At 50.9% G+C, this 57,671-nt stretch carries 47 protein-coding genes (1 of these 47 running past the window's edge); 14 read left to right on the forward strand and 33 right to left on the reverse strand.

The genetic code is table 11. The features are described from left to right. Window positions 1–177: 177 nt before the first annotated feature. Genes B0I18_RS13835 through B0I18_RS13865 form a run of 7 tightly spaced genes read right to left on the reverse strand, consistent with a single transcriptional unit; the run spans window position 178 to window position 7,237 of the window. On the reverse strand, window positions 178–2,808 hold the full coding sequence (locus B0I18_RS13835; RefSeq protein ID WP_106523322.1) for a T9SS type A sorting domain-containing protein: 2,631 nt from the start codon (window positions 2,806–2,808) through the stop codon (window positions 178–180). Window positions 2,809–2,846: 38 nt separating this feature from the next. Then, window positions 2,847–3,776, reverse strand: a complete 930-nt coding sequence (locus B0I18_RS13840) for a methionyl-tRNA formyltransferase (RefSeq protein ID WP_106523323.1) — start codon at window positions 3,774–3,776, stop codon at window positions 2,847–2,849. A 15-nt stretch (window positions 3,777–3,791) separates the two neighbouring features. Beyond that, on the reverse strand, window positions 3,792–4,946 hold the full coding sequence (locus B0I18_RS13845) for an ABC transporter substrate-binding protein (protein WP_106523324.1): 1,155 nt from the start codon (window positions 4,944–4,946) through the stop codon (window positions 3,792–3,794). A gap of 39 nt (window positions 4,947–4,985) precedes the next feature. Then, entirely contained in the window at window positions 4,986–5,534 is a 549-nt protein-coding gene (locus B0I18_RS13850) for a phage tail protein (protein ID WP_106523325.1), read from the reverse strand. 30 nt (window positions 5,535–5,564) lie between these two features. Then, window positions 5,565–6,110, reverse strand: coding sequence for a phage tail protein (locus B0I18_RS13855; RefSeq protein ID WP_106523326.1), 546 nt, complete (start codon window positions 6,108–6,110; stop codon window positions 5,565–5,567). A gap of 31 nt (window positions 6,111–6,141) precedes the next feature. Next, on the reverse strand, window positions 6,142–6,684 hold the full coding sequence (locus B0I18_RS13860) for a phage tail protein (protein ID WP_106523327.1): 543 nt from the start codon (window positions 6,682–6,684) through the stop codon (window positions 6,142–6,144). 49 nt (window positions 6,685–6,733) lie between these two features. Beyond that, complete coding sequence (locus B0I18_RS13865; RefSeq protein WP_106523328.1) at window positions 6,734–7,237, reverse strand: hypothetical protein; 504 nt, start codon at window positions 7,235–7,237, stop codon at window positions 6,734–6,736. 296 nt (window positions 7,238–7,533) lie between these two features. Between B0I18_RS13865 and B0I18_RS13870 the strand changes: the two genes are divergently transcribed. Genes B0I18_RS13870 through B0I18_RS13885 form a run of 4 tightly spaced genes read left to right on the forward strand, consistent with a single transcriptional unit; the run spans window position 7,534 to window position 10,099 of the window. Then, complete coding sequence (locus B0I18_RS13870) at window positions 7,534–7,968, forward strand: hypothetical protein (protein ID WP_106523329.1); 435 nt, start codon at window positions 7,534–7,536, stop codon at window positions 7,966–7,968. Between the two features lie 5 nt (window positions 7,969–7,973). Beyond that, complete coding sequence (locus B0I18_RS13875; RefSeq protein ID WP_146146746.1) at window positions 7,974–8,606, forward strand: hypothetical protein; 633 nt, start codon at window positions 7,974–7,976, stop codon at window positions 8,604–8,606. Further along, window positions 8,603–9,415 (forward strand): sensor histidine kinase, encoded by an 813-nt coding sequence (locus tag B0I18_RS13880; RefSeq protein WP_106523331.1) that lies wholly within the window; start codon window positions 8,603–8,605, stop codon window positions 9,413–9,415. Before B0I18_RS13875 ends, B0I18_RS13880 begins: the two co-directional genes overlap by 4 nt. A 12-nt stretch (window positions 9,416–9,427) precedes the next feature. Beyond that, window positions 9,428–10,099 carry a response regulator transcription factor gene (locus B0I18_RS13885; protein WP_106523332.1) on the forward strand — a complete coding sequence of 224 codons (672 nt, stop codon included), beginning with the start codon at window positions 9,428–9,430 and terminating at the stop codon, window positions 10,097–10,099. 131 nt (window positions 10,100–10,230) lie between these two features. Here the strand turns inward: B0I18_RS13885 and B0I18_RS13890 are convergent, their stop codons facing one another. The 3 genes from B0I18_RS13890 to B0I18_RS13900 are packed head-to-tail and all read right to left on the reverse strand — an operon-like array spanning window position 10,231 to window position 12,866. Next, a complete protein-coding gene (locus tag B0I18_RS13890; protein WP_106523333.1) occupies window positions 10,231–11,883 on the reverse strand; it encodes an FAD-binding dehydrogenase in 1,653 nt (550 codons plus the stop codon). Window positions 11,884–11,940: 57 nt separating this feature from the next. Continuing rightward, on the reverse strand, window positions 11,941–12,189 hold the full coding sequence (locus B0I18_RS13895; protein ID WP_181358471.1) for a hypothetical protein: 249 nt from the start codon (window positions 12,187–12,189) through the stop codon (window positions 11,941–11,943). Between the two features lie 38 nt (window positions 12,190–12,227). Further along, window positions 12,228–12,866: a DUF2306 domain-containing protein gene (locus tag B0I18_RS13900; RefSeq protein ID WP_106523590.1), complete on the reverse strand. Its 639-nt coding sequence runs from the start codon at window positions 12,864–12,866 to the stop codon at window positions 12,228–12,230. Window positions 12,867–13,014: 148 nt separating this feature from the next. On the opposite strand from B0I18_RS13900, the gene B0I18_RS13905 reads away from it, so the two are divergent. The 6 genes from B0I18_RS13905 (at window position 13,015) to B0I18_RS13930 (ending at window position 21,503) form a co-directional block, all read left to right on the forward strand. Continuing rightward, window positions 13,015–13,398, forward strand: a complete 384-nt coding sequence (locus B0I18_RS13905; protein WP_106523335.1) for a winged helix-turn-helix transcriptional regulator — start codon at window positions 13,015–13,017, stop codon at window positions 13,396–13,398. A gap of 85 nt (window positions 13,399–13,483) precedes the next feature. Further along, complete coding sequence (locus tag B0I18_RS13910; protein WP_106523336.1) at window positions 13,484–14,167, forward strand: response regulator transcription factor; 684 nt, start codon at window positions 13,484–13,486, stop codon at window positions 14,165–14,167. Beyond that, on the forward strand, window positions 14,164–15,474 hold the full coding sequence (locus B0I18_RS13915; RefSeq protein ID WP_106523337.1) for a sensor histidine kinase: 1,311 nt from the start codon (window positions 14,164–14,166) through the stop codon (window positions 15,472–15,474). The genes B0I18_RS13910 and B0I18_RS13915 overlap by 4 nt, the downstream gene beginning before the upstream one ends. 132 nt (window positions 15,475–15,606) lie before the next feature. Further along, window positions 15,607–16,998 (forward strand): TolC family protein, encoded by a 1,392-nt coding sequence (locus tag B0I18_RS13920; protein ID WP_106523338.1) that lies wholly within the window; start codon window positions 15,607–15,609, stop codon window positions 16,996–16,998. A 42-nt stretch (window positions 16,999–17,040) separates the two neighbouring features. Continuing rightward, complete coding sequence (locus B0I18_RS13925; protein ID WP_106523339.1) at window positions 17,041–20,319, forward strand: efflux RND transporter permease subunit; 3,279 nt, start codon at window positions 17,041–17,043, stop codon at window positions 20,317–20,319. Window positions 20,320–20,369: 50 nt separating this feature from the next. Then, window positions 20,370–21,503, forward strand: coding sequence for an efflux RND transporter periplasmic adaptor subunit (locus B0I18_RS13930; protein ID WP_106523340.1), 1,134 nt, complete (start codon window positions 20,370–20,372; stop codon window positions 21,501–21,503). Window positions 21,504–23,724: 2,221 nt separating this feature from the next. Here the strand turns inward: B0I18_RS13930 and B0I18_RS13935 are convergent. The 4 genes from B0I18_RS13935 to B0I18_RS13950 form a co-directional block, all read right to left on the reverse strand. Further along, window positions 23,725–24,168, reverse strand: a complete 444-nt coding sequence (locus B0I18_RS13935) for a hypothetical protein (RefSeq protein WP_106523341.1) — start codon at window positions 24,166–24,168, stop codon at window positions 23,725–23,727. A 144-nt stretch (window positions 24,169–24,312) separates the two neighbouring features. Then, entirely contained in the window at window positions 24,313–24,750 is a 438-nt protein-coding gene (locus B0I18_RS13940; RefSeq protein WP_106523342.1) for an SRPBCC family protein, read from the reverse strand. Window positions 24,751–24,831: 81 nt separating this feature from the next. Then, on the reverse strand, window positions 24,832–26,040 hold the full coding sequence (locus B0I18_RS13945; protein WP_106523591.1) for a DUF763 domain-containing protein: 1,209 nt from the start codon (window positions 26,038–26,040) through the stop codon (window positions 24,832–24,834). 43 nt (window positions 26,041–26,083) lie between these two features. Continuing rightward, window positions 26,084–28,339 (reverse strand): cation:proton antiporter, encoded by a 2,256-nt coding sequence (locus B0I18_RS13950; protein ID WP_106523343.1) that lies wholly within the window; start codon window positions 28,337–28,339, stop codon window positions 26,084–26,086. A 180-nt stretch (window positions 28,340–28,519) separates the two neighbouring features. Here B0I18_RS13950 and B0I18_RS13955 point away from each other — a divergent pair, with 180 nt between their 5' ends. After that, window positions 28,520–28,735, forward strand: a complete 216-nt coding sequence (locus B0I18_RS13955; RefSeq protein WP_106523344.1) for a hypothetical protein — start codon at window positions 28,520–28,522, stop codon at window positions 28,733–28,735. Window positions 28,736–28,741: 6 nt separating this feature from the next. Here the strand turns inward: B0I18_RS13955 and B0I18_RS13960 are convergent, their stop codons facing one another. Next, window positions 28,742–30,613 (reverse strand): Nramp family divalent metal transporter, encoded by a 1,872-nt coding sequence (locus B0I18_RS13960; RefSeq protein ID WP_245882099.1) that lies wholly within the window; start codon window positions 30,611–30,613, stop codon window positions 28,742–28,744. A 235-nt stretch (window positions 30,614–30,848) separates the two neighbouring features. On the opposite strand from B0I18_RS13960, the gene B0I18_RS13965 reads away from it, so the two are divergent. The 3 genes from B0I18_RS13965 to pgi all read left to right on the forward strand — a co-directional run bounded on the left by B0I18_RS13965 (window position 30,849) and on the right by pgi (window position 36,072). Continuing rightward, window positions 30,849–32,486, forward strand: a complete 1,638-nt coding sequence (locus B0I18_RS13965; protein ID WP_106523345.1) for a T9SS type A sorting domain-containing protein — start codon at window positions 30,849–30,851, stop codon at window positions 32,484–32,486. Between the two features lie 110 nt (window positions 32,487–32,596). Then, window positions 32,597–34,243, forward strand: a complete 1,647-nt coding sequence (locus B0I18_RS13970) for a T9SS type A sorting domain-containing protein (protein ID WP_181358472.1) — start codon at window positions 32,597–32,599, stop codon at window positions 34,241–34,243. Window positions 34,244–34,425: 182 nt separating this feature from the next. Further along, a complete protein-coding gene (gene pgi, locus B0I18_RS13975) occupies window positions 34,426–36,072 on the forward strand; it encodes a glucose-6-phosphate isomerase (protein ID WP_106523347.1) in 1,647 nt (548 codons plus the stop codon). Window positions 36,073–36,583: 511 nt separating this feature from the next. On the opposite strand, the gene B0I18_RS13980 is transcribed toward pgi, so the two are convergent. The 18 genes from B0I18_RS13980 to B0I18_RS14065 all read right to left on the reverse strand — a co-directional run. Next, window positions 36,584–38,098, reverse strand: coding sequence for a capsule assembly Wzi family protein (locus B0I18_RS13980; RefSeq protein WP_181358473.1), 1,515 nt, complete (start codon window positions 38,096–38,098; stop codon window positions 36,584–36,586). Window positions 38,099–38,130: 32 nt separating this feature from the next. After that, window positions 38,131–38,835, reverse strand: coding sequence for a WecB/TagA/CpsF family glycosyltransferase (locus tag B0I18_RS13985; protein WP_106523349.1), 705 nt, complete (start codon window positions 38,833–38,835; stop codon window positions 38,131–38,133). A gap of 22 nt (window positions 38,836–38,857) precedes the next feature. Continuing rightward, window positions 38,858–39,745 (reverse strand): glycoside hydrolase family 16 protein, encoded by an 888-nt coding sequence (locus B0I18_RS13990; protein ID WP_106523350.1) that lies wholly within the window; start codon window positions 39,743–39,745, stop codon window positions 38,858–38,860. Window positions 39,746–39,749: 4 nt separating this feature from the next. Next, window positions 39,750–40,829, reverse strand: coding sequence for a glycosyltransferase (locus tag B0I18_RS13995; protein WP_106523351.1), 1,080 nt, complete (start codon window positions 40,827–40,829; stop codon window positions 39,750–39,752). Window positions 40,830–40,832: 3 nt separating this feature from the next. Further along, the gene (locus B0I18_RS14000) at window positions 40,833–41,840 is read right to left on the reverse strand and encodes a polysaccharide pyruvyl transferase family protein (RefSeq protein ID WP_106523352.1); all 1,008 of its coding nucleotides are present in this window, start codon (window positions 41,838–41,840) and stop codon (window positions 40,833–40,835) included. 18 nt (window positions 41,841–41,858) lie between these two features. After that, window positions 41,859–42,974: a glycosyltransferase family 4 protein gene (locus B0I18_RS14005; RefSeq protein ID WP_106523353.1), complete on the reverse strand. Its 1,116-nt coding sequence runs from the start codon at window positions 42,972–42,974 to the stop codon at window positions 41,859–41,861. A gap of 5 nt (window positions 42,975–42,979) precedes the next feature. Further along, window positions 42,980–44,137 carry a glycosyltransferase family 4 protein gene (locus tag B0I18_RS14010; protein ID WP_106523354.1) on the reverse strand — a complete coding sequence of 386 codons (1,158 nt, stop codon included), beginning with the start codon at window positions 44,135–44,137 and terminating at the stop codon, window positions 42,980–42,982. Beyond that, a complete protein-coding gene (locus B0I18_RS14015) occupies window positions 44,134–45,495 on the reverse strand; it encodes an O-antigen ligase family protein (RefSeq protein WP_106523355.1) in 1,362 nt (453 codons plus the stop codon). Before B0I18_RS14015 ends, B0I18_RS14010 begins: the two co-directional genes overlap by 4 nt. Before the next feature lie 102 nt (window positions 45,496–45,597). Beyond that, the gene (locus tag B0I18_RS14020; RefSeq protein ID WP_106523356.1) at window positions 45,598–46,725 is read right to left on the reverse strand and encodes a polysaccharide pyruvyl transferase family protein; all 1,128 of its coding nucleotides are present in this window, start codon (window positions 46,723–46,725) and stop codon (window positions 45,598–45,600) included. 10 nt (window positions 46,726–46,735) lie between these two features. Continuing rightward, complete coding sequence (locus tag B0I18_RS14025) at window positions 46,736–47,746, reverse strand: nitroreductase family protein (RefSeq protein ID WP_106523357.1); 1,011 nt, start codon at window positions 47,744–47,746, stop codon at window positions 46,736–46,738. Beyond that, window positions 47,743–49,254: an MATE family efflux transporter gene (locus B0I18_RS14030; protein ID WP_219905978.1), complete on the reverse strand. Its 1,512-nt coding sequence runs from the start codon at window positions 49,252–49,254 to the stop codon at window positions 47,743–47,745. The genes B0I18_RS14025 and B0I18_RS14030 overlap by 4 nt, the downstream gene beginning before the upstream one ends. Before the next feature lie 90 nt (window positions 49,255–49,344). Next, window positions 49,345–49,707 carry a phosphomannose isomerase type II C-terminal cupin domain gene (locus B0I18_RS25505; protein ID WP_106523359.1) on the reverse strand — a complete coding sequence of 121 codons (363 nt, stop codon included), beginning with the start codon at window positions 49,705–49,707 and terminating at the stop codon, window positions 49,345–49,347. Window positions 49,708–49,713: 6 nt separating this feature from the next. After that, the gene (locus B0I18_RS14040; protein WP_106523360.1) at window positions 49,714–50,721 is read right to left on the reverse strand and encodes a mannose-1-phosphate guanylyltransferase; all 1,008 of its coding nucleotides are present in this window, start codon (window positions 50,719–50,721) and stop codon (window positions 49,714–49,716) included. 34 nt (window positions 50,722–50,755) lie between these two features. Then, window positions 50,756–53,137, reverse strand: a complete 2,382-nt coding sequence (locus tag B0I18_RS14045; protein ID WP_106523361.1) for a GumC family protein — start codon at window positions 53,135–53,137, stop codon at window positions 50,756–50,758. A 57-nt stretch (window positions 53,138–53,194) separates the two neighbouring features. Beyond that, on the reverse strand, window positions 53,195–54,022 hold the full coding sequence (locus B0I18_RS14050) for a polysaccharide biosynthesis/export family protein (RefSeq protein ID WP_106523362.1): 828 nt from the start codon (window positions 54,020–54,022) through the stop codon (window positions 53,195–53,197). An 82-nt stretch (window positions 54,023–54,104) separates the two neighbouring features. Then, window positions 54,105–55,697, reverse strand: a complete 1,593-nt coding sequence (locus B0I18_RS14055; RefSeq protein WP_106523363.1) for a hypothetical protein — start codon at window positions 55,695–55,697, stop codon at window positions 54,105–54,107. A 58-nt stretch (window positions 55,698–55,755) separates the two neighbouring features. Next, the gene (locus tag B0I18_RS14060; RefSeq protein ID WP_106523364.1) at window positions 55,756–56,457 is read right to left on the reverse strand and encodes a hypothetical protein; all 702 of its coding nucleotides are present in this window, start codon (window positions 56,455–56,457) and stop codon (window positions 55,756–55,758) included. Window positions 56,458–56,459: 2 nt separating this feature from the next. After that, window positions 56,460–57,671, reverse strand: partial view of an undecaprenyl-phosphate glucose phosphotransferase gene (locus tag B0I18_RS14065; protein WP_106523365.1) — the 3' portion only. It continues 207 nt past the right edge of the window; 1,212 of the gene's 1,419 nt are visible here — the last part of the coding sequence; its start codon lies off the right edge, out of view; it ends in the stop codon at window positions 56,460–56,462.

A 57,671-nucleotide genomic window follows, 5' to 3' on the forward strand; every position in this document is an offset into this window, starting at 1 on the left:
CTACAGTCTTGATTTTTGCTTCTTTGTATTAAGACAAAGAAGAATAAAAAATCTGGGTAAGTATACCGGAGTCCCCCAACTTTTTCGCTTGATCCGATTTACCTTGCTGATCAGATAAAAATAAAAAAGCCCCTGTAGAAACAGGGGCCGTTCCAGTTTGAAAATGGAAGTGTGTGTCTATCGTTTGGTAAATCTTAAAGTCGAAGTCTGACCGGATACCGCGCTGCTGATACGCAGCAGGTAAGTGCCCGGGGCCAGTGTGGCTGTGTTGAGCTGTACCGGCATATTATAACCTGTTGTTTGCACGGTTTGTTTCAACTGTACCCTGCCCATCAGGTCGGATACGGTAAGGGCTGCCGTTTCATCGGTTGCGTTATTCCAGCGGATGTTCAGCACCGAACCGTGTACCGGGTTAGGATATACGACCAGGTCCTGGGCGCCGGCATTGCCGTTGAGCTGCAGGGTGCGGGAGTACAGTGCGCTGCCGTCTTCGTGCACAATGCGTAAGCGGTAGTACCAGGTATCGCCCTGTTTAAAGGCGCCGGCATCGGTATAGTTGTAGGTATGCACCTCGCTGGTGCCCTGCCTTTGTGCGGCTACAGAGCCTACGGGTGTAAATACGCGGCTATCTGCCGAGCGTTCCAGTTCATAGGTGCTGATGCTTTTTTCTGCTGTTGCCTTCCACTGCAGTAATACATCGCTGTTGTTACGTTTGCCCGTAAACGATAACAGTTGCAGGGGCAAAGGTGCACTGCTGGTTACACTGAAGGGAGAGAACTGGGTAAGACCGGAGCGGGAAATGGTATAAGGGTCGAGGCCGGAAGCAAAACCCGGAGTGCCGGTAGATACCCAGGTGGTGCCGTTAAAGTGGGCGATCTGGCAGTTATTGCCATTAAAGCCACTCAGCTGGTCCAGACCGTTCCATTCCAGGGTAAGGTTTACATTCGACCCGCCTGCGGTACCCTCGTTGATAAACCATGTTTTATTGACATAGTCCTGGGTAATAGCGCCCGAACCGGTAGTACCGGTATACGAGTTAAAAACACCCTGGCTTACTTTGATGGTAAAGTTATCGGCCGTGCCACTGTTGCTCAGTGCTGCGCGGGTAAAGGAGCTGACATCGCTGCCCACCGGGAAGATAACCGTGCCGGCCCTGCCGCCTGTACCGATATTGTTTTGGGTAAGGCTGCCGGTGCCATTGGTAACGATAAAGGCAGCCGAAGTACCGCCCGCAATAGAGCCGGTAGCGTTAACGGTAAGGTTATTGCTGCCCAGAACCAGTAAACCATTGGTAAGGGTAAGCACACCGTTAATGGCAGTAGCCCCGCTTAAGGTCTTGCTGTTACCACCGGTAATCTGCAGGTCTTTATAGTTTACGGCAGGCACGCTTTGTGCTGCGCCGGAGAGGATCAGTTTACCCAGACTAGGATCAAAAGTACCGCTATTGGTAAAGTTGCCTTTTACTTCGAGTGCATTGGCCGAACCGCTGAAGGCAAGCGTTGCACCCGCGCCCAGCGTAAGGTTGTTACAGATAGCGCCTGCGATATCGACAAGCGGCATGCGTACTGCAGTGCTGCTGATCGTAATATCGATGGTAGCAGTAGGCAATACACCACAGCTCCAGTTAGCCGTATTGGACCAGGCTGTACTTACAGCACCCAGCCAGGTACCCGGCGCGGTTACGGTAAGTGTTGCGGCATTGGAAGTAGCATTGGGCGTTACGTTGCCGCTTACTACGCAGCGGTAGCTGTAGCCATTCATACCCGCTGTAATATTGCTGAGCGTAAGTGTAGCGGTAGTAGCACCGGCATAGGTTGTGCTGTTGATAATATCGCTGTAGCTGCCGCCACCAGGAATAAGCACCTGCCATTGGTAACCTGTTGCATTGCTGGCAACTACCTGGAACGTAGCGCCGGAGCCGGCACAGGTTGTTGCATTGGACGGGTGACCGGTAACTGAAGGCGGTGCACTTACGATATAAGTACAGTTGGTCGGTACGGTATAAGGTAGTACATCCTGGCTGGTCCAGTTGGTAACATTATTCAGTTTAGAACGCAGGTCGGCTGCTGAACTGCCTACTGCTGCGCTACAATTAAAAGTAGCATTGTCTTTTTCCGCATTGGCGGTACCCGGTGCGGTTACGACCATGATGGCGGTGGTACCATTAACAAGCGCGTTAGGTATGGCCGAGCGGCTTTGAGAGGTGCTCCAGCCTGTGGCGCCGTTGGCATTGGCGGTTACGTCCCAGCCGGCGGCTGTAGACGCAGGCTGACTGAGGGCGCCTACAACTTCGCTGTTCATATGGATACCGCTGATAAAGGTTGGCGTGGCCAATGAGCCCTGGAAAGCAAAGACCTGGTCGCCGGCCTGGCTCAGGATAAATTCGCCGCTCTGCACAGAAGCCGTAATATTGGTCGACACGAATACACCGGAACTGTTCTTATAGGTACAGGCATCGATGGCCAGACCGTTTGCAGAAGCCTTAACGTATACTTCGGTAAACTGGGGCAGCGCCGTATTGAAGGTTATAAGGATATCGCCTTCTCCGTTTGCTACCTGGAGTGCCTGGCTTTCTTTATTGAAACCGTTATCGGTGAGGTGCAGTTGTGTACCGGAAGAGATGCCGCCCGTTCTGAGGATCACAAAGGACACCTGGTTGGGTAACGCCCCGCTGTTGTTACAGTTGTAACCGGTAAAGGCTATATCACCGGCCTGCATGGTGGTTTGCGCATCGGCATTGCCGAAGGCTGTGCAAAAAATGCCCAGCAGCAGTAAGGCCCGGAACAATGTAAATTTTCTCTTTTTCATGGTCTTATTTGTTTGATGTTTGGTATTGGTATTGCGTATTAATTGAAAAACATTCCGGGTACGACGCCATATGATGCCAGCTGGTAACCAGGTATAAAATTGCCCGCAACAAAAACCGTATCCAGGCGTATGACCAGCCTGTCGGCCGAGAGTACCGTTAACCGGCTTTGCGGATCTATTGTGAGTATGGTGCCGGGGTATTGCAGTTTCGCCACAGGCTCCTTATACAGTATCGTCACTTTGCTGATCCCGATGGTGCCGCCGTTAAGGGCCGTAGCGGCGCCGTAGTTCCAGGGCACACAGGCGTTTACCAACGCTTCTATCGCCTCTGCAGGCATGCTGCCCCACTGTACCTTTACATCGCTTATACCCGGCCCGGGATAATAAGCGGCTTCCGCCTTGTTCTGCGGGGTGGTTTGCAGGGGATCACCCTGGAGTAACAGCTGCAGCAGCTCTTCTGTCATACCTGCGCCCAGCAGGGCCAGCTTATCCATATGGATACCAAAGGTTTCCTGTGCTGCAATCGGTAGTGTTCGCTTCATAACAATCGCACCGGTATCTATGCCTTTATCGACCACATGTACCGTAATCCCGCCTGCCTGCTCTCTTCTTTTTATCTGTTCAAAAACAGGATTAGGCCCGCGGTAGGCAGGCAGTAATCCATAATGGAAATTAATAAAGCCCAAACGGGGTATCGCCAATGCGGCCTCGGGAATCCGGAAGGGACAGGTCATCATCAATACCGCATCCGGTTTTTCCATATCCAGCCAGGCATACAACTGTGTTTCAAACAAAACCGGTTCAAAGCTCGTAATGCTTGTACCGTATTTAAGACCATAAGGTTGCAACGCATGATAGAGTTCTGTATTAACCGCACTCGTAGCCACACACAGGTTGGCGCCTTTGCTTACCAGCATATCCAGCGCAGGCAGCGCCACTTTATTATTACAGATTAATGCGAGTTTCATTACCCGGTATGCTTTTTACTGAGTACACAGATATGTATTGGTCCACCTGGAAAAGACGCCGGTTACGGGTTCGCTGGTAAAGGTCTTCCAGGCGGCTTCACGGCCGGCGATTTCGGCGCCGGTACGTAATGCGGCATTCCCGTTTTCACCGCTTACTACTTCGGCGGCATAGAGGGGAGCCGTAAAATAATTCGTTTCATCGTCGAGCACCATGGTGCCGCGGGTACTGGTCAGGGCGATGCCTTTGAGTGCTTCCAGCACCTGGGCACGTTTGCCGGGATAAGTCCTGATAGCGGCAGCTACCTGCAGCGCAAAATTACAGGTATCCCAGGCCAGGGCGGCAAAACAGGTCGGGGTTCTGCCCGACAGGGCTGTATAGGCCTCCGTAAATTCTTTATTGCCGGGTGTATCCAGGTTGATCGACCAGGGTACACAACCGGTGATGCCTTCAAAGGGGAAGGCCAGGGATTCGAGGAACTGTTCTTCCAGCAGGAAGGGCGATGCGAGAAATTTTGTTTTCCCGGCAAGCCCGGCCGCTTTATAGGTTTCGAGGAACAAGGCGCCCATATCGATACTCATCTGGGCCAGCAGCACACCCGGCTCCAGGGTTTCTATTGCCTGTTGCAGGGGTTTTATATCGAATTCTTCGAAACGGAAGGGGGCCACGTAGTTGTAGCAGACATTGCCGCCCTGGTCGGCCAGCCCGGCTGTAAATGCATTACAGCAGAGGTAACCGCCGTCATAAAAACTCGTAGCGAACGCAGCAGAAGCGTCGCCGGCCATATGGCCGGTAAGACGGCTTCCGAATGCTGCATCGAGTGTAATATGGTATTTACCGGGCACTGCTTTCCAGCTTACGGGTATCGTGCCACCGGTTTCCATTACGATAAGAATACAATTGGCCGCCTTACATACCGGTTCTATTTTTTCGGCGGCAAAATGGTCCACGAAGGCCACCAGGATATCCGGGCGTTGTTCGATCAGCATTTTTTCCACCTTCGCCAGTACCTCGCTGCCCACACCGCCGATACCCACATTCTCGGTTACGAGATGAATATCCTGCGCGTCATAATGTTGCAGGGCGCTGCGGAAAGCTTCAGTTACATCAAACCCGATACCTGGATACAGGGCAGAACGGGGATACAGGAGACCAACAGTTATCTTTTTCATAATCGGGTACTTAGTTTTCAGAAAGGGGTTAACGGGGCTTTAGTCTCGGGTCGGATAGATGCCCGCAATACAGATAATATGGGTAAGCGCCAGCCCGGGCATCATATTGTTGATGGGTTGGTTGCTACCATTAACACCAATTACCCCCGAAGCGTTCATTGCGCCCATAAAAGCATTGGTACTTGTAGCGGCGTTATAGATATTCTCGGGTGCTTTACCATATACCGAATCCTCAGGGGAATCAGAATCCGGGTCGGCCGTATTGTTAACCGGCAATTTCGCTGTAACAGCAACCGTATGGGTATGGTTAGGCATCTGGGTAATGATCATGGTATTATTTTCCGTGCCTGTAACCTGGCCCAGTATTACCGGTGTAAGCCCGGGACCGTTACCGGTGCCCAATGCGGCACGACCGCGCAGGTCGGGAAGTGCAAAGGTTTGAATACCATTACCGCCGTAGGTTGTTCCCAGCAGGGAAAACAGGGCCTGGTTGGTACTGATCGCCAGGAGTGCTCCGTTGCACATTGCCCAGTTACGGGGAGCAAAGTCGCCGGCGAATATTGTTATGTTTGCCATGGTACCGTCCATGATATAAAAGTTTTAGAGGTGAGTAAAAAATTAGCCGCGGGCCGGGAATACGCCGTACATACAAATGATGTAGCCAAGACCGAGCGTAGGCTGCATATTATTCATGGGGCTGTTGCCGCCTGCAGGCATAAGGGTAGCCGTTACCGAGGCTGCGCCTGAGAACTGGCCGGCAACGGGTCCGGAAGTATAGACCGTAACCGAAGCAGCTGCCGGGAAACTATCCTGCGGGGTTTGCGAATCGTTACCATTAAGGCTGATGGGTTGCGTTATAGTGGCTGTTCCGGCATGGTTATGCGCCGGCAAATTGCCTACGTTCAGGGTATTGGTCTCCGTACCGGTGGCTTCGCCCAGGGTATAATCGCTAAGACCGGGGCCTTGTCCCTGGCCGATTACAGCGCGTCCGCGCAGATCGGGTAAACCAAAGGTGGTTTTACCATCGCCACCATAAGTGGTGCCTAATAATGAAAATAAAGCAGTGTTCTGCCTGATGGCAATTAATTGTCCGCTGCAGGAGGCCCAGTTACGCGGCACAAAGTTGCCTGCAAATAACGTAACGGTAGCAAGTGTTCCGTCCATGGTATTGCGATTAAAAAGATGAAATAATAGTTTAAGGGCGAGAAGGCCATATTCCTTCCACACAAATAATGTAGTTCAGGCAAAGTACCGGCTGCAGGTTGTTTACCGGCAGGCTGCTTCCCGTTACGCCTACGGTTACGGTAGTCGAAAGCGGCATATTTTTATTTGCCGAAGCTGCACTGTTGTAAATCGATGATGCGCTTGCTGCGGGGAAGTTGTTCAGTGGGGTAGCAGCCGAGGCACTGTTGGCATTTACCGGCATTGAAGCGCGCACCTGCATAATGTGGTTGTGCCCGGCCATCTGCGCGGTGGTAAGCGTGTTGGTTTCCGTACCTACCGGCTGTCCTAAGACGCGGTTGGTGAGGCCTGGTCCCTGGCCGGTACCGATCGCTACCCGGCTGCAGAGGTTAGGCAGGGCAAAAGTAGTCGTACCGTTACCGCCATAGGTAGTACCGATAAGACTATAAAGGGCTGAGTATTCGGCAATAGCCAGCACCTGTCCTGCACAGAACATCCAGCTCAGCGGAGCAAAGTTGGCTGCCCAGGGCGTAATAACTCCCATTGTTCCTTCCATAGTGTTTGTTTTTAAATTGAAATAATAATAAGTACGATACCGGGCAACCTTATGCAAGTTTCCATATGACAAGACAATAGCAATGCAGCTTAAAGTCTCTTGATATATTCCAGGCCGAAGCCATACACAGTCGTTCGGCAATATAATAGGCGGCCATATACGTATTGCCGTCCTGCAGCACCACCGATGTTGCGGCTCCGTATACCGCAGGCTGATCGCTGCTGTTTGTTAAAGATCTTACGGCTATTTTTTTGGTCAGGCCCAGGATCGTATTCAGGTTCTGTTCGCTCGCAGCATCGGTACCCGCCTCTAACATGGCCCTTATATAATCCTGCATATCCCTCAGCGTCACTTCGTCGGGCAGGAAGGAGATACATTCCATTTCCCTCAATTCTGCCTGGGTAAGCGAGGGCACCGCCACCCCGATATCCTGTCTGAATTTATCTTTCAGTAAATGTTCCAGTTCCCGGGTGTACTGATCCAGCATCTTTTTTCCCTCTTCCGTCTGTACCGCTTCATAATAAAGAATATCACCGGGTTGATTCTCCGCCATGCACTTCCAGGTTTATTGGTGATTATTGGTTTTAGGGAGCCAGTATTTCATCAATAATTCATTCTTACTGTTCCGGATACAAAAGTGGAACTCTACCCGCATTACTGCTAACGTTGAATTACGTGTTTGGAAAAACAGGTGTTTTTACGGGTATGCTCCTAAGCCGATTGCCGTAATGTTGCAAATGAAGGCGTGGTACGGGCTTTCCCGATAATTTAATCATCCAAAATCATGGTTTACATTGAGATAGTGCGTATCTTCCCTCTTTTTTAAAAACCAAAAAAACATCCTCAAAAATGAATTTACCATCTTACCCCCCAGTGGAACCCGGTGTAGCAGAACAATTAACCCTAAACTGGAGAGAGTTTTATGCCGATGCAACAGAAACAGCGCCAGACGACGCTTTCCGTGGCTTTAAAATTCCCCTCGAAGACCTGTTGAAAATTGTAGAGATCGCGCAAAAAGACAGCAAGATCAATGCAGTAAGGGCTTACCTTGCATTGGGCCGCCAACTGGAAAACGGTCAGGTACCCGGTTCCCAGGACATTCACATCCTGCTGGTGCCTGTAGCCGACAACGGTGGTACCGGTAAAGATATCCTGCAGGTTCCAGAAAAGATCGACGAAAAAACGGTAATGGTATCTACAATTTACGATTTTACTACGCCCTGCCCTGCGCAATGCGACTTTACCAGCCCTCTTTACGCCATTAAGTTACCAAGCGAGGTTTAAGCACTATGCCTTCACTTTATATGGGTATCATCGTTCCGGCGGCGATACTATTGCCGGTGACTGCTGCCGTTATCCGAAAAAAATATTGGCAGCCTCCCGAAAGACTGATATTCGTATACCTGATGCTCTCCGGAGTATTTAATATCCTGGCGGCTGCATTGGCCGCCAGGAGTATTAATAACCTACCCCTGCTCCATTTATATACGGTTATCGAATTTACCGTTATCGCTGCCTTCTTCCGCTCTATCGTAGAGCCGGGTCGCGCCCGTATGCTGATCACCTGGCTGATGGGATTGTTCCCGCTGATGGCGCTTATTAATATCTACCTGCTCGATTCGATCTTCCTGTATAACCTTATCCCCCGGTCGGTAGAAGCCATTATCGTAGTCAGCTTTTGCATCTATTACCTGATGAAAAGCCTTAGTTTTTCGGCGGGTAAGTCGCCTTTCTTTAACTTTGCCGTAGTCGTTTCTTTCCTGTTGTATTTTTCCGGCTCCCTGGCGCTTTTTGCCTTGTCCGATTTTATTATCGCCAACAAAAAGATCAATGCGCTGATCTGGAATACACATGCCACTTTTGTACTGATCATGTATCTCATTATTGCTGTAGCTTATTATAAAACCAAGCACGAAAAATGAACATTTACCTGTATGTTATCGTGGCTATGTGCGGCTCCTTTCTCTTATCCGTCGCCCTGCTGCTGTTTTACCTGCGGTACAAAAAGAACCTGCTGCACCAGCAATTCAGGATACAGAATGCCGAGCTCGAGCACCAGAAGCAACTGACACAGGTTATCATCCACTCCCAGGAACAGGAACGCAAACGCATCGGTAAGGAATTGCATGACGATGTCGGTAACTCGCTGGCCTCGCTGCGCCTCTACCTCGATAAGTATATGTATATCGCGGCCCAGGAGAACAGGGAAGTACGGGAAGAATATAAAAAGAGGATCTCCGCCATTTTCCAGAAGCTCCGTATGATCAGCCACCAGTTATCGGTCGTGGAAATCGAATTGTTCGGCCTCCGGGAGGCCATGTTCATCCTTAGCGAACACATTGAACAATCGGGCGGTTTTACCATTACCATAGACGAGTCGGCCATGAAGATACCCGAAGACCTGAGTTATGATACGTCGGTTATCATTTACCGGGTATTCCAGGAGCTGTTGACCAATACCATAAAACATGCCCAGGCCACGAGCGTCGATATTTCGTTCGAATACCTGGAAGATGCAGCGGAACTGCTGATCCATTATGCGGATAATGGTGTCGGTATCAGTTCCAAAAAGAAACTGCATGGCCTGGGCTTTAAAAATATCGAGAGCCGGTTACAGGTGGTCAACGGGCGTTTTGACATGGACAGCAAAAAGGCGGGCTTCTCCATTAAGCTGTTCATTCCCCATAAAATGACCGTAACCGAACACACAAACCAAGCCGTTAGCGCCTAAAAAACACAAACGATGACACCAATCAGACTAGCAATTGTAGATGATCAGGCATTGTTCCGGCAGGGAATTATTGCATTAATGAACAAGATACCGGAAGTAAACCTGGTGGTAGATGCCTCCAACGGCCCCGAGCTGCTGGAGCGCCTTTCCGTACTACCGGAGTTGCCCGAGATCTTGCTTATGGATATGGAAATGCCGGGCATGAACGGCATCGACCTGAACCGCATCATGCACGAAACCTATCCCGAAGTAAAAGTGATTATGCTGACCCTGTACGACCAGGGCCGTTATGTATTTAAAATGGTGGAAGAAGGGGTATGCGGTTATCTTTCTAAAAGCTGTAGTATGGAAGAGCTGAAAGAAGCCATTTTGAAGGTGCATACCTCGGGCTTTTTCTTTACCGACCTGATCAAAAATGCCCTGCAGCAATCTTCCGACTTCAGAAAAAAGCAGATGCACAACTTCAATCATATCCCGGTAGACCTTACCGTAAGGGAGAAAGAAGTGATGAACCTGATCTGCCGCGAATATACTAATGGCGAGATAGCCGACAAATTATGTATCAGCCCACGCACGGTAGAAGGGCACCGCAATAACCTGCTGCTGAAAACAGGCAGTAAGAATACGGCCGGCCTCGTGGTATTCGCTATTAAAAACGGGATCTATGATGTGCTGATGCGCTGAAATGAGATGTTAGATATGAGATATTAGGTGTGAGATGTTAGATATTAGATGTGAGATGTGAGATATTAGATGTGGGGTGTTAGGTGTGAGGTGTTGGATATTAGATATCAGATGTTATTAGATGTGAGCGATCAGATGATGGCGGCTGCGGCGGCTCTGCCGGCTATGCGTCCCGAAAACAGGCAGCCGCCCAGGAAGGTGCCTTCGAGCGCACGATAACCATGCATACCACCACCGCCAAAGCCGCTTACTTCGCCGGCCGCATATAGCCCCGGCACCGGGTTTCCGCTGGCATCCAGTACCTGTCCCGACAGGTTGGTTTCCAGTCCGCCCAGGGTCTTCCGGGTCAATATATGCAATTGTACCGCGATCAGCGGACCGGCAGCCGGGTCCAGCAAACGATGCAACGGGGCAGTACGGATTAGCTTGTCGCCAATATAATTCCTGGCGCCCCGTATGGCCGTTATCTGCATGTCTTTCGTAAACTTATGGCTTACCTCCCGGTCCCGCGCTGTTACGGCTGCTGCAATGGTTTCATAGTCCAGCAGGTTATTACCCGCCAGGGCATTCATAGCCGGCACAAGATCTTCCAGCCTATCTTTTACGATAAAATCGGCGCCCTTTTCTTTAAAGGCTTCTACCGGCCCGGTCGCTTTTTTGCCCGAAGCCCGCTGCAATACCTGCCGCCAGCTCTTGCCGGTCAGATCGGGGTTCTGCTCCGAACCCGATAAGGCAAATTCTTTACGGATAATTTTTTGATTCAGGATAAACCAGGTATAATCATAACCGGTCTTGCCGATATGGGCTAGCGTACCCATGGTATCGAAACCCGGGAACAGCGGTACCGGCAATAATTGCCCCGTAGCGTCGAACCAGAGCGACGATGGTCCGGGCAGGATACGGATACCATGATTGGTCCATACGGGGTCCCAGTTGCGGATGCCCTCGGTATAGTGCCACATACGGTCGGGGTTGATAATGCGTCCACCGGCCATGGCGCTGATCTCCAGCATACGGCCATCCACATAATCGGGTACACCGGTTATCATATGCCGGGGTGGTAAGCCCAGCCTCGCCGGCCAGTTGCGTCGTACAAGGTCATGATTGCCGCCTATGCCACCCGAAGTTACGATTACGGCCTGTGCCTTCAGGTTAAAGGATGAGATCGCATGCCGGGAGCTTTTCTGCCCGCGGGCCTCCCGGCTCACTTCCAAAACGGTGCCCGTTACTCCGGTAATAACACCGGCTTCCTGTACCAGGTGGTCTACCCGGTGGCGGAACAGCAGGCGGATTGTGCCCTGTTTCACGGCTTCTTCCACCCGGGCTATAAAAGGTTCCAGTAATCCAGGGCCGGTGCCCCAGGTAATATGAAACCGCGGTACAGAATTGCCCGGTCCGGCAGCGCCATAACCGCCACGCTCGGCCCAGCCTACCACCGGGAAAAACTTGACGCCCAGACTGCGCATCCAGTCCCGCTTTTCAGAAGCTGCAAAGGCAAGATAGGCCTCTGCCCATTTGCGGGGCCAGTAATCCTCTTCACGGTCGAAGCCTGCGGTACCCATCCAGTCCTGTAAGGCGAGCTCGTACGAATCGCGGATACCGAGCCGGCGCTGTTCGGGCGAGTTAACGAAAAACAGGCCGCCGAAGGACCAGAACGCCTGTCCGCCCAGGTTCTGCGGCCCTTCCTGGTCCAGGATGATAACGCGCCGCCCCTTTGCAGCAAGTTCGCAGGCGGCAACGAGGCCCGCCAGTCCGGCGCCGATAACAATTACATCCGCATCCATCCTTCGTGGGTTTAACGATGATCAAAAGTGGTGAGGAACGCCCTCCAGGGGCTGCATTCAGGCCAGGTCGTCGGGGTTGCCGCTTTGCTGGGCAGCCTGGTACTGCGACCGGAAGGCTTCCTGGGCATGGTACAGGGTTTCGTGAAACTCGTCGCAACAGGAAGCTACGGTTATAAAGCCTTCGTCGTTGATAAAAACATTGGCATTGAGCCTGTGTGTGATACAGTACAAACCGGATAATTTTTCTATAAGATACGCATTCATAGCAATCATAAACTCCAGCTTTTGGTGCTCAAATATACGCAAAAGCCGCCGATTAAAATACGCCAGGGACGAGCTCCTGCTCAGTTTTTGCGCCTTAAGGACAACAATACTTCATAACCGAAAAGCGGTACCGACCAGCCCATCCAGAAAAACGAAGGCGAGATCTCGTCGAAGGTACCCAACTGTTGTACATAATCCGTTTTAAGCAACAGGCCCGACACGATAAACGCAAAGGTTACCAGGTAACTTCTTACCATCCACTCCTTGTGCGATACAAAACGTTTTTTCAGCGCACTGCGATAAGCGATAATCGTGGTCGTAAACCATACGGCCACCCATACCTGCAGCGAAAAGGCATAAGCCCAGTTGATCTTATAGGCTGTAGTAAAAGCCAGGATAAGCGCACAGGCGCCGCTGGCCAGGATCGCCAGCAGGTAAAGCAGGCCCAGCACCCGGTGCAGCCGCCAATTGCCCCCCTGCAGGCGTTTCCAGAACTGGAGCGGCCCGAGTACCAATGCCCCGCCACCTGCCGTAATATGCAGGATAAGCACCCAGCGCAGCGCGAAATACTTGCCCAGCGCTTCGGGACTGAGCTCGAGAAAATGGTCTGCAGCGTGCATAAAGGTCCGGGTAAGGGCCAGGATAACGAGCCATAAAAAGACTTGTGCTATTTCGGTGCGGGAAAATTTGCGGGCGGTACGTTCTTTTTGTTGGAGCATCTTCATTTTTTAGAGACAAAATTGCCGGTCTGCACCCGTAGAAAAAATAACCGAAAAATTATTCAGATACCGAATAATTTTTCGGTATAGCCCCATTCGGCCTGCCCCGCAGAAAATACTAACTTCGATCCTAAAACCAGATAAGACCATGTACGAAAGAAAGATCAAAGAAGACCTGGATTGCGGGATCGTAGCGGCCATGCGGGTATTCGGGGCCAAATGGAAGCCCTGCATTATCGATGCAATAGGCAGGGGCATAAAACGCCCGAGCGAACTGCACCGCTACCTCGATACCACCAGTCCCCGCGTTATCGATATGCAACTGAGCGAACTGGTAGATTTCGGCGTGGTGGTTAAAGAAGTATCTCCCGGTTTCCCGCTTAACGTAGCCTATTCGCTTACCCCGCTCGGGGAGAGTATCCTGCCTGTTATCAGTGCTTTAGACCATTGGGGCAGCCGGCACAAGGACCAGGTAAAAGTGCTGCACGAACGGCAGCTTTCGCGCAACCGCGCTAAACTTGTAGCAGGCTAAGCGCCTATAAACATTTGTTATTGCCGTCCGGCCGGGCCGCTTACTTCAAAATTCCCTCAGGATTCTGGCTTAATTTTGCATCACTATGAAAGTACTGGTGATTGAAGACAACAAGGAACTGGCCGGCAGTATCTATAATTTTCTGGCAGCAGAAGGTTATATCTGCGAGCTGGCTTATCATTTTGAAGAGGCAAGAGAAAAGCTGTTACTTTTTCCCTACGATTGCATCCTGCTCGATATTATGCTACCCGATGGCAACGGGCTGGATCTGCTCCGGTTTATTAAACAGGAGCATATACAAAGCGGTATCCTGATCATCTCGGCCAAAGACTCGCTCGACGATAAGGTAAACGGGCTCGAAGGCGGCGCCGACGACTATATTACCAAACCCTTTCATTTACCGGAACTGCATGCCCGCCTGCGCGCCATCTACAGGCGCCAGAAGCTGGAGGGTAACAACCTGGTCTCCTTTAACGAAATAGGCCTCAATACCGATACCCTCGAAGCCACCATCAACGATACCCTGCTCGATATTACCAAAAAAGAATTCGACCTGCTGCTGTACTTTGTCGTCAATAAAAACAGGGTATTGTCGCGGCAGGCCATTGCCGCGCATCTGTGGGGCGACTATACCGACAACCTGGCTAATTTTGACTTCGTATACCAGCATGTCAAAAACCTGCGTAAAAAGATCAATACCGCCCGGGGCGCGGATTATATAGAAACGGTATACGGCCTGGGCTACCGTTTTAATGCATCCAGAACATGAAACTGATCAATAAAATTACCTACTGGTTTATCGGCATCGTCTTTTTGATCACGCCCTTTACCATGTATATCTCCTATACCAATATCAAGAAGAAGATCGATGAGGCGGAGGTAGAACGGATGAAGGATGTGAACGAACGGGTAGCCGAACAATTGAAGAGCGGCGAAAAGCCCGACCGTTATGCCCTGGGCCGGCCCATCTCCATCACCCCGGTACAAGGCCCCTTGCCGGTCAAACAAACGGAGGTCACTGAGGCCAACTTCTACAACGAAGACATTAAACGCCGCGAATGCCGGCTTACCGTGTCTTCCTTTTATATGGTCAACGAAACACCCTACCGGATCTCGTCCTATAATTATGTAACCAAGTCGGACCAGATCCTGAGTGGCATGATCAATGCCCTCGTGATAAAATTACTGCTCATTATCCTTTCGGTGGGCATAACCGCCCGCCTGTTGTCGCGGTATGTGCTGTACCCTTTCCGGCAAACGATGAAGATCATCAACAATTTTGATATCAAGAAAAAAGATAAGATCGAACTGCCGGCGACCACCACCAGGGAATTTAAAGAGCTCAACACCTTCCTGGAAAAAATGACCGAGAAGGCCATGGAAGACTATGCCTCGGTAAAGGAGTTTAGTGAAAATGCCTCGCATGAACTGCAAACCCCGCTGGCCGTTATCCGTAGTAAACTGGAACTGCTGGCCGAAACCGATATTGACGCCTGCCAGGCTTCGCTGATTGCCGATACCCAGAATGCGATCGATAAACTCTCCAAGATTAACCGCTCGCTTACCTTACTTACCCGGCTCGACAACCATGAATTTGCCACCAGCGACGATATCAAGATCTGCAGGATCACGAAAGATGTACTGGCCGTATACGAAGACTGGATCGCGCACAGGGGGCTGCAGGTCAGGACCGACCTTTGCGCCAATGTACCGGTACGCATCCACCCTACGCTCGCCGAGATGTTGTTGAACAACCTGCTGAGCAATGCCATCCGGCATAATATAGAGCAGGGTATGATCGAGATCCGGTTAACGCCTTCCCGGCTGACGGTTATCAATACCGGTCTGCCACCTGAAATCCCGACCGAAGAATTGTTTCTCCGGTTTAAAAAGAGCAACCAGAGTGCCGACAGTATAGGGCTGGGACTGGCCATCGTTAAACAGATTTGCGAGGTCAATCAATTCGATATTTCTTATGCCTATCAACAGGGGCAGCACATCATTAACATCCACTTTAACGTAGCCGAAAACACAGCGCCACAGCGTGTTACAGGCGGCAGGGCCGCGGTTACCTAGGCTATAGGTATCGATTTATGCAATCGGGCGATCGACCGGCTAACTGACTTCAAATTTGCTTCAAAATCATAAGGTCACTTTGCATCCGGAAAGGGGTTTGTACCCCGCCATTGAATGCAAAACCACTACCTGATGCTGCAAAGAAAGATACCCCTGCTGGCGCTACTCCTGTTACTGACGGCTTCGCTGCCGGCAACCGCCCAGCAAAAACTCAGCCTGAAAGAGGCTATCCAATCCGCCGTCGAAAACTACGGAACCATAAAAGCCAAGGCCAGTTATGCCGAGGCCTCCGAAAACCTGGCAGGACAGGCAAGACGCGACTATTTGCCCAACCTCAACCTTTCGGTACAACAGGCCTATGGTACCGCCAACGGCCAGCTGGGCCCGCAGTATGGCTTTGGCGGCCTGGGTGTATCCTCATCGGGCTTACCCCTGCCCCAGCAAAACTGGAATGCAGCTTTCGGCGCTTTATACCTGGCTAATGTCAACTGGGACGTATTCGCCTTTGGCCGTGCCCGCGAAAAAATAAAAACTGCCGAGCAGGCCGCCTTCCGCGATAAGAAAGACTGGGAACAGGAGCTTTTCCGGCACGAGGTGAAAGTGGCCGGCACTTATCTCAACCTGATCGCAGCCCAGCAACTTACCGCGTCTTATCGAAAAAACCTGGCCCGCGCCGATACGTTTCGCCTGATCGTGGTAACGCGCGCCCTGAACGGGCTGATCGCCGGCGTAGACTCCTCGCAGGCCAATGCCGAGGTATCCGGTGCCCGTATCGCCCTGACCAAGGCCATTGACTTTGAACAGGAACAGGCCAACCAACTGGCGCAACTGACGGGGCTCCCGGCCGGAACGTTCCAGCTGGACACCTTTTTCATATCCCGCATCCCTGCGGTATTACAGGATAGCCTCAGCACCGACAACCATCCCTTACTGCAATGGTATAAAAGCCGGGTGGGCTTTAGCGAAGAGCAATCCAAATACCTCAAAACCTTTTATTATCCCACCTTATCATTGGTCGGTGTGATCCAGAGCCGTGCTTCAGGCTTTGGCAGCACGTATGCACAGAACCAGGCCGACTTTTCGCACGACTACTGGGACGGTATTAATCCCAACCGCAGCAACTACCTGCTGGGACTGGGGCTGACCTGGAACATTACCCAGCCCTTAAGAATATCGAAGCAGGTAAAGGCCCAACACCTGATCAGCAAAGGCCTGCAGGCAGAATACGAACTGGCCGGTCAGCAGGTAAGGGCACAGCTGCAGCTTTCCGATTCCAAGATCAAGAACGCACTCGATAACTATAACGAAGTGCCGGTACAGGTAAGAGCCGCGTCCAATGCGTATCTGCAGAAATCAGTTTTGTATAAGAACGGGCTGACCAACCTCGTAGAAGTCACCCAGTCCCTGTATGCGCTGATCCGGGCAGAGACCGACCGCGACATCGCTTATAATAATGTATGGCAGGCCCTGCTGCTGCGTTCCGCTGCTGCAGGCGATTTCAACCTGTTCCTCAACCAGCTTTGATCTTCAACCCCTTTATTGCACAGTCCTTTTATACGATAAATTATGAACCTTATCCGTTTCGCATTACGCAAACCGATTACCATCCTGGTACTGGTTGCCGGATTGTTCTTCTTCGGCATCAAAGCCGTAAGCAGTATCAAAATCGATATCTTTCCCAAGCTCGATATGCCGGTTATGTACCTGTCGCATCCCTTCTCCGGTTATACGCCTTCGCAGATGGAAGCCATGTTCGGCAAGCAATACATCAATATCCTGCTGTTCGTAAACGGGATCAAGAGTATCGAGACCAAAAACATACAGGGGCTGACGCTGATGAAGATCAACTTCTACCCCGGCACCAATATGGCCCAGGCTGCTGCCGAGCTCAGCGCCTTTGCCAACCGTATCCAGGCTATCTTTCCGCCGGGCTCCAACCCGCCCTTTATTATCCGTTTCGATGCCTCCACACTGCCTGTAGGACAGGTGGTGCTGAGCAGCGATAAACGCAGCAACAACGAATTGCTCGATCTTGCCAACGTATATGTAAGGGCTTCGTTTACCGCCATTCCGGGCCTGGTAGCGCCACCGCCTTTCGGGGGCAACGTGCGTACCGTGGTGATCAAGGCCGATCCCGGACAACTGCGCGCCCACAACATGACACCCGATCAGCTGGTAGAGGCCATCCGGCTCAACAACCAGACTTCGCCTTCGGGTAACGTACGTATCGGTGACAAGAATTATATAACCCCGACCAATACTTTATTGCATAACATTAAAGATTTTGAAAACATACCCTTGTTTAAAGGTGGCGTGCAAAACCTTTACCTGCGCGACGTAGCCACCGTTGAAGACGGCGCCGATGTGACCGTTGGTTATGGCCTGGTAAACGGCAAACGTTCAGTATACCTTAACGTAGCCAAAAGTGCCGATGCCTCGACCTGGGAAGTGGTGCAGAACCTGAAAAAGGCGCTGCCCAAAATGCAGGCGCAGTTGCCCGACGATGTTAAGCTCAGTTACGAATTCGACCAGTCGACCTATGTAATCAACTCGGTAAAGAGCCTGCTGAGCGAAGGCGCTATAGGCGCTATCCTTACGGGTTTGATGGTATTGCTCTTCCTGGGCGATGTACGGGGCGCCCTGATCGTGATCCTGACCATACCGGCTTCCATTATCTCGGCGGTATTGTTCCTGAACCTGTTCGGGCAAACGATCAATATCATGACGCTGAGCGGCCTGGCCCTGGCCATTGGTATCCTCGTGGATGAAAGTACGGTAACGATCGAAAACATACACCAGCATCTGGATATGGGCAAACCGAAGGCGCTGGCGATATGGGACGCCTGTAAGGAAATTGCTTTCCCAAAATTGCTGATCCTGTTCTGTATCCTGGCGGTATTCGCACCGGCATTTACGATGCAGGGCATTCCGGGCTCACTGTTCCTGCCGCTGGCGCTGGCCATCGGTTTCAGCATGGTCGTGTCCTACTTCCTGGCGCAGACCTTTGTACCGGTAATGGCCAACTGGATCATGAAGGTGAAACATCATAAAAAGAAAGACGGCACTGAAATGACCGAGCAGGAAGAGTTTGCAGCCACCGGCCTGCAACAGGGCAGCGAGGACAATACCTGGGGACAAAAAGCCGTGCTTGTAGAACGCGCCGACAGTAACCGCGATGGTAAGATCAGCTTCTTCGAAAAGGTAAGAGGCCGCTACCTGCGCTTTATCAGCCGTATGATGCCTTACCGCAAGCCCATCGTTATCGTATACCTGCTGGGATCCTGCGCCATTGCCGCTTTACTGATGGGCGGTATCGGCCGCGATGTATTGCCCAAGGTAAATGGCAGCCAGTTCCAGGTAAGGCTGCGGGCGCCCGAAGGTACCCGTATCGAAATTACCGAACACCGTACACTGCAGGCCATCGACGCCATTAAATCGATTACGGGACCGGAAAACGTAGCCATCACTTCGGCTTATGTGGGTACCCACCCTGCCTTGTTCTCGATCAGTCCCGTATTTCTCTGGATGGCGCAGCCCAATGAGGCCGTAATCCAGGTGGCGCTCGACGAACATTACAAAACCAACCTGGATGCGCTGAAAGAAAAAATAAGGAACAGGCTGGCCGGTGATATGAAGGACGTAAAACTCTCCTTCGAACCCATCGAACTTACGGATAAGATCCTGAGCCAGGGTTCGCCTACGCCGATCGAGGTACGCTTCTCGGGCAGGAATAAAAAACAGAACGAAGCCTATGCCGAAAAGCTGATGGCTAAGCTGAAGGAAATCGCCTACCTGCGCGACATACAGCTGGGTCAGTCCACTAAATACCCGTCGCTCAATATCGAGGTAGATCGCATAAGGGCCGCCCAGCTTGGCGTAGACATGACCGATGTATCGCGTTCCCTGATCGCATCGACCTCCTCTTCCCGTTATACCGATAAGAATATATGGGTAGACGAAAAATCGGGATACAGCTACAGTGTGCAGGTACAGGTGCCGGAAAACAAAATGACCAGCATCAACGATATCGGTGAGATCCCGCTGCTGAAAAACGCCAGCCGCCCGGTATTGGGCGATGTAGCCACCATTACGCAGGGCACTACCTATGGCGAAAATGATAACCTGGGCGCTATGCCCGTGCTGTCGGTTACCGCCAACCTGAACAATAAGGACCTGGGTGCAGCCGCTAAAGATGTACAGCAGGCCATCGCTTCGCTGGGTGAGCTGCCCCGCGGGCTGAATGTAGAGCTCATCGGTCTCAGCCAGACGCTTACCGATACCATGAGCAGCCTGGAAAGTGGTCTGGTCGTCGCTATCGTCGTGATCTTCCTGATGCTGGCCGCCAACTTCCAGTCGTTTAAAGTATCTGCCGTAGTACTGGCTACCGTACCCGCGGTTATCCTGGGTGCCCTGTTGCTGCTGGTCATGGCGGGTTCTACGCTCAACCTGCAGTCGTATATGGGTATGATCATGTCGGTAGGTGTTTCCATCTCTAACGCCGTATTGCTGATCACCAATGCCGAACAGATCAGGAAGAACAACGGCGATGCCCTGCGCTCCGCCCAGGAAGCTGCCGCCCTGCGTTTACGCCCCATCCTGATGACCGCATTGGCCATGGTGGTCGGTATGATCCCGATGGCCAGCGGCCTGGGTGAAGCCGGCGACCAGAGCGCGCCACTGGGCCGCGCCGTAATCGGCGGACTGATCGCCTCTACCTTCGCAGCCTTGTTCATCCTGCCCCTTGCCTTTGCCTGGGGACAAGGCAAGGCAACCACGCAAAGCGTATCGCTCGATCCGGAAGATGCCGAAAGCAAACACTATATTCCTTTAAACCCACAATCCTAAACATACACAACACGGATCTGCGATCCAGGTGTTTTTAAAAATAGCCGACGATGAAAAATAAAATGCCCCTTCTGCTGTCTGTATTCAGTTTACCGTTCCTGGCCCTGGGCCTGCAGGGTTGCGGCGAATCAGAAGCCCATCCCCCCGCTGCAAAAAACGAAAAGCCACCGCTGGAGGTCATTTCGCTGCAAACCGGCCGTATATCCGGCGGCCTGCAGATTCCCGGCGAACTGGTGGCCTACCAGCAGGTAGACCTCTATGCTAAAGTAAACAGCTTTGTAAAAAAATTGTATGCAGACGTAGGCAGCCAGGTAAAGGCCGGGCAACTGCTCGCCGTTATGGAAGCGCCCGAGGTTAATGCACAGCTCTCCGGCGCGGAATCCAGGCTTAAGTCACAGGAGGCGCTATACCTCGCCAGCAAAGCCACTTACGACCGCCTGCTTGAAACCAGTAAGACCCCGGGCACGGTATCGCGCAACGACCTGGACCTGGCTTATGCCAAGCAGAAGTCGGACCTGGCGCAGCTTGACGCGGCACGGGCAGCGCACCGCGAAGTAAACGACACCCGCAACTACCTGGAGATCCGTGCACCCTTTGCCGGCATTATCACGGCCCGTAATGTAAGCTCCGGTGCTTATGTAGGCCCTTCGGGCAAGGGTTCAGACCTGCCGATCTTTACCCTGCAGGAACAGGAGCACCTGCGCCTGGTGGTTAGTGTACCCGAAGCCTATACGCCCTACATCAGCCAGGAATCCGAGTTCTCCTTTAAGGTAAAATCCTTGCCGGGCGATACCTTCAACGCCAAAGTAGCGCGCCTGGCCGGGGCGCTCGACAGCCGCCTGCGGTCGCAGCGTACCGAAATGGATGTGCAGAATACCAATAAAAAACTATTGCCCGGTATGATCGCGGAAGTAAGCGTACCCTTGAAAGGCAATGCCAGCAACTTCGTGCTGCCGGCATCAGCAGTGCTCAACGCGCCCAAAGGCATATTCGTACTGCGTGTCAGCAATAACAAAGTGAATTGGGTACCGGTGCAGACCGGCAGGAGCGATGGCAACAACACTGAAGTATTCGGCGGATTGCAGGCAAATGATGTGCTGGTAAAAAATGCCTCGGAAGAGATCAGGGACGGTTCGGATGCCGGAAAATTAAAAGTGAGCCAGCCCGAAACCGCTGAAAAATAGCCTGCATAAACAGGCATAATCTATAAAAATATACAGCCAGCTTGATTTTATACGTAAAATCGCTAAAGTAGAGATGCGCTCTATTGTACAGCACACGGGGCCTGTGTACATTTGTATCATCAATAATTGCACTGTTCTTCAGTGCCGGAGTTCAATCGAGATTATATCTCAAAGATGGTGTTCCGTTTGTTGTGAGGTTTGTGTTTGGTAAAAATACAGTTTCTTCCAGGAACTGTATTTTTTTTGCCCGGGTGTAATGCCTGCACAGATGTTAACGCAGGTCACAGCACCCATCCACAACTTGTTTTTATTATCCCGCAGCGGCCATTAGATAAAAGAGAGATAAAGTAAAAGAAGTAGGAACTTTGAGAAAGAAACGGGGTGAATTTGGATGTCCCCGCAACGACCCTTACGGTAGCCGTTGCGACGAAAATTGATATACTACAATACCAGGTCCCGGCAGGCGAATAAGATCGTCTCGAATTTTGGATGTCCCCGCAGGGTCTCCTGCAAAGGGACCCTGCGGAAGGCAGGCAACAACAGCAGTAAATAGCATCAAATGCGTATCCCTACCGACCAGATAAACTGCCACCCACGCGCAACGTCCCTTACAGTAGTCGTTGCTACGAAAATCGATATACTACAATACCAGGTCCCGGCGGGTGAATGAGAGAATTTTGGATGTCCCCGCAGGGTCTCCTGCAAAGGGACCCTGCGAAGGCAGGCAACGACAGCAGTAAATAGCATCAAATGCGTATCCCTACCGACCAGATAAACTGCCACCCACGCGCAACGTCCCTTACAGGAGACGTCGCGACGAAAATAGGCCGATCAGCGAATCGTATCGATCAACAAGTATCCCGTATTCAGGCTTCCGGGATAGCTGACCTACCAGAGTTATACCGTATAGAAAGCGTCCCCCATAGTGATCATTTTAAGCATGCACAGCACGAACCATCCGCTGGCTGTCCTGCTAAGCGCAGCGAAGCAGCTTACCGGGCCCCTGCCAGGATACAAGCTTAGCGGTACGTATTAAAACACCAATTAAAAAAAATCCTTAGAAGTATGGAAGCGAGGCATGTTGTAACGGATGCTGCATGCTGACAGGATGCTCCTTTGCTCATCACCCTACCGGGATAAAAAGTATTACTGATAAAATACAGGTTATATACATAAAACGGCTAAAGTAGAGGCGGGCTCTATTGTTCAGCGGATAGCGGCGGCGTACTTTTGTATCCTCAATGATCGCACTGTTCTTCAGTGCCGGAGTTCAATCGAGATTTTATATCTAAAGATGGTGTTCCGTTTGTTGTGAGGTTTGTGTTTGGTAAAATACAGTTTCTTCCAGGAACTGTATTTTTTTTTGCCCGGTTGTCGCCGCCAGCTTAGATGCTGACACAGGTCGCAGCCCCGTTGCATAGCTTATCTTATTATCTCGCAGCGGCGCGGCGCTCGCAGCAAGCAAAAAGAGTTTTCTGACGATCGTACGATCTATTGGTATCCCGTACTCAGACGTTCCAGGATAGCTGACCTACCAGAGTTATACCGTATAAAAAGTGTTCCCATATTCATCATGTTAAGCGTACACCGCACTAACCATCCTCTGGCTGTCCTGCTGAGCGCAGCGAAGCAGCTTACCGGGCTCCCGTCAGGGTACAGGCTTAGCGGAACGTATTAAAAACACCAATTAAAAAAAGAGGTCCCAGGAACATTGAAGGCCGGCAGACCATGCACTTTTCTCTACCGCCATCCCGGGATAAAAAAGTATTACTGATAAAACGCAGCTTATACACACAAAACAGCTAAAGTAGAGGCGGGCTCTATTGTTCAGCGCACAAGGGACCTGTACTTTTGTATCATCATAAGTGTACTGGTCTCAGTACCGGAGTTCAATCAAGATTTTATATCTAAAGATGGTGTTCCGTTTGTTGTGAGGTTTGTGTTTGGTAAAAAATACAGTTTCTTCCAGGAACTGTATTTTTTTTATGCCTGATGTTGGATATGAGATGTTAGATATGAGATGTTAGATATTGGATTTGAGATACGAGATGTTAGATATTGGATGTTAGATATTGGATGTTAGATATGAGATATGAGATGTTGCCGTATTTGCATTCTTAGCCCTCGTAGTGTCTGCGTGAAGGACGCAGCGAATGATGGATGAAACAGCAACAGATGTGGAGATTCCATGAACAGCCGGGATGCCTGTAGCCACCCGCAATCAGGGTTCATTGAACTGGCCGCTGATCAATGCGCTGTCCCGGGGATTGGAATAGCTAAAAAACCAGGCAGGAGCTAAATCATACCGCACTTTTCCACCAATATAGGAAACCAATACGCTGTCCGGATTATGTCGCGACAACGTATATATAGCGTCCCCCTGCGAAAAGGAGACTTTAAAAAGTGCAGGGTTATAACTAACGGTATCGATCGAAATACCCACATAACCGGCTTGTGGCGGGGAGGTCAGTTTCCAGCCCAGGCTAAACCCGTTGTCGCGGTCTGCTTTGCCCAAATAAGCCCCTCCTTTGCCAATAGCCAGTTCCACATCTTTGGACTCAAAACGTTCCCCATTAATATACCAGTAGGAGGATTGCTTATTCCTGTTCTTATCGCAGGAAAATAAGGAGCAAGACAATGCGGCAATAAACAGGACTTTTTTCAAGACAGATCGATTTTAAAGCAGGTAAGGCAAATTACGCATAAAAGACAAGGTAAGTCCAACAGTTTATATAACTCAATTCCCTATACTATTATTATACGGGGCACGGCAGTCGGCGCAAATATGCCGCCGGTGCTCCATTCCCGGTTACGATGATCCTTTTCGCTGCTCCAGGTATTGTTTGAGGTTGGTACCCAGGATCATCGTCCAGCCCTGTAAAAAGCTATCCCGGGCAAAGGCCGGCTCCTGCGGAAAACTGTCCAGGCCTTCATGTTCCAGTACCAGGCGCGTTTGCCCGTCTTCAGGATAAAGCGTGAAACAAACTTCCGAACTCCCTTTATAACCTTCGTAGGCCCAGGTATAAGCAAGTGTTTCGGGAGCAAGCGCTTCTGTAATGCGGCATTGATGGACATACTGTTGCTCCGGGCTCCCTGCCGAAAAGCTAAAGCGGAAACCTGGTTCCGGTTTAAAACCGGGGATATCGAAATACCAGGCTTTCATATGCGCCGGATCGGTAAGCGCCTGCCAAACCTGCGTTGGAGGTGCAGCATAGGTGTATTCTAGGATAAGCGGCTTGGTTTCCATAAATCTGCATTTGGTTTATAAGACAACAAACAAGGGCGCCGGGAGTTCGGTATGCCCGGATACCCGATCGTTCATCGTGTATCAGAACAGGCTGAGCTGGATGCTATCGGCGGGCGGTGGTACCTTGCCGCTTACCGTACGGCCGCCATACTGCCAGGACTGCCTGCGCTCTTCTTCCACCCAGTCGGCAAAACGATCGTTAGGTACAAAGTCTTTTTCCAGGGCCATGGCTGTTTCGGATAATTTTTTCAGGGCATCGGAGCGGTCCTGCTCCCCAATCTTGGCTTTCTGCACTGCTGTTTGCAATACCTGGATCGTCTGGTCGTACACGCGTTCCGGCACCGGGAAGGGATGCCCGTCCTTACCGCCATGTGCAAACGAAAACCTTGCCGGATCGCTGAACCGGGAAGCGGTGCCATGTATAATCTCGCTGACGAGGGTAAGCGATTGTACGGTACGTGGCCCCACCCCTTCGAGCAACAGCAGGCTTTCCATATCGGTGCAACCCCGTTCGTGTGCCAGGGCCAGTGCTGCGCCCAGCCTTTTAATATCCACATCTTTCTGCCGTACATCATGGTGGGCCGGCATCACCAGTTTCCTGATCTCGCCGGTGATGCGGTCGGGCCGCTCCTGCGCCAACTGTACAATACCGGCGCGGGCTGCTGCGGCTTGTTTGTCGGTAAGGTTTAAGATAGCACCCGGGTTGGCCGGACCGTAAATAAAGCTGTGCGGCTGTTCCACGAACGATTGTACGGCCGGGGCATGCCAGTGATAGCGGCGCGCCAGCCGGTTTTGGGTGTTCATACCCTGCTGTACCACGGCCCAATCACCCTCGCAGGTTACAATAAAAGAATGGAGATAAAGTTGGAAACCGTCCTGTATGGCGCAGTTGTCGACCTTGGCGGATAGTTTGCTGTGGCGTACCATCAGGTCGCCGTCGATGCCGGTACGGTCGGCCAGGCGCCTTAGTTCTTCCGGTGTCTGCAGCGAATGCTTGCCCCTGCCGCCGCAGATATAGATACCCAGTTCGGAAGCCTTGCGGTTGACCGCGCCTTTAAGCGCACCCATCACCGAAGTGGTAATACCCGATGAATGCCAGTCCATGCCCAGCACACAACCCAGGGATTGAAACCAGAAAGGATCACTTATTTTTTCGAGGAACATAGCACGGCCATATTCCTGTACGATTGCTTCCGTTATTGCTCCGCCCAGCAAGCCCATACGGACGGCCAGCCATTGCGGCACCTTACCGTAATGCAGCGGGAGATCTGCATATCCACTTTTCGACATACTGCAAGTTACGGACATATCCCGGAAACCAGGCAGGACAATATCAGGGTTTGAGGATCAGTATGGAAGCATGATAACCCAGCCATTCTTCCTGTTTTTCGATCATATGTTTCCAGCTATCCAGGCTGATCAGTACCAGGTCCTGCTCTTCAAAAAAGGCTTTGTCGGTGGCATAACTCCGGGCAACCGAGAGGTTACCGGTTTGCTGTATGGTGTGCAATGCTTCGGGTCCCAGCATACCTTCGGGATCGGCCAGGGTAAGCTGCAGGCCGGGATTATCGAGCAGGCGCTGCATATACGTTGCCAGGAACACATCCGATTTATCGTAAACTGGGATATAAATACGTTCCAGTCGCTCCGGTTCTTTATCGACGAGAATACCGACCGGGATACCCGCAGCTTTGGCAATATAACGCGTGCCATCGTCGAAGGCATCCTGCGGAAACAACTTCTCGGCGCCGGTCAGTGTTTTGTACCACCGTTCGGGATTGATGATGCGGCTGGTAAAGCCCAGGATCTTGCCCAGCAGTGTGCCTTCGAACAGGGGCTGTCCCATGCCGATCAGCAACAGGTCGTAATGGCCTTTATTCGCTACCGCAGCAATTTCTTCGTCCCGGTTCACACTGGGTTTAAAAAGCGTCTGCATAGCCATATCCAACTGATCCGCTTCTGCGATCAGCGGCTCAAAGGCCTCTTTTTCATATTCCTCTTCGTTATACTGGTTCAGGTCGTTGCCCGGCGACAGGTGCATTGCCGTAACTTCCGTAGCGGCATGGTTCTTACGGCTAAGGCTGTAAGCAATGCGTAACAAGGCAGTGCCGTTCCGGGGCGTGCCAAAAGACAGCAGGATCCGGTAGGGAATCGCCTTGGTATCCGCCAGCGGCTCTGCTTTGGGTTCGGGCATCAGGCGGTTAATGAGATCGAGACCGGGCCCCGTCATCATGGTGGTGAGCAAAGCCATAATTACCAACATGGCAAATACTTCAGGACTTAATACCCCGAGATCATAACCGATGTTCAGCACGATCAGCTCCACCAGTCCGCGTGTATTCATCAATACACCGATAGACAAGCTATCGCGCCAGCTCTGGCCTACAAACCGCGCCGCCAGGGCACTACCGGCAAACTTGCCCAATACGGCCAATAAGACGATGATCGCGCATACCTGCCAGAGGTAAGGATCATTGAGCAGGCCGATCTGCGTGCGTAAACCGGTAAATACGAAGAACAGCGGCAGGAGCAGCACCTGGGCTACATCCTCTACCTTTTCGATAAACACGTTACGGAAGGACATGTTGGATGGCATGACCACACCGGCGAGAAAGGCCCCGAAAAGCGCATGGATACCGATCACTTCGGTGGCATAAGCCGATACCAGCAAGGTGGTAAAGAAAATAGCGACAACCGGTTTGCTTAATGATTCCTTGCTGGAGTATTTATCGCCGAGCCTTTGCAGGAAAGGCTTTACCACCTGCAGCATCAGCAGCACATAAACCACGGCAAGGACAAGCGTATATAAAGCGCTTAATACCGATCCGGCCTTTACAATGGCGATCACAGCCGCCAGGATGCACCATGCGGTGATATCGTCGGCCGCGGCACAGGTAATGGCAATGGTGCCCAGGCGTGTTTTGGACAAACCCCGCTCCTGTACGATACGCGCCAGTACGGGGAAGGCGGTTATACTCATGGCGATTCCCATAAAAAGGGCGAAGGACAGAAAATGTATACCCTCCGGGGCAAAGCGCCGGTAAATAAAGTAGGCCAGGCCTATACCCAGTGCAAAGGGAAAGATAATGCTGGCATGGCTGATCACGACCGCATCTTTGGCCTTGTTTTTAAGAATCTTTAAATCCAGTTCCATACCGATCACGAACATAAACAGGATCAAACCGATCTGACTGAGGAATTGCAGGTTGGGCAACGATTTTTCAGGGAAAAGGAAAGTGGCGTATTCAGGAAAATAATGCCCGAGAAAAGAGGGTCCCAGGAAGATACCCGCAATGATCTCGCCGATAACCGCGGGCTGCCCGATCTTATTGAACAGCATGCCGAAAAAACGGGCTACCAGGATAATAGATACGATCTGCAGCAACAGTATCGCCAGCGGATGATGCAGGTTGTGGCTATAGGTATCGATAAACTGGTCCCAGGTAGAGGGTATCTTACCTTTTACAGCCGGCCCGGCTCCCGGTTTGGTCAGTTCAAGCAACAGCCCCTGTTGTAAAATAAAATAGATGAGCAGGGAGCAGAGTACTATCGTAACCGTATAAAATAATATATTTTTATAAGACTTCATAAATTGATCCGGGCGAACAGAACAGGCCTGCTCTTCCGTTCGTTGGTTTGGTAAAGGAATAGCGGCAAATATAAGCTTCCCGGCTCACATAACGGGTTGCATAACCATAGCATAATACCGGCGGCCGCCAACCTTTCCGGGCTGTTTTTGTAATATGGGCAGATCAACAGGCGTATTATTATGACTATCGAGCAGATCAAAAGACACCTTTCCGATAAAGGTACAACCCTTAATGACCACCAGGCCGGACAGATCATACAACATATCCTGGCTTTCCGCGAAGAGCTGAAACGGTGCCAGCCCGATAAAGAATGGACTTTCGATGTGGAGCAGGTAGGACGTGATGCTTTTACCTTTGAATATGCGTACCGCGTGACCTGCCAGATCGAACCCTGAGTCGCATTATTTGGCGATAAACACCGGTATAGGCACCAGGTGCCGTACTTTATTGACCGTTTCGCCGAATACCAGGTCTTTAAGACCACGGTGCCCGTGACTGCCGACAATCAGCAGGTCGGCATCCTGTTCTTTACAGATACGTGCAATTTCACGGGTCCGCTTTTTAATCCCGATCTCGTGCCGGGCTTCATAACCCTGTTCGCGGAACAAACGCAGGTAGGCTTCCATCCTGATCCGGTCGCGCCGGGTTTCAAAGTCTTCGGCTTCGGCCTCCATCATGCTGCTGGAGGCGCTTTCCGTAATATGTACCAATACAAACTGGGTCTCTTCCTCTGCCAGTTTAAAAGCATAGCGGATTACCTGGTTATCGGTATCGGAATAATCGAGTGCCAGTGCTATGGTCCGGAATGCAGGCGCAGATAGCGATACGATACTCTTCATCGGGGCATGTATATCCTGCGTACTGGTTCTTCTCTTCAGGACAAAAGGATAAACAACCGTAAGCAACAACAGCAGGAGCAAGCCCAATCCACCCGCTACAATAAGGGCGTTGAGCCAGATGTTATCGCTCTGCCGGATCCAGTCTTCGGCCTGGTCGAATACCAGTTTAAAGTTCAGTACGGCAATAAGCGCGGCAACAGCCCAGGATATAGCCTGTACGCCCGGCCGGATGGTAAACTTACCCATGCGCTTACGGTCGCTTACGAAATGGATGAGGGGTATAACGGCAAAAGCCAGTTGCATACTCAGCAATACCTGGCTGAAGATAAGCAGGGAGCCTACAGAACGCTCACCGGCAATGAGGATAACCAGTACTGCCGGGATAATAGCGATCAGCCGCGTGATCATACGGCGTAATACAGGGCTGATCCTTAACCGCAGGTAACCTTCCATAACGATCTGCCCGGCGAGCGTACCCGTGATCGTGCTGCTTTGCCCGGCGGCGATCAGTGCTATCGCAAACAGGCGCGGCGCCCATTCGGAGCCCAGCATCGGGGCCAGCAACTGGTGCGCATCCTCCAGCTCGGCCACACCGGTCATGCCGCCCTTATGGAATACGGCAGCGGCCAGTATCAGTATCGCTGCATTTACAAACAAGGCCAGGTTGAGCGCAATAGCGCTGTCCCAGAAGTTATACTTAAGCGCCTTACGTATCGCTCCTTCTTCGCGGGTGATCTTGCGGGTCTGTACCAGCGCCGAATGCAGGTAAAGGTTATGCGGCATTACGGTAGCGCCTATAATGCCGATGGCAATATACAAAGCAGCGCCATTGGGCAGCCGTGGTACAAAGCCACCTGCAATACCAGCAAGGTCGGGTTGGGCAAAGATCATTTCGACCAGGAAACACATACCGATAATGGCGATCATACCGATAATGAACAGTTCCATCTTACGCATACCCAGGCGCTGTAACCATAACAGCAGGAAGGTATCGAGCAGGCTGATCAGTACGCCCCAGATAAGATCCAGCCCGAACAGCAATTGCAGGCCTATGGCCATACCCAATACTTCGGCCAGGTCGCAGGCCGCGATAGCGATCTCGGCAAGCAGGTACAGGATAAAGTTCATGCCCCGGGGGTAAGTCTCCCGGTTGCATTGCGCCAGGTCCTTTCCCCATACGATACCCAGTCTTGCGCTGAGGCTCTGTAACAGGAGGGCCATCAGGTTGCTCATGAGCAGCACCCAGATCAGCGTGTAGCCGAATTGGCTCCCGCCGGCAATATCAGTGGCCCAGTTACCCGGATCCATATACCCTACGCTGATGAGGTAAGCAGGACCGAAGAAAGATAATATTTTACGCCATTTAGATTTTCCTTTATTGACATCCACGCTGCCGTGTACATCGTGGAGGGATTTTTCGTGATGACTACTCAATGTAAATCTGTTTTTAGGCAAATCTAAAAATTTTATTTTAAAAACCGAAAACTTGTGTGTGTACAGATAAAATTTACGACACAATCTTAACATAAAAAATACGGCACCCGATGCAGGCCCCAGGTTAATACCTGGAAAATCCGCGTAAAGCATTTTTTCGGCAGAAGCGGAAATGTCAACATAAAGTCTATCTTTGCAGGTAAGAACCAACTATTAACCAAATTAAGTAACCAACATGAAGAAATCACTTACCCTTCTCGGGGTAGTGTTGTGTATGCATGCGTATACCAATGCCCCAAGTGCTTCGGCACAAGCCTTCCCTGTAAATACCTGGGTAGCGCTTACGAAAGCCGGCGACAATGCAGCCGCTAAGAACTACACGATCTCGACCAGCACGAACCCGGCACTCCCAGTCTTTATTCCCGGCGCTACTTTTACTTCCCCATACGATCTGAACGGTATCGGTATGAACCCTGTAGATCATTATATCTATGGTTGTGCCTATACCGGCAATACCGCTCAGCCAAGTTCTATGCTGAATGTAAACCTGTACCGTATTGCATCCAATGGCACCTTTACTGATTTGGGCAAACTGCCGAAAACCGGCCAGATGCCTACCCTTACCAGTGCCCAAATGGGTATTACCGTGAACCTGGAAGTACCGAACTTTTCGGCGGGCACCGTTGATGCCAACGGCACCTATTACTACAGCAGCATTGGTATTAAAGAATCCGGTAAGAACAAGATCCAGGCTTATTATGTGGGTGTTTTAACCGGCAACCCGGTTCCGCTTACTCTTACCGTAAGCGACCTGCGCCTGTTCTTCTGCTGGCTGAGCAATGTAAGTACCATGACATCTTCCACGATGCCTTCTGCACCTACCGGTTATTATGAACTGGATGTAAGCAACCCGGTAATCAACGGTTCGCTGGTTAGCTTCGTAAACCAGTTCAACACGCTGTTCCCGAACAACCTGAACAATATCGACGGTGGTATCCAGGACTTTGCCGTAAACCCTATTGACTTTAAAGTATACGGTTATGTTTCTTACTTCCAGGGTGCTAACCTGGTAGGACGTCCTGTTTCGTTTACCGCTCCTACAGTATCCGGCGCACTTGCCATCGTATCTTCTTTGGGTACTACTGCCAATACCGTACCCGGTGTAGATATCGCAGGGGTACAGTTCGATGAGTTCGGTAATTTCTATGGCCTGTTCAACAATGGCAGCTATGGTACCATTAACCTTACTACCGGCGCACTGAGCCTGAGCCCTACTACCCTGCCTACTACCGGCGGACAACTGAGGGGTGACCTGGCCTCTGCCGCTACCGCCAACTTCCCGTTACCGGTAACCCTGGTAAGCTTTAACGGACAAGCGCTTGCCGGCGCCAACGAACTGCGTTGGGAAGTAAGCAACGACAGTAAAGGCAAAGACTTCGCGATCGAGCGCAGCAAGGACAGCCGCGCCTTTGAAGCCCTGCATACCGAAGCCTTCCAGGCCGGTACGACCAAGTATAGCTTTACCGACCTTAACCCGGCTGCAGTAAGCTACTACCGTCTTAAAACTACTGCAGATGATGGCCGCATCAGCTATTCCAAAACAGTAGCCCTGGTCAACAAAGCCAATAACCCGGTACTGGTATATCCTACCGTGATCAGCGATAATAAGATCAATATTACTGCAGCAACATCTGCTTATACTTTCAGCCTGTACAACCTTGCCGGCCAGGAAGTATTCCGCAAAGCGGTAAGCCAATCCGGCAATACCACTGCAATCGCGCTGCCCGCCCTTGCCGCAGGACAATACATTGTCCGCATCCAGGGTACAGACGCCCAGCAGGTAACCGGTACTGCGCAGATCGTTATCCGCTAATACTATTTCTTTACAGGAAGAGATGCCTCCCCCTGGGGAGGTGTCTCTTTTTGATGTTCAGGCCCTGTATTATCTGCCTGTTTTTCTCCCCTATTTTAAATTTCAAAACGATGAACAAAGTTTACGCTCTTGCAGGCGCAGCGCTTGTCGGCTTGCTGTATACTGCCACAGCAACGGCACAGTCCGCATTCCCGGCCAATACCCCGCTGGCGATTACGAAGCCCGGCAACAATGCCGCAGTCCGCAACTATACCATTGCATCGAGCAGCAATACCGGTTCAGCAACAGCTTTCAGCGCGGTGACTACTTTTACCCCCCCGGTAGATATCAATGGTATCGGGCTTAACCCGGTGGACAATAAGATATACGGCGCAGCCTATACCGGTAGCGCGGATACTGCTGTTACCATGCTCCGGGTAAACCTGTACCGTATCGGCGCCAATGGCGTGATGGTGAACCTGGGCAAATTGCCAACCTCCGGCCAGTCCCCGCTGATTACGACACTGAACCTGAACATCAGGGCCGAGATACCCAACTACACTGCAGGCACGGTAGATGCCACCGGCAAATATTATTACACCACGGTAGGACTTAAGAGCACCGGTGTAACCAAGCTGATGAACGCGTATACCGTTTACCTGTTCAACCCCAATGCCCCCTCTACCCTGGCCCTCGATACTACGGACATCCGTCTTTTTGTATGCTGGATCAATAATGTGCACAATCTTACCGGCAGCAATATGCCAACCACCGTGGCCGGTTACAAGGAACTGAACTTTACTACTTATCCTGTTGTAAGAGCAGCCGTTAAAAACCTGCTGGATAGCCTGAACAGCGGTTTCCCGCGCAACCTGGCAACGCTGGAAGGCGGTCTGCAGGATTTCGCTATTCACCCGGTTAACGGAAAGATCTACGGTTATGTCTCCTATCCTTCAGGCGCTAACTATGTAGGCCGGCCGGTAGTATTCGCGCCGACTATCGGTAGCGCACCACTCTCTATCATCACCCCGGTAGGCACCGTAGAAAATACAGCCCCCGGTGTTGACGTGGCCGGGCTGCAGTTCAATGCCAACGGTAACTTCTTTGGCCTGTTCAACAACGGCACCTATGCTGAGATCAACCTTACTACCGGCGCCCTCATCAGCCCGGTAACCAGTAACCTCGGCATTTCGGGCAGCAACCTCCGCGGCGACCTCGCATCACCGGCAACGGCCAATGCAGTACTGCCGCTTAACCTGGTTGCCTTTGAAGGCAGGTTGTATAACACGTACAACGAACTGAACTGGCAATTTGCACCGGGCAGCAAGATCACTGCGCTGTCGCTGGAGCGCAGCAGCAACAGCCGCGACTTTGAGCAGATTGCCGCTATCGCACCGCAACAGGCTACTACGTATCAATACCTGGATAAGCTGCCACCTGCAACGGCCTACTATCGCCTGCACATGACCGACGAAACCGGCGAAGCCACTTATTCGTCCGTTGTAAAGCTGCAATCCGGCAGCCGTAATAACAGTGCTAAAGCCTATCCTACGGTACTTGCACCAGGAGCTACACTTTTTGTAGAAGCGCCGCAAGCCGATTATGCGGTGTCTGTTTATAACAGCCTGGGCCAGCTGGTGCTGGACCAGTCCGGCAATATGCAGGCGCTTACCAGCGTTCAGTTGCCCGCAACACTGACGCCCGGCAACTACTGGGTGAAGCTTACCGGCAATACTACTAAAGAAACTATCGGCACGACACAGATCACGATCCGCTAATGCCTTCCCTCCCGGGCGTACACCCGGCATTGAAATGACATTACGGTCTTTACCGTAATGTCATTTTCTTTTAAAGAAGCCGCCCTGTTATTTATTTTGCGGTATTTTTAACTGTTTTAAAAAAGGAATTGTTTAAACTTGCGTTTCAAACGATCCTCCGTTCCGGATAATACCAGTTATTCATGTTCCCTGACACCGATTTTACGCAGACCGAAGCCTACAAGCTTCTTGGCGTACACTACAATGAGCTTTGCAATGTCCGCATGACCGATCTTTTTGCATCGGATAAGGATCGTTTTGCCCGGTTCAGCCTACGGCAGGAAAACCTGCTACTGGATTATTCTAAAAACAGGATCGATAGTAAAACCCTGGAACTGCTGTTGCAACTGGCGGATGAATGCCAGCTGAAGACAGCCATAACGGCTATGTTTGCGGGCGAAAAGATTAACCGCACCGAACAACGCGCCGTACTCCATACGGCGCTGCGTAACCGCTCCGGTGCGCCCGTAATGACCGGTGGCGTAGATATTATGCCGGACATACAAGCCGTACTGCAACATATGAAGCGGTTTTCGGAAGCCGTGATCGGGGGCGACTGGAAAGGCCGTACCGGTAAAGCGATCACTGATGTGGTCAATATCGGTATCGGTGGTTCTGACCTGGGCCCCGTAATGGTTACCGAAGCATTAAAGCCTTATAAAAATCACCTTAATCTTCATTTTGTTTCTAATGTAGATGGTACCCATATTGCAGAGACGCTTAAAGTGCTGAACCCCGAAACCACTTTATTCCTGATTGCTTCCAAAACCTTTACCACACAGGAGACCATGGCCAATGCCTTTACCGCCCGGCAATGGTTCCTGGACCAGGGTGCGGCAGCAACAGATATAGCCGCGCATTTCGTAGCCCTCTCCACCAATGAAAAAGAAGTAGCAGCCTTCGGTATCGATCCGCAGCATATGTTTATTTTCTGGGATTGGGTAGGCGGCCGTTATTCCCTCTGGGGAGCCATTGGGCTTTCGATTTGTCTGGCTATCGGCTTCGAACACTTCGAATCCTTGCTGGACGGGGCTTACGCCATGGACAACCATTTCCGCAATACTGACTTTGCGGTAAACATGCCTGTTATACTCGCATTGCTGGGCATATGGTACCATAACTTTTTTAATGCCGCCACGCATGCCATCCTGCCGTATGACCAGTACATGCACCGGTTTGCCGCATATTTCCAGCAGGGAGATATGGAGAGTAACGGGAAATCCGTATCGCGCAGCGGACAGCAACTGGACTATACCACGGGGCCGGTGCTCTGGGGAGAACCCGGTACCAATGGCCAGCATGCCTTTTTTCAATTGCTTCACCAGGGTACGCAGATGGTGCCTGCCGACTTTATAGCGCCGGCACAATCGCATAACCCGACAGGCGTACATCACGACCTTTTATTGTCCAATTTCTTTGCACAGACCGAAGCGCTGATGAATGGGAAAAATGCCGACACCGCCACTGCAGAAATGAAACAGCAGGGGCTTGATGAGGCTACGATAGAAAGGTTGCTGCCCTACAAAATTTTTGAAGGCAATAAACCTACGAATACCATCCTGCTCAAGAAAATAACGCCCTACACGCTGGGCCAGCTGATTGCCTTATATGAACATAAGATATTTGTGCAGGGCGTGATCTGGAACATCTACAGTTTTGACCAATGGGGCGTAGAACTGGGTAAACAACTGGCTTCCGGCATCCTGCCCGAACTCCGCAGTACGGAAAGGACACAGCGCCACGATAGCTCCACCAATGGCCTGATCAATCAATACAAGGATTGGAAGTAGGGAGATATGAGATGTTAGATATGAGATATGAGATGTTAGATATTAGATGTTAGATACTTGATACCTGATACCTGATACCTGATACCTGATACCTAATACTAAAAAGGAGATGCTTGGCGAGGCTCAGCAGGACAAGCTTCTTCTTGATACTTGCTACGTGATATTATTGAATGATCTGTTTGAAGTTAGACGACTGTCATCGGGAGCTCATCGACGGGAGTGCAAGTAAGCAATAATCACTACTCCACCCTGTCATCCTGAGCGTAGCGAAGGATCTTACTGATGGGAGCACAAACCAGAAGTAAGCCATGAGTCCAACCACTCAAAACCTGTTACACCAACAAAGCCAGCTAACCGATGAGATGCTTCGCGAGGCTCAGCATGACAAGCTGCTTCCTGCTTCCTGATACCTGATACCTGATACTAAAAAGGAGATGCTTCGCGAGGCTCAGCATGACAAGCTTCTTCCTGATACCTGCTACCTGCTACCTGCTACCTGCTACCTGCTAATTCAGAGGTGCTTACGCAGGCGGATCAGCCCGCCGAAACTATTATACAACAACTGGCCCTGGTCGAGTGCCAGGCCGAAGCCTAACTCGAAACCCTCGCCCAGCGGGCGCGCTGCCTCCAGGTAACCCGAAAACTGGTTTACCTGTTCAAAATAAGGCGGCGGTCCGGGGAAACGCTGGTTATTGAGCGATCCGCCGATCGGGCTGGAGCCATAGGTACCATAGTTTTTGCTATAAGTCAGCAAGGCTTTGAAATTCCATTGGTACAGGAAACCCTGTATACCCAAATGCAGGGCAGTAACCCGGTTGTTGACCACGAATTCGCGTTCCCTGTTGGGGAGCTCCTTACGGGCATACATCCGGCTTGTCAGCAGCGGGTTGCCCAGGTTCTCCCCTTCGTACGACCAGCCTTGCATATACATGTAGTTGTTGTAATAATCCTCATCGCCCGATGGCGTTATCTTGGCATCCAGTTCGCCGCCCTGGCTTTTCGAATTCAGGAATTCGACTACAACCTTGTACCAGCCGTAATTACGGCCACTCTTCTTCAGGTTGAGCAAACTGATACCCCATAAGCCGTCCTTGATATTATTGAGGTGATATAGGCCGCCTACATCGTAGTAGAACTGGTGATAAACGACCGCCTTAACACCCTTGAACGTCACTTCCACAGCCTGGTCCAGCGACCCGATATGATTGCCGATCTTCGAAGTTTCGATACCATTGCCGCCGTAAGCCTTACCGGTTACCACGTACAGGAAGGTTTCCGGTACGCTCAACGTAAACCGGCCTTTATTGATCGTGTTTTCTCCGCCCCACATTACCTGGTGGTTGAAACCGGCGTATAACTTTACTTTCCAGCCCGGTTTACCCAATCGGCCGTAAAAGGATTTCTGGTGATAATAGGATTGTACCGGGGGCAGGTTATAACCGGGAGCCAGGGGCGTTTCGCCAAACCAGCCATGCACAAAGTTACCCTTAATGGCGATCAGTCCTTTGGTAAGCGGTATCGCCCAATATTCCGGTATGCTCAGTTCTATTTTGGGAATACCCAGTGCATTGCCCGAAATGGCGAAGGCGCCTGTGGACAGGTCGGGATCTACAAGGCCCGTCCTGTCGCGGGTACGGCCTGCCTGCAGCTGGAAGATGCTCAAACGGCCTTTCAGATAGGCGTCGATAAGCTGGAAATTGGCATGGCTGCCGGCATTGATCCGTGCAGTAGCGCCTATGCCCCAGTCGACCAGGTGCTTTTTCCCGTCTTCACGATAGCTTTTGGAAGCACCGGCAATAAAAGAGCCGGATAAACCTTCTACTGGTATGCTACCAAACCGGTTAGTCCGCATCCAGAAGGGCACCTGGTCATTGGTCGTGCCGATAGCCAAGGCCTCCAGCTCGTAATGATAGTCGCCGCTATAAGACGCGGTATCGCCGCGGTATTCGATATCCATACCGGAGATCTGTGCCCGGGCCGGTACGCCCCATATGCCTGCCAGTAAAAGAAAAAGCCATACCCTCATAAGCACTAATTTTATAAGAAGCCGGTTCTGCATTACGCAGCCTTCTTCAGTTGTTTTTTAAAATCTGCAAACCGGATAAAGAAACGGGGATAATCAATAAAGTACCGTTTAAAAAGCTTAGGTTCATCGATGATCCGGTATACCCAACGTATATTCAGTTTATCAAAAAAGGCAGGGTAATAATTTTCTTTACCCGCTACCTGGTGCAGGTAACCGCCGCAGGTAAAACCATAACCATCCCAACCACGCTCCTGGAGGTCGATCAGGAAAAGCTCCTGGTAAGGCGCACCCATACCACAGATCACCAGGTCTACCCGCTCCCGTACCAGGTAATCGAAACAGGCCTCCCGGTCCGCATCGCCGGTAAAATACCCGTTGCGGCTATAACTTACGGTTATACCATGTTTCTCTTCGATATTTTGCACCGCTTTATGTATAAATTCTTCTTTAGTGCCGATGATCGCGATCTTAAGCCCCTGCTCTTTGGCATAGCGAAACACAATGGGAGCAAGCGACGTATCGTCGAAGCTGAACCGGTTTATATTTTTACCCAGGTCCTTATTGATCTTGTTTACCAGCGAAATGCCGTCGATATACCAATGCTGTACCCTGGTCGCAACCCGCTCCTGCTCCTTCAGCATCAGCATGGAAAAGGGGTTTACAAACGAGGTGATACCCCGTTGCATTTTAAAATTGCCGATGCGGTCAATAATGGCGTTCCAGGCTTTGTAGCTCATAACAATGTTCTGGTGTTTTTAATTACTGGTATACCCTTACGTAGTCGATCATCATCTGTTGCGGTAAGGCTTTGTCGTCGACCGGGCCGCTCCAGTCGCCGCTACCCAATGCGATATTCATAATCAGGTAAAACGGTTGCTGGAAGCAATCGGGCGGATTGGTCTTATTCAGTTCAAACGAGTGATACTTGTTATCGTCGCAATAAAAGTCGATACGGTCGGCATTCCACTCGATCGCATAAACATGGAAACCTGTATTGCTGCCCGGTACATCCAGGTGTTTGTTGTCCTGGAGGTGTTCTTTCTGAGCGCCGGCATAATGCACTGCACTGCTTACATGCCCGGGCGCACGGCCCAGGGCTTCCACGATATCTATTTCTCCCGACTGCGGCCAGGGCACAGCGGCATTCTCACTGAGCATCCAAACAGCACAACTGGAACCCTTGCCGGCCGGGAGTTTCGCTTTTATCTCTATCCTGCCATACTTCCAGGAGGCCTTGCCTTTGGTAGTAACAGAAGCTGATGTATAATGAATTACAGGATCGTACTTTAACCGGATATGCGCCGGAACACTGTCTGCGCCCATCTTCCGGTAGGCTTCGGGATAAGCGGCCGTACCCTTTGCAGCCTGCAGTTTATACTTAGGATTGGCAAAATCTTCTTTCCGGGCCGTAATGACCAGGTAACCGTTTTCGACCTTTGCATTTTCCTGCCTGTTAGCCGTATAATACTGGCGTTGCACGCCCCTCGGCATCCCTTCTTCAAATCCCCACTTGGCCGGGTCGGGCATACCGGTCCCGTTAAATTCATCGGACCATACCAGTTTGCGGCCGGTCCTATTCTTTTGGCCCTGGGCTGTATACCCCGTCAATACCAGGGCAGATAACGCAACAACGAATACTTGTTTCATAACCTTATTTTTTTAAGCCGGTCCGGAAATAGTCGAGGTAGTTTTTCAACATCTCGCTTTTATGAAATCCTTTAAAGTAAGCGCTTCCCCTTAAAGCCTGTGCTGCTGCCCTAAAACGCTCCGGTTTATCCATAAACCGGGCAATGGCCGCTGCCAGTCCCGCGGCATCCCCGCTTTCGACCAGCAGGCCGTTCTCCGCAATGAGCGTAGCCGAAGACCCTACATTGGTAGCCACAATCGGCAGACCTACAGAAGCCGCTTCGATAAAGACATTGGGAAAACCTTCAAATATCGAGGACTGTACCAATACGTCTGCACTGTTCAGCAGATCGGCCACATCGGTTCGGTGTCCCAGGAAACGGACCTTGTCCCCTAATCCGTAAGTGAGGGCCAGGGCCTTCAGTTCTTCCTCCAGGGGGCCGGAGCCCGCTACCAGGCAGGTAAAGTCGCGGTCTTTGATCTGCTTTAATGCCTCGAGCAGTAAGCGGTGATTTTTTTGTTCGCTCAGGCGGCCCAGGCTCAACAATACCAGCTCGTTACCGACATGCAGTGCTGCACGGCTTGCCTGGCGTGTATCCGAGGCTGCCGGCTCAAAGAAATCGCCGCCCATATTGATCGTCTTGTTGCGGGCGCCTTTATAAAAGGGCGCATAGAACTCTGCCACTTTATCGGACAGGTAGACGATATTGCGGGGCGAGATCGCAGAACAGGCCTTATTGAACCGCAGGTAAATATTATCGAAATTGAAAAAGCTATGGATGCTTCCCGCCTTTTCGGCAAAGAGCAGGTAAGGCAGGGTCGCTCTTTTATGCCCCTGCAGGTAGTCGATGTTATGCCGCTTCAGCGCGCTGATCACCTTGGGTACATTGGCCGGGTTACGGACATTGGTTTTAAAATGGATCACCCCCGGTTCGAGCAAGGCTTCGCTCTTACCGCCCGGCGCAAACAGGTAAACGCTTTTAAAATATTTCAGGTAGTTGTTGGCAAAGAAAACGACACGCTTCTCCTCTCCGCCGAAATCGAAATCGGGGATAATAAGGGCAACAGACTTTGTATGCAGCATTACCGAAACATTGTTTTCCATCGTTTATATTTTTTGCAGCACCTGGGCCAGTTCACGGATCTGCGCGTCCTGCTTCTCCTGCAGGCCTGTAATAGCGGTCAGCTCTTTGGATATGGTTTTAGACACACCCGCATTCTCGAAAAGCTGTATCCTTGGGCTGTCGGAATAGATGCGGCATTTATTACCATATGATAATGTAGGGATACAGGCATGTACCCGGTCAGAGTGTACCTCTGCTGCATTGGAATACAGGAACAGGTAGTCGAGCGGTGTATCGGACACCATCACCCCGCTATCGATCACGCGCTTTACATATTTCAGCGGGAAAGGCTTATGGTTGGTATATACTACGTTTTTATACTGTTGTGCCAGCTCCTTGTTCAGGTGGAAATTGCGCGGATCGTCGAAGTTCAGTACTACGAAGGGGTCCATATGCGTCTCTACCTTAGGCAGGTTAAGGCGGTTAACGAAAAAGGCATTATCGATACCGTTATACGTTACCGGCGCCAGGTTTTTATACAACTCATGCGCTTTGGGATCACGGAACATAAGTGCCGCGGGTTGCAGCTGCTGCAGGTACTTGGTCACTTCCTTTACTTCGTTATCGGAATAGTAGTTACCGCTGGCGCCCAGGAACACGATTTTCGTACCGCGATCGGTCATGCGTTTAAGCAGGCCGAAGTAAAGCGAGAAGAAAGGCACGGTCAATACACAACCCGGCACGATCATCACATCGAGCTTAGCCATTTCCGCAACGTTAAACACCTGTTTGTTATCGATCAGGTTATAAGACTTGTCATGCAGGTTTTTGAACAGTTTTTTGCCGTAGTGCCAGGCGCTGCGCAACAGTTTGGATTCCTTCAGCGCCATACCTTTGGCCATAGCCGAGGCAAAATTGGGAAACTGGCTTAATTTAATAAGCTGGGCACCCTCGGGCATTGCTGCTTCAATGGTGGCAATAGCGCCAAAATCTATAAAGGCATTACCGATATTGTTAAAATAAACAGAGGTAAATACGCCGACGTGTTTCATGCTTGTCAAATTAGTGAGTTACTTATAGTTAAAAATGTAGTTTTCGAGTCTTTGGTTGGTTGCTTCCAGGTTGAATTCGGTTTCGATCCGTTTAAAGATCTCTTCATCGCGCCATTGCAGGTCGCCCCGGCTCAGCTTTGCAGCCGCATCGGCAAAGGCAGCGGCATCGCGTGCCGGTGTTATATAACCGTTCTCGCCATCGGTAACCATTTCGCGCGCACCACCGATATCGGTCAGCAGGCAGGGCAGTCCCATACCCATAGCTTCCAGGGCCGCCAGCGAAAAAGTTTCGGATATGGAAGTCAGAATAAAACAATCGGATGCGGCTAGGTAAGGCCTTACATCCTTCTGAGGGCCCACGATCTTTACATAGTCCCGCACGGCGCGCGATTCAGCTAGCGCCTCCACTTTTTCGGAACGCCCGTTTTTGGATGCGCCCACGAACAACATATAGGCGTCGATGCCGTGTTGCCTGCGCAACAGGTCCAATACCTCGATCGCCATTTCATGATTTTTCTCGATGGCAAAACGCGCCGTCTTCACCAGTACGAAGGCCTTAGCCGGTATACCCAGTTCCGCACGCAATCCGGAGTCCTTCATGCCCTTGCGCTCGTCGAGGTTAAACTTGCCGATATCGATACCGTTATAGATCAGCTTAAAGCGCCTGCCGGGTATCATCAGTACCCGGGACAGGTGGGTGATCTGGTTTTGCGCCACCGCGATAAGGCGGGTCCGGCGTCTAACCAGGAACCGCACGGCCAGGTCTTTTACATAATTGTATTTTTCCGCGTAGATCGTATTGTGGAAAATGATATTGATATTGATGCCCCTGATGCGGTTCAGCTTATTGGCATAGAGGTAGGAGAACAGGCTATCGCAAAACACCGTCTTCAGACCCCGCGCACGGGCTATCTCCAGGATCTGCCCGGCAGGCTTCAGATCAAAATTATATTTCCGGGGAATATTAATCAGCTCTACCCTTTTGTCGAGCCGGTAAGCCAGGTCATTATTCAGGTTTGTGTTCAGGATCAGTACTTCATACCCCTGCTCTACCAGATAATTGGCAAAGAGGATAAGGTGTTGCTGCGCACCACCGATACCAAGGTTAGAAGTAACGAAAAGGATCTTCTTCATTCCTGTTATTTGTATATTTTAGTAAACTGGTTCACATTATAAGCACGGGGCTCTTTACTGTCGTAGGTTTCCGGGTCGGGCTGCCGGTTTTGCGCCCGTTGCTGGTGTATAAAATTCTCCATGGCCCGGCTTAAGGCTATACCCGTGGTATCCTGCATAACGATGCCGGTACCCTGCGCTACATACTCGGGCAAACCGCCAACAGGCGATACGATCACCGGTTTTTCCAGGGCGAAAGCCGTCATCATCACACCACTTTGCGTGGCATCGCGGTAAGGACATACGACCACATCGCTTTCCCCGATAATGGTTACCAGCTCTTCATTTTCGATATGCCGGATCCGGCAGTCGAGTTGCTGCCCGGGCAGTGTCGCGGCATCGAGCACATAGCCGCCTACGGGTTTGCCGGCTATAATAAAGCGGGCTTCGGGATAACGTGCGCCGATAAGAGCGGCAGCTTCGATAAACAGGTCGATGCCTTTATAAGTAGCCAGGCGACCCACAAAGGCAAAGGTGATCTGCCCGGGGATACCGCGCTCCGTATGCCGGTAGTTGCGGTAAAAAGTATAAGGCGTAAGTCGCAGGTCGGTTATCTTACGGCCGTCTTCGAAAGCGGCCAATAACTCGCTGCTGTATTTTGAAAAACATACAAAACGGCCGGCAGAGCGGAATATGGCTCTTTTGATCAAAGCGCGTTTAAGGCTCTTCTCCCCGCTGTGCGGTTTGGGATCGTGTACATTAAGCACAAAGCGCTTTTTGTTCAACGTAAAGAAAGGCACCATCCATAACTGCCTTATCGAAAAGTCGTCGTAATGAATATAATCCGGGTTGATCATCCGGAAGGAAGCCCTTATAGCAAAGCTTTTACGCCAGGCATACAGGGAGATGCTCCTGTTTATACCGAAGATGACGAAATTAACGGCCTTCAGTTTTTCAAAATAGGGCTTGTAGTAGTCCAGGTTCCAGCGGTCCTGTACCTCTGCAAAAGGCGTGATTGTTTTATAATCGTTCAGATCGGCATCCAGGTTAAAGATATTGGCCCGCAAGCTTTCCGGCGCCAGCTCAATATACAGATACACTTCGTAATGCTCCGCAAGCTGACGTACCACTTCCAGGGCTACGTCTAGAAAATAAATATGGGTGTAATAGATAATCTTTTTCATGGTACTGCTTTGCGGAGATAGGTTTTCTTGTCGAGGGCAAAATGGCCGAGGAATATTGCGGTTCCGAATATCGATGCGTCGAATGGCGCCCAGCCAAAGAAACCATACAGGAAATAGGAGATCAGGATACCTACATACATTAGATTAAATATACGCAGGGGATAACTGCTGATCCGGATGGACTTGGAATACCTGCCGATACTGCCGAAGAAAAAACAGATCCAGACGATCAGCCCGATTGCCCCGGTTTCCACCAGCACAATCAGGTGGATATTGTGGATGGGATTGGTCAGGAAGAAGTCCAGCACCTTTTTACCGCCGAAAGGATCGAAATTCAATACATGCGACATATAAAACACGTGCGCATTGACCCCGATACCGAAGTAAGGCGAGTTCCTCCAGGACTCGTAACCCAGCGCCCAGTGGATCATGCGGTTCTCCACCTGTACTTCCGAATCGCTTTTGAGGAAGAGCTCGCTCAGGGGTGTAAAGTAGAGGACGAACAGGATGGAGGAAAACAGCAGCAGGGAGCGCAGGATGATACGCGGGGTAAAAATACCGCGGCCCCTGCGCACTACGAACAGGATAGCAACCACCGCCATGGTTACGATATACGTGGTACGGGAATAACTCAGGAAGATGATGACGGCCGCCATGGCAAAGGCCTGCAGGCAGCGCCGTTTCTGGTAATTATTAAAATAACAGGAAAAGAAAAAGGTAACGGCAATAAGCGTAAACAGCGCCATATGGCTCGGGTGCTTAAAGGTGCCGATGGCCGAGGTATAGCCCTCCCTGCGCTCCGCCCACTTAAGCGCCGACTCGCCCCTGAAGAGGGTACTGAAATAGGTAAGGCCCATAACCGGGTAAAACATACACAGGATGAACTGCATCACCATGGTAATGAACAAACCATCGAAAACACCGCGCAGCACGGCCGCCCGGCTAAAGTTAGCATCGATCAGCTTGAGCAGGAACAGCATTTGTACCAGGAAGGAAAAAGGCACCAGTACGGCTGTACGGAAGGGGTTGGCCGGGTTGACGATCGCGATCAGGAAGAAAAACAACAAGAGGTAGATCATCTTGTTCTCCCTGAAGGTAAAGGCTCCCCTGGGCAACTTTGTAAAACCTGATAAAATAAGGATGATGGAAAATATGGAGGTGACTTCGAGCCGGATACCATTACCGAACTCCCCGATAGACTGGTCGCTCGACAGGAATTCGACAAGGGTATAACCATAGGCAAGCGGCAGCGTCTGGACGATCACGCTGACCAGCAAATAACTTTTATTTGCTTGCCGGCTGGATGCCCAGCGGAATACCCCGATTAAAATAATGACTATGACTAATACCCTATCCATAAAACACGAATACTATGCTGATCGCTGTGTTGCGGCAAACCAGCCATTGACCGGTATGCCCGGTCCTGAAGATGTTGTTTACTACCCGGTAATTGTTCCTGTTTAATTCAGGTTGCGCTGGAAGAATGCCAGGGCATCCTCCTGCCAGTCCTTAATGGTCTGGTTTACCGGGTGCCAGTTTATTTTTTTCATACGCAGCTTATCCAGCCGCTCCCGGTCGAAGGCGTACATCAGGTGGTCGGTCAGGTCCAGGCGGCCCAGCAGGCTGTCGATCCGTTCGTTCATACCGGCTGCATGTCCAGAGTTGGGCAATACCACGAAATTCCGGTTGCAGATAATACAGAATACCACGCCATGAAAGGAATTGGTAATAATAAAATCCGCTTTATGTATGGCGGCCACCCATTCTTGAATAGTCAGGTAGTGTGCGCCGGCATAGTCTTCATTGGCCGATACATGCACCACGTTCTGTCCTGCCGTCTGCTGCGCATACTGTATATACTGCCGTTTGTCCTTGATGGCACTGTTGCCCAGGGTATACAGCAATACGTGTTTTTCCTTACCCGCTGCAGCCGGTTGTTCTGTTATGCCCAGTAACTTCAGCCATTCTTCGCGGTTAAACAACAGCGTAGGGTCCGGTACCCAGGTACCGGCCACGCCCAGTTTACGGCAGATCTCCAGGCCGCTCTTTTCCCTTACGCTCACATCATTGAACTTACCGATATGGCGTTCGAACAATTGGGTCGTTACGGGATCCAGTTCTTTTTTACCAAAGCTCGCGGCATAAGACAGTCTTTTGGTCTGTTGTCCGCCAAAGCCCAGCAAAAAGGCTTCGCAGGATACCGAAAAGGAATTGTTCCATACCTGGTCGCTGCCGGCTATATATACATCGGCCTCGGGCGGCGTGGCCACCAGTTGCGGTACCGATTGGTATTCGCCGGTGCTGAATTTCAGGTAGTCTTTTTTAAACACATCAAACTGCCGCGGCTTCTTTAGCTGCTCAAATGCTTTTTTACCTTTATAACGCCGGTTATTCACAAAGCGGGTAAGCTTGAAATCGCGCACTCTTTCCAGGATTGTTTTCTTACGGGCAGCCGGCGCCACCAGTTTATAGCGGATCACGAAAGCCTCATGCCCGTTCTGCTCCAGGAACGTTTGCAGCGCAAATACCTGCAGGATCTGTCCGTAATTGCTCTGGCTTTCCCAGAAGGTCATTATTCCTATCTTCATAAAATCCTGTTTAGAGCACAGTCGCTATTTCTGCTAAAGGTTTCCGGGCCGATACGGCAACTTTATATTGTTCTTTCAGGTTGCCTACGGCGATAAACATAATGGGCACGCAATCGCTGTCGAGGTCCATCACTTTATTAAATGCTTCGTTCTTCTTGGCGGTATAACTGGTATTGAGACAACAGGTGCCCAGTCCTCGCGCGTGGAGCGCCATCACTACCGACATGGCAAACATGCCACCGTCGATAAATACCTGGTTGCGTTCGTAATCGAAAAACGCGGATAATTTACCGGTAATCACGATCAGGGTACTGATATACTCGCCAAAGCCACGGTTACCGTTTTGTACACCCAGGAACTTTTGCTTGAGCTCCGGGTTGCTATGGTCTACCACATAAGCCTTCCAGGCCTGCCTGTTACATACCGAAGGTGTAAAACGGGCATCGTCCAGGGCTTCCATTACCAAGGCTGTATCCACGGGGATGTCGGTAAAGTCGCGGGTACTGAAACGCGAACGTACAAACCTGCTGTAGTCAAAATGGATACTGTTATCGATATCTGTTTTCCGTATTTCTTTGGTGCCGCCCCCATTATTCACATGGTCCAGGATCTCGGTCTTGGCCAGTAATTTTTCGATCATCGGGATCACCGGGTTGGCCTTGGTATTGGAACGGGCATCGAACGCGCAGTATTCTTTCAGGGTTTTGAGGGTAATATCCGTCGTGCTGTCGTAACCATAACAGTTGATATAATGTTCTGTTTCGCGGATCAAGCGGGTAATGCGCTCTACGCCAAAACCCTGGCGGGCATTACGCAGGGCCATTCCCTTTTCTACCGCATGGTACTCCTTGATGAGGAAGGCCTGCAGGTTATCTTTCGTTTTTAAATGAATAGAAGCATAGTGCTTCCGGTACCGTTTATAGTCGTAGCAAAAATCCTTCACGATAGCGAGCAGTGATTTTTGATGCCTGTAAAAGGTCTTTACAGAACGGGGAACAGCTTTTTTAATCAACGCGATCATGGATTGGAATTTTTTAACCTGAACGAACTTTTATTACCCGGTAACTTGGACAGCAGGCTGTTTTTAAGCCGCTGTATCATTTCTTTTTCATCGTCGTTAAGCCCGGCAAAATAGATAGCCGGTAAAAATGCGGCGAACGAAACAGCAACGGTGATCAGTACCCGCCAGGCATCGGCATGCATACGCCCGGTAAGCATACATACCCCGATATTGATGGCCGTGGGCAGGGCTATTTTGAATATAACACGGTCAAAGTATTGTCCGACCTGCATGCCTGCTTTCGCTTTCAGGAAATACAGGCGGGCCGCGCAAGCCAGGAATTCGATAACACAAAACGAAACCAGGACGGTATAAGCCGGCAGGCGCATATACAACAGGATATACGAAACCGGCAGGTTAAGCAGGATCAGCGAACCGATCACGACCTGGTACCCCTTGATATTACCGGTAGCCTGTATCGCAGACTGCAGGCCTATGGTCATCTGGCTGATCAGGGTACCGACCAGGATCAGGCGGCAAAACACTACGGTGCTTTCGGGCACATTTTTAAGCCAGAGCTTAAGGATAACGGGCATTTCAAAGATGCAGGGAATGGCGAAAACAGCCAGCAGGAAAAACCCGAATTTACTCGCGATCAGCGATAAACGCAGCATCCTGTCCCGGTCGCCCTGCCCTTCGCTTTTCATGATCTGCGGGTTAAGGGCGCGCAACATGGTTGCGGAAAAAAAACTCAACTGCGATGCTACCTGGTTGGCAATGCCATAAGCCGCGTTGGCAATCGTACCCAGGAAGATATTGAGCAGGATCGCCAGGCCTTGCGATCGGCCCACCCCGCAAAGGGATCCGAACAGGTTCCAGCCTGCAAAAGAGGTAAGCTCTTTAAGCAGGGGCCGGTCTACCCGGGTAAGACCGGAGATATTGCACTCATCATATTTTTTAAAACAATAAAAAGCATACAACAGGAAGCTGACTACACTCACACCGGCCGTCAGCAGGCCGTACATGGTCAGCTTGTCTTTAGTGATATGCAGCAAGGCTATGGCAATAGCCAGTTTCAGCAAGGTTTCCAGGATGTTCACGATCGCGATCCACAACATGTTTTCGTGGGCGATCAGCGACCCGTTAAAGGGTACGGCTACAACGGTAAAGAATACGGTAGCCGACATAAAGTGATAGATCGTTTTTGCTTCGGCAATCCTGTTTAGGGGTATATTGAGAAAGCCGTCGAAAAGAAACAGGCCGCATAACTCGAGCACCAGTACCAGGAACAGCCCGATAGCGATGTGGAGCAGCAAACTATTGGCAAAGACCTTACGTTGCATCTCCCGGTCCATTTTGCCCTGGTAATAGGACAGGAAACGCTGGGTAGAGGTAGTCATGGCGGCATTGAGGAACGACAGCATGGCGATAACGCCGGCAACGAGGTTAAAAATACCGTAATCCGTGCTGCCCAGGGCATTGAGCACCAGCCGTGTCGCATAAAGCGAAATGGCCATTGTAAATAACATTCTACCGTATAGTATCCCCGTATTGAGGGCTACTTTGTTTGCTGCCTGCATGATACTTTTATTCTGTATAAACTGTCTTCCTGTCCCGGATTATTCTCTTGCGTAGTCGTCTTCGATACGGATAATATCATCTTCCCCGAAATAGGTACCCAACTGTACTTCGATCATTTCGAGCAGCTCGGCGCCGGGATTCTGTACGCGATGCCGGGCGCCCTGTGGTATAATCACCACCTGGCCGGGCGTATAATCGGTCACCACATCTTCGAGCGTAACCCGGGCTACGCCTTTAACGATGGTCCATACTTCGGAACGGTGATGATGATACTGGTAGCTTAAACGGCCACCGGGGTTAACCTCGATATGTTTTACTTTATGGGTCGCCGTATCTTCCAGTACCCAATATTGGCCCCAGGGGCGGATATCATGCTTGCTGTCTGTCGTGGTTTGTTCCATCGCTGATTATTTTAATAGTTCAGGTTTTTCCTGTTCCAGTCTTTCGTATACGTTTTTTACTTCCTGGCTTTTTTCCCTGGGTAGTACCAGTATCGCATCTTCTGTTTCCACGAGGATCATATTTTCCATCCCGATAAATTCCACATGCTTGGACGAACCCAATACCAGGTTATTGCCCCGCCCGGGTTCCGGCTGTTTTTTGCCCCTGCTTTCTTTATAGTCCCATAAAGCGCCAAACGAACCCAGGTCGCTCCAGGTAAAGGTTGCCGGCACTACCTTAAGGCGTTGCGAATGCTCCATTACCGCATAATCCACGCTCAATGCGGGTATCATACGGCTCTGTTCATCGGGCAGGAAGTCGTACGACTTATTTTCCCATGCCTGGCGCGCGGCGGCCAGCAGTTCGGGTTGATACAGGCCGAGTTCTTCGAGGAATACGCCTGCTTTGAAACAGAACATACCGCTATTCCACAGGAAACGGCCGCTTTGCACGAAGGAGGATGCCGTTTCGTAATCCGGTTTCTCCCGGAATGATTTTACATCGTTACCCTCGAACTCGATATAACCATAACCGGTTTCGGGCCGGTCGGGACGGATACCAAAAGTTACCAGGTTGTTTTCGCCGGCCAGGCGCACCGCTTCGGTTACGGCTTCGGTATAAGCGGGCACACCATCGATCACATGATCGGAAGGAGTTACCAGCAATACATCTTCCGGGTCACAACTCAATGCCGCAAAAACAATAGCAGCAGCGGTATTCCGGGGCCAATACTCGATAATACTCTGGTAGTCGCCATAACCCAATCCTTCCATGTTTTTACGGGAAAGCTTGTAGTTATTGATATTGCCCACTACGAGCTGCCGGTCGCAAAGCTCGCGGTTGCGCATGGCACAAAGCTGGAACAGGGTTTTGCCTTCAAATAAAGGAATATACTGTTTGGGACGGGATTTCCGGGAAAGCGGCCAGAGCCTGCTGCCCACGCCTCCGGAAAGTATTACATGAATCAAAGACATACAATGTTTTTAAAAATCAGGAGCAACCCATTTATCAGGCCATCTCTTTTTTACGGCCTTTCCACCACTTCTTCGGCTGATCGGCCTCTTCGCCATAATAGCCATAACCATATCCGTAACCGCTGCCGCCATAGTAACCGGCATATTTCTTATAGTTCACATCATTCACCACAAGACTCAGTCTCGGCATTTTCTTCTCGCGGTAAATAGCTTCCGGCAATTTCAGCTGGTCTTTATGCGTAACGCCCACACGCACCAGGTATAAGGTAGCATCGGCATGCATGCTCAGCAATTGCGCATCGGTAACCAGGTTAGGCGTGGTATCTACGATAATATAATCAAAGTTTTCGCGCAGGTAAGCAAACATGCTGCGGGTACGGTCGAGCAGCAACAGCTCTGCAGGGTTGGGCGGTATCGGTCCGCTCGGCATAATGTACAGGCCCGGGTATTCCTGGTTGGGATAAAGAATATCCTCGATATTGGCCTGCCCGATGGCATAGTTACTAAAACCCTGGCCGGCCTGTACGCCCAGGCTCTGCGAGATCCTGGGTTTACGCAGATCGAGCTCCAGCAGGGCTACCTTTTTACCGGAAAGCGCCATTACCACGGCAAGGTTGGTCGACACAAATGATTTACCCTCGCCCGGCATGGAAGACGTCAGCATAATTACCTTGTTCTCATCACCGGCCAGCAGGTACTGCAGGTTGGTACGCAACATCCTGAATTGCTCGGCAATAGGACTGCGGGAGGTTTTCGTAACTACGATAGCGCCCCCCACATCGTTGTGCCCGATCTCGCCCAGGATCGTAGCCTGGGTACCGTTTTCGATATCGGCACGGGTAGAGATCTTGGTGCTCAGCAATTCCTTGAGATACACCAGTGCAAAAGGTATTAACAGGCCCACCAGTACGGCAGCGGCCAGTATCAGCATCTTCTTGGGTTTGAAGGGCCTGCTCTCCGATTTGGCGGCATCGATTACGCGGGCATTGGCGATGGTCGACGATTTGGAGATCGCAGCTTCTTCGCGTTTCTGCAACAGGAACAGATAAAGCTCCTGTTTGATGGCCTGCTGGCGGCTGTAATCCAGGAACTCGCGCTCCTTGGCTGGTACCTGCCTGATCTTGGACTCCAACGATCCGGACTTGCGGCGCAGCTCGTTAACCGCCACCTGCATACTGCTCTTCAGCGAGCTTAGGTTGGCTACCAGGTCGCCCCTTAAATTCATCAGCTGACCATCCAGGCTTTTTACCATCGGGTTATCCTCTGTAGAGCTCAGCAGCATACGTTCGCGCTGCATCAACAGGGTATTGTATTTATCGATGATATTACTCAGCGAGGCGTCCTGCACCATCATCGATGCCGGTACGATACGCAGGTTATTGATATTGGCGTTAAGGTGATTTTGCAGGGCTTCGATCACGCTCAGCTGCACCTCTTGCTGGGCAAGGCTTTTGGCATATTCACTCGTATTGTCGATCAGTGCTTTGGACTGCTCGGTAATATTAGCCAGTTCGTTGCGTTGCATGAACATCTGGATGTTCTTTTCGATATTGGCCAGTTCTTCCCCGATGGTCAGCAGGCGGATATCGATAAAGGCCGTGGTGCTGTCGGCAATACGGTTATTGTCATCCACATTGGCCTGCATATAAACTTCGATCAGTTTATTCAGGATGTCTTCGCCCTTGGAAGGTATGCTGCTTTCGAGGGTAAGATTAATAGTACTTACCTGTTTATTCGGGATCTCCGAGGTCAGCGCTTTGGCACAGCCGGCCGTTACCTGGTCGGTATTGGCTGCCACAAAAGAATACACCTGGTTGTCTGCGGGCACAAGATCGCCTGCAGTGCGCACAAACACGGCCTTACCCGCAGGCAGCGTCAGCGTATCGCCCCAATGGCCGCTCCAGCTGCGTTTGTCTTTATCTTTAAGTACGAATTTATCTTTACCGTTCAGGCTCAGTTCGTACTTCAGCGGATCGGTCTTCAGCAGCTCTTCGTCGAAGGCCAGGAAGTATACTTTAAATGGCAACTGCGCGTCGTAGTACTGGATATCCTTCAGTCCCTTGTGTACAAAATAAGTAACGTTAAGCTGCATATCCCTTACCACGCGGTTCATCAGGGTATAACTCTGGATGATCTGCAGCTCATTATCTACATTGCTGGCGCCGCCAAGCAGGCCTATATTCTGCAGCATGGACATATCCTTGCTGCCGGACATTTTATTATCCTGGTCCTTGATCAGTATGGAGGCATTGATCTTGTAGGCTGGTACTGAAAAATAAAGATAAGCGACGGTTAACCCTGCCGTCAGTATGCCGCACAAAAGCATCCACGGCCATATGGATAGTGCTTTGTTAATAATCTTACGGATATCAACGCCCTGTTGTTCTTCTCTGAATTCAAATTCCTCTTGTTGCATTATAATAAGCTTAAGACTGCTATAGTTGATAGTTTCAGGTAATAGAGATAATGGATCTTAGAAATTAACCCTGGTAGCAATAATAACCAGCAGGGACAGTGTAGAGGCTATAATGCCGTAAGTCCTTACCATAGAGGCATCGGTTGCGGCTGCCTTGCCTTTGCCCGGTTCCACGTACACCACATCGCCCTGCCTCAGGTAATAATACGGAGACTGGATCAGGTCCGTAGAGTTCAGGTTGAAGCGGATCATCTTCTGTTTGTCGCCATCTCTTCTTACCAGCATCACGTTTTCACGTTTACCATAAATCGTCATATCTCCCGCAAGCCCGAGCGCGTCGAGTATCGTCGCTTTTTCGCTGGCCACCAGGTAAGAGCCCGGTTTCAGTACCTCGCCCAATACCGTCACTTTAAAATTGGCCAGCCTTACGTTCACTACCGGCTCTTTATAAAACTGGAGCACTTTAAGCCTGATGGCTTCTTTGGCATCGGAAGTAGACAAGCCCCCAACTTTTACCTTACCGGCAATCGGCAGTTCTATATTACCTTCTTTATCGACCAGGTAACCGGCAATGTTGCGGTTGGCATTATTGGCCAGCGGATTACTCGACGACAACGGATCCTGGATCATATCCATCTGCCCGTTGGTACCCGTACCCGTGGTAGCCGCATCGAGCGTCAATACGGTAACCTGTAAGATATCGTCCGGCTGGATCTGGATATCTTTATAGGGCTGCGCCGCCACCTCTATGCCATTGCGGTACATATACGCACTATCCGATACATTCTTAAAATAAGGAACGTTCTTATAACTTTTACAGGACTGCATGGCTGTAAGGGCAAGCAATGCAGACAAAATAATAAGTAAGCGTTTCGATTTCATCATGGTTACTGCTACATTAATAATCCCCGGTGGACAAGCCTTTTCAGGAATTTGTTTATTGGTTTTACTTTACGTGTTTAAAAATCTAGTTACAAAAGCTGGCTTCTTCCGATTTGGGTACGATTACCGTTACCTGGTTGCCCGGACGGTCGGCCAGCTTACCCGTTACCAGGGTCGACCGGTTGCCGCCCCATATCACTTTAAAGTCATAAGTCGTATTCACATCCAGGTTCTGTGTCGAAAAGCGGCCGTCCCGTACCAGGCCCAGCATCTGGAACTGGTTGGTATGCGGCAGGGCATACAATACATAAAATGTAGGCCTGATATAGGTTTTCTTATTGCTGCAATACCCCTCGATATCAAAGTACAGGGGCTCTTTGTTTTGCGGATCTATCGTTACGGAGCCGCTGCCGGAACAGGCGTTGCCCGTCCATACGCCTATGGCCTGTCCGTGTTTCATAAAATTATACACCGGGTTGTCTAAACCCGAGGGATAAACTTTTACGGTTACATTGCCCGCAGGCAGGTTAGCGAGCGGTAAGGATTCCTGGTCGGCTACCTGCACCTGGCGCGAGTATACGGGCGTGAATTGGTCATTGCCGGCAAAAACATCCATACGGAATACCTCGGTTCCTGCAATACCGGTGTTGAACCGGATACTGGTCGCATTACAAACATTACCCGACCTGGCAAGCGTATGCGCACCGGTCCGGTTAATATTAAACTGTGCAATTAATTTAGCGTTGCTGGTACTGATCTTTGTGGCTGCGGCAATATTCCAGATTGCGGTACCCTGTGTAAATCGGAACACACCGATGCTGTCGCCATCGGCAAAATTACGGCCCGCTGCCGGGTTCCATTGCTGGTTGTTTACCCCCATGGTTACTACCGCGCTATTGGTAAACGTGGCTACATTTTTGCCATCGAGTGTGGCTAAGAGGTAGACGAAACCCGCAGTCTGGAAAAAAGCGGAGCTGGTATTATTCTGTGCATCGCGCAACAGGTTCGTGCTGCGTTGCCCACCCGGAAAGGCATCCAATGCAGCGGCGGTACGGGCGTCGAAATGGACAAGGGTCAGCGAAAGCGTACTGCCGCTCAGTGTATTGCCGGCTTCATCTTTAAACTTCAGGCCCGCAGGCAGGTTGAGTATAGCCGACTCCTGCTTGCCCTGTGTCGAAGGGGTGATCAGCGTTGTGGCTTCCGGCAGCGCGTTGCCCGCCAGGCTGATACTGGCCCGTTTTACTGAAACGCCCGCCGGTGGCGCGCTCGGGTTAACCAGTTCTACCGGTATAAACTGCACCAGCTGGCCATTCAGGATCGTAACCGGTACCGTAACGGGCAAACAACCGGTGGCCGTTACTTCTACGGTAAACTGGATCGGGTTACCCGGATCAGGATTGCGGTCGGCCAGCAAACCCAGCGATATAAACCCGTCAACAACGGTTAGTTTCTTATTACCGCTGATCTCGTACATACTGCCCGCATCCTTGCCGCTCAGCCGGATATTGACACCGGTAGGCGTATGCGCAAGATCGGCCGCATTATAAAACTGCAGGGCAACCGTGTATTCGAACAACTGGGGGGCAATATTGAGGCTGAGGCCGTCGGTAGGCTTTTTGCAGGCGCTGAAAAACAGGCAGAGCAATACAACAGGTACAAGACCCGCTTTTTTTCCCATTGCTTTTATGTAGTTAATCGTTTTCAGTCTGTTTATTATTTTAAATAAAGTACGGCGCTTATTTTGCACCGAACCGGTAGTTAAAAGCAACCTGTAACAAAGGCAGCCAGCGATAATTATTAAGATTCTCCTTCAGTACGGCTTCGTTCTTTTCATTGCCCGACAGGTAACCGGTATCTTCGATATGTACATCCAAAGGACCAGCCAGGTAATAAGTACCGAGGTCGAAAGTAACGGCAAAGCGGTTGTCGCGGAATGCTTTCAGGAAGCCCAGTCCCAGGTAAGGCGCTATACCCTGACGTTTGATCCGGGCGGTAAGTGTACCGATATCCTGCCGTTTGATCTTCAGGTCGCCATAGTCGTAACCCTCGCCGGGCCGCAGGTCCATGGTCGTGCGCATGGCAAAGAAATAGGCCAGTCCTGCCGATACCCGGAAGCCTGGTTTCCTCCGGAAAGGACGGTAATCGGCGAGCAGGTGTACGGCGCCTACGGCATTGTCAAAACGGCCTTCGACCTTCAGGTCGCCCAGTTGGGCAGGAACACCGAAGGCAAAGGGCATCCAGGTAATACCGGCATGTACCTGCCAGCGATCGTTCAGCCCCAGTCGTACGCCGCCGCCCAGGCCGCTTGTGCCCAGCAACAGGCTTACGGCAAGCGGGTGGCTGGTGGCGGTAGTATCGGCCGCTGCCTCCTGCGCCCGGCCGGTTAAAGCCGGCAGCAAAGCCATAAGACATCCCAGGAAGCAGGTTTTCCAATTCATGATCAATATGCGTTTTTCTCGCCTTTCAATATGTTGTATACAGTGAGGAATATTATTTTCATATCCAGGAGAAAAGACCAGTGTTCGAGGTACCATACATCTGCCTCTACCCTTTTGGCCATATCTTCGATGGTGCGGGTTTCGCCGCGATGACCGTTTACCTGCGCCCAGCCTGTAATACCGGGTTTCAGGAAATGACGGACCATAAATTTGTCGATGAGTGCAGAATACTGTTCTGTATGCGAAAGCATGTGTGGACGCGGACCAATAACCGACATATTACCGATCAGCACATTGATAAACTGTGGCAGTTCGTCGAGACTGGTCTTTCTTAAAAAGGCGCCCACCTTGGTTACCCGTTTATCATTCTTGGTGGCCTGCATCTTATCCGCATTTTCGTTTACGGTCATACTGCGGAACTTAAGACAGTGAAACGGCTCATTACTCCTGCCGGAGCGCTTTTGCCGGAACAGCACCGGGCCTTTGGATTCCAGTTTGATCAGCAAGGCTATAACCGGGTACAGCCAGCTTAATACAAAAGTGATGACGAAGAGGGAAAAGCCGATATCGAAAAGGCGCTTGAATACCGCATTCTGGATATTCTCCAGTGGCTCTGCCCTACCGGTAATCACCGGTATGTTATCGATCATTTCGATAGAAGCCGTGCCCGGAAAATATTCATAGTAGTCAGGTACCAGCCGGAAACGGGTCAGGTTGCGATCCGCTTCATGCATCAGGAGGTCTACGTTTTCCTTGCTTACGCCGGGCAGTGTGCAGAACAGTTCATCTACACGGTTATTACGCATAAAAGGAATACAATCGTTGGCTTTGCCCAGATAAGGACTGGCCAGCTCGCCTTCGTGGAAGTCGTTATGCTCATCATGAAATATGCCCATGATGTTATAATCCGTGCCGGCCCTTTCGGTAAACAATTGCGATAAAGTGCGGGAAGAAGGACTCTGACCTACGATAACGATGTTCTTGCGTTTTACGCTGGCCTTTTGCCTGTTGCTTTTCCGGATGATAAGGAGGATAAGCCGCCCCAGGAAAAGCCCTGCTGCAAAGCATAACAGGAAAGTGAGATAAAAAAAGATATGTTTATACAGGAACAACACGAAAAGGTCGTTCTGCATAGACAGCGAAAATACCACCGACAGGCAGAAGCAAAAAAAGATAAAAGCCTTGATGGTGCGGTAATAGATGGAAATCGAATT

Source organism: Taibaiella chishuiensis, assembly GCF_003014535.1.
Taxonomy (GTDB): Bacteria; Bacteroidota; Bacteroidia; order Chitinophagales; family Chitinophagaceae; genus Taibaiella; species Taibaiella chishuiensis.

Coding starts and splice junctions, on each gene's coding strand:
- B0I18_RS13835 (WP_106523322.1), bottom strand. CDS start 2,808: ATGAAAAAGAGAAAATTTACATTGTTCCGGGCCTTACTGCTGCTGGGC.
- B0I18_RS13840 (WP_106523323.1), bottom strand. CDS start 3,776: ATGAAACTCGCATTAATCTGTAATAATAAAGTGGCGCTGCCTGCGCTG.
- B0I18_RS13845 (WP_106523324.1), bottom strand. CDS start 4,946: ATGAAAAAGATAACTGTTGGTCTCCTGTATCCCCGTTCTGCCCTGTAT.
- B0I18_RS13850 (WP_106523325.1), bottom strand. CDS start 5,534: ATGGACGGTACCATGGCAAACATAACAATATTCGCCGGCGACTTTGCT.
- B0I18_RS13855 (WP_106523326.1), bottom strand. CDS start 6,110: ATGGACGGAACACTTGCTACCGTTACGTTATTTGCAGGCAACTTTGTG.
- B0I18_RS13860 (WP_106523327.1), bottom strand. CDS start 6,684: ATGGAAGGAACAATGGGAGTTATTACGCCCTGGGCAGCCAACTTTGCT.
- B0I18_RS13865 (WP_106523328.1), bottom strand. CDS start 7,237: ATGGCGGAGAATCAACCCGGTGATATTCTTTATTATGAAGCGGTACAG.
- B0I18_RS13870 (WP_106523329.1), top strand. CDS start 7,534: ATGAATTTACCATCTTACCCCCCAGTGGAACCCGGTGTAGCAGAACAA.
- B0I18_RS13875 (WP_146146746.1), top strand. CDS start 7,974: ATGCCTTCACTTTATATGGGTATCATCGTTCCGGCGGCGATACTATTG.
- B0I18_RS13880 (WP_106523331.1), top strand. CDS start 8,603: ATGAACATTTACCTGTATGTTATCGTGGCTATGTGCGGCTCCTTTCTC.
- B0I18_RS13885 (WP_106523332.1), top strand. CDS start 9,428: ATGACACCAATCAGACTAGCAATTGTAGATGATCAGGCATTGTTCCGG.
- B0I18_RS13890 (WP_106523333.1), bottom strand. CDS start 11,883: ATGGATGCGGATGTAATTGTTATCGGCGCCGGACTGGCGGGCCTCGTT.
- B0I18_RS13900 (WP_106523590.1), bottom strand. CDS start 12,866: ATGCTCCAACAAAAAGAACGTACCGCCCGCAAATTTTCCCGCACCGAA.
- B0I18_RS13905 (WP_106523335.1), top strand. CDS start 13,015: ATGTACGAAAGAAAGATCAAAGAAGACCTGGATTGCGGGATCGTAGCG.
- B0I18_RS13910 (WP_106523336.1), top strand. CDS start 13,484: ATGAAAGTACTGGTGATTGAAGACAACAAGGAACTGGCCGGCAGTATC.
- B0I18_RS13915 (WP_106523337.1), top strand. CDS start 14,164: ATGAAACTGATCAATAAAATTACCTACTGGTTTATCGGCATCGTCTTT.
- B0I18_RS13920 (WP_106523338.1), top strand. CDS start 15,607: ATGCTGCAAAGAAAGATACCCCTGCTGGCGCTACTCCTGTTACTGACG.
- B0I18_RS13925 (WP_106523339.1), top strand. CDS start 17,041: ATGAACCTTATCCGTTTCGCATTACGCAAACCGATTACCATCCTGGTA.
- B0I18_RS13930 (WP_106523340.1), top strand. CDS start 20,370: ATGAAAAATAAAATGCCCCTTCTGCTGTCTGTATTCAGTTTACCGTTC.
- B0I18_RS13940 (WP_106523342.1), bottom strand. CDS start 24,750: ATGGAAACCAAGCCGCTTATCCTAGAATACACCTATGCTGCACCTCCA.
- B0I18_RS13945 (WP_106523591.1), bottom strand. CDS start 26,040: ATGTCGAAAAGTGGATATGCAGATCTCCCGCTGCATTACGGTAAGGTG.
- B0I18_RS13950 (WP_106523343.1), bottom strand. CDS start 28,339: ATGAAGTCTTATAAAAATATATTATTTTATACGGTTACGATAGTACTC.
- B0I18_RS13955 (WP_106523344.1), top strand. CDS start 28,520: ATGACTATCGAGCAGATCAAAAGACACCTTTCCGATAAAGGTACAACC.
- B0I18_RS13965 (WP_106523345.1), top strand. CDS start 30,849: ATGAAGAAATCACTTACCCTTCTCGGGGTAGTGTTGTGTATGCATGCG.
- B0I18_RS13970 (WP_181358472.1), top strand. CDS start 32,597: ATGAACAAAGTTTACGCTCTTGCAGGCGCAGCGCTTGTCGGCTTGCTG.
- pgi (WP_106523347.1), top strand. CDS start 34,426: ATGTTCCCTGACACCGATTTTACGCAGACCGAAGCCTACAAGCTTCTT.
- B0I18_RS13980 (WP_181358473.1), bottom strand. CDS start 38,098: ATGAGGGTATGGCTTTTTCTTTTACTGGCAGGCATATGGGGCGTACCG.
- B0I18_RS13985 (WP_106523349.1), bottom strand. CDS start 38,835: ATGAGCTACAAAGCCTGGAACGCCATTATTGACCGCATCGGCAATTTT.
- B0I18_RS13990 (WP_106523350.1), bottom strand. CDS start 39,745: ATGAAACAAGTATTCGTTGTTGCGTTATCTGCCCTGGTATTGACGGGG.
- B0I18_RS13995 (WP_106523351.1), bottom strand. CDS start 40,829: ATGGAAAACAATGTTTCGGTAATGCTGCATACAAAGTCTGTTGCCCTT.
- B0I18_RS14000 (WP_106523352.1), bottom strand. CDS start 41,840: ATGAAACACGTCGGCGTATTTACCTCTGTTTATTTTAACAATATCGGT.
- B0I18_RS14005 (WP_106523353.1), bottom strand. CDS start 42,974: ATGAAGAAGATCCTTTTCGTTACTTCTAACCTTGGTATCGGTGGTGCG.
- B0I18_RS14010 (WP_106523354.1), bottom strand. CDS start 44,137: ATGAAAAAGATTATCTATTACACCCATATTTATTTTCTAGACGTAGCC.
- B0I18_RS14015 (WP_106523355.1), bottom strand. CDS start 45,495: ATGGATAGGGTATTAGTCATAGTCATTATTTTAATCGGGGTATTCCGC.
- B0I18_RS14020 (WP_106523356.1), bottom strand. CDS start 46,725: ATGAAGATAGGAATAATGACCTTCTGGGAAAGCCAGAGCAATTACGGA.
- B0I18_RS14025 (WP_106523357.1), bottom strand. CDS start 47,746: ATGATCGCGTTGATTAAAAAAGCTGTTCCCCGTTCTGTAAAGACCTTT.
- B0I18_RS14030 (WP_219905978.1), bottom strand. CDS start 49,254: ATGTTATTTACAATGGCCATTTCGCTTTATGCGACACGGCTGGTGCTC.
- B0I18_RS25505 (WP_106523359.1), bottom strand. CDS start 49,707: ATGGAACAAACCACGACAGACAGCAAGCATGATATCCGCCCCTGGGGC.
- B0I18_RS14040 (WP_106523360.1), bottom strand. CDS start 50,721: ATGTCTTTGATTCATGTAATACTTTCCGGAGGCGTGGGCAGCAGGCTC.
- B0I18_RS14045 (WP_106523361.1), bottom strand. CDS start 53,137: ATGCAACAAGAGGAATTTGAATTCAGAGAAGAACAACAGGGCGTTGAT.
- B0I18_RS14050 (WP_106523362.1), bottom strand. CDS start 54,022: ATGATGAAATCGAAACGCTTACTTATTATTTTGTCTGCATTGCTTGCC.
- B0I18_RS14055 (WP_106523363.1), bottom strand. CDS start 55,697: ATGGGAAAAAAAGCGGGTCTTGTACCTGTTGTATTGCTCTGCCTGTTT.
- B0I18_RS14060 (WP_106523364.1), bottom strand. CDS start 56,457: ATGAATTGGAAAACCTGCTTCCTGGGATGTCTTATGGCTTTGCTGCCG.